The organism is Streptomyces galbus, assembly GCF_005280195.1.
GTDB classification, from domain to species: Bacteria; Actinomycetota; Actinomycetes; order Streptomycetales; family Streptomycetaceae; genus Streptomyces; species Streptomyces galbus.
In genome coordinates this window covers 283,346-340,583 of sequence record NZ_SZPR01000008.1, presented here as the reverse complement: position 1 = coordinate 340,583, position 57,238 = coordinate 283,346, and the positions used below count along the sequence as shown (strand labels likewise).

Here is a 57,238-nt window from a genome sequence, read left to right as displayed (position 1 = left end):
CGGCGAGCAGGGCGCAGACGCCCGCCGCCAGCCGTTGTGTTCTGATCATCGGCGGATCCTATTGATCAGAGGTGCCCGGCTTCAAAACGAGGTCAGAAGGCGGGCTGAACGCAGGTGTTGCGGGACGGTGCCGCGGTCGGTCCCGTCACCCGGCCAGCGGGTTCGGCAGCCCGGCCCACCGGTCCCCGCCCCCTTCCGTCGACAGCCGCATCAGTGTCAACGCCTTGACGGGCAGCGGGTCCTCGCACAGCGCCGCCAGGTCCGGCGTGCGCGGCAGGTGCCGTACGGCGGAGGCCAGGGCCTCGGCCAGCGCGGTGCGGCTGCCGGTCGTGCCCGCCAGGGCGCCGCCGACGAGGGAGCCGAAGAGCTTGCGGCGCAGGGCCGTCGGGTCGTCGGTGAGGATCCGGGCGGGCAGCTCCGGCAGGGGCACGCCGTGCCGGGCCAGCCGCGCCGGGCTCACCCGGATGTCGGCCAGGTCGCGGTAGACCAGCCGCAGCGGGGCCCCGGACGGCCCCAGCACCACCAGCAGGTTCTGGCCGTGCGCCTCCAGCGCCACGCCCGCCTCCAGCAGCCGCAGGCCGACGGTCAGCGCCAGCCGGGCGAAGTCGGCCGACCAGGCCGCCGAGCGCGGCAGGCCGGTGAGCGGGAGCGCGGCCACCGGTACCACGCGCTCACCGGGCCCGGCGTACCCGCCCGGCGCCTCGCGCAGCACCGCCGCCAGGTCGGGGGAGTCGGCGGTGGCCGCGCCCAGCGTGCGGGTGACGTGCAGCAGGCCGTCGGCGCGCGCGGCCACGGCCTCGCCGAACGCCGACAGCGTCGCCGCGCCGGTCACCGAGGCGACCGAGATGTCCCGCACCGACGAGGTCAGGCGGGCGCTCAGCGCGGTTTTGACGTGCGGCCCGTCCGGCAGGGCCAGCGTGCGCAGGGACATCAGCGGACGGGCGGCCGGGCCCCGGTCGCCGGACCGCTTGAGCACGTGGTCCGCCTGCCACGGGTGCACCGGGATCAACAACCGTCCGCCGTCCCGCAGTTCACCGGGCCACTCGCCCGACACCAGGCACTCGCCCGCCGGCACGGGCAGCAGCCCCAGCCGGACCACGGGCCGGTGCTCGGGCCCGTACGCGAACTGCTCGGCCACCGAGAAGCCGGGCCGCGAGCGGCAGTTGGGGTGGTACGGGTGCCCGTCGACCACCCGCTGCTCCCACTCCCAGTCGTGCCGCGGCCACGGGGCCGGCGCTTCCGGGGGCGCCTCCTGTGCGGCCCGGGACAGCGCCAGCGAGGCGACGCTGTGGCCCAGCTCGGCCGCGAAGCCCGCCCCGCGCGGCACCCCGAGCGCCGCCGTCAACCGCGCGGGATCGTCGTACACCGTTCCGGCGAGGCGTACGGCGCCCACGTAGGCGTCGGTCGCGTACGGGTCGGCGGGCGGACCCTCCAGCCGGCGGCCGTCGGCCAGACGCAGCGCGAGGCCGTCCCGGCCCGGTGCGCGCCCGGTGATCCAGGGCAGCGGCTCATGGGCCAGCGCCCGCCACAGACGGGTCAGCACGGCGGCCCGGGCGCCGGGCAGGTCGGCCGCGTACCGGGAACCGAGGGCGGGGCGCAGGGCGGCCAGCTCGGCGGCGACCTCGGCCTCGGCGGTGGGGGGACGGTGCACGGTCTTGCTCCTCGGGTACACGAACGGCGGGCCGTGACGACAGCGATACTGATCGTCCCGCCCGACGAACCGTAGAGAACGAGTGGAACGCGTGGACGTCAACCCCCCACCCGCCGACGTGGCGCACCTGCCGGACCCGGCCGAAGCCGACACGGCCGACGCGTACGCGGCCGCGCCGCTGCTGAACTGCCTGCTGCGGGAGGTCGCCGAGCCGCTGCGGCAGGAGGGCGGACGGCAGGTCCACCGGCTGCCCAGCGGACGGCTGCTGCGCGTGCGCGGCACCCGGCGGCCCGCGCTGCCGGAGGTGCGCGCGGCCGGCGCCTGGCACCGCCTCGACCACCCGGAGCTGGTGAAGCTGGTCGCGGAGGAGCTGCGCCGGCACACCGGCCTGTCCAACCACGAGCTGCCCGCCGAGATGCTGGACAGCCGGGCGGCCGTCGCGGCCCTGCTCGCCGCCCGCGCACGCACCGCCCCGCCCGACGACCTCTACGTGCGCTCCGAGCAGTGTCTGCTGACCGGTCACCCGCACCACCCGGCGCCCAAGGCGCGCGGCGGCGGTCCGGCCGCCGCCTGGCTGCCGTACGCGCCCGAGGCGTACGCCCGCTTCCCGCTGGTCCTGCTGGGGGTGCGGGAGGACCAGGCCGTCGAGGAGGGCGACACCCGCGCCCTCGACGCGCTGGGCACCGCACCGCCCGGCTACCGGCTGCTGCCCGCCCACCCCTGGCAGCTCGACCTGGTGGGCCGCGACCTCGCGGCCGCCTTCGCGGACGGCCGCCTCGTCCGGCTGGGCGAGACCGGCTTCCCGGTCCGGCCGACGGCCGCGGTCCGCACGGTGTACGCCCCGCAGCGCGACCTGTTCCTGAAGTTCAGCCTGGACGTCCGGATCACCAACGACATCCGCCGGCTGTGGCGTCACGACCTGCTGAGGCTGCGCCGCACGGACGAGGCGGTCGCGACCGCCTTCGCGGCGGCCGGCCCGGGGACCGCCGGACCGGGAACGGGAGGCGCGCGGACGGGGGGCCCGCGGACGGACGGCCCGGGCGGGAACGGTCGGGGCGCGGGCGGGCGGAGCACGATCCGGCCGGCCGCGGCCTGGCTGAGCGACCGCGCCTACCGCACCGCCGCCTTCGCCTTCGAGGAGCTCGCCGTGCTGGTCCGCGACGGCTTCGGCGGGCACCTGCTGCCGGGCACCACGCCGCTGCTCGCGGCGGGTCTGGCCGAGGGCTTCCCCGGCAGCCCGCTCGCGGCCACGCGGGACCCGGTGGGCTGGTGGGCGGCGTACCTGTCGGCCGTGGTGCCGCCCGTGCTCGGCGCCTTCGCGGGCCACGGCGTCGTCCTGGAGGCCCACCTGCAGAACACCCTCGTCGCCGTGGACGCCGACGGCACCCCGGCGCAGGCCCTGTTCCGGGACGCCGAGGGCGTCAAGCTGCTGCCGGAGGTGTCCCGCGCGGCGGGCTGGGAGCGGCTGGTGTACTGCCTGGTCGTCAACCACCTCCGGGAGGTCGCCGCGGCCCTCGCCGAGCACCACCCCGGCCTCGACCCCTGGCCGGCCGTCCGCCGCGAGCTGGCCCGCGCGGACCTCCCCGAGGCCACCGCCCTGCTGACCGCGCCCACCCTGCCCGGCAAGACGAACCTGCTGCTGCGCTGGACGGCGGCCGACGGCGCCGCGGCCCGCTACCTGCCGCTGCCGAACCCGCTGGCCCGCGGATGAGCTGAACTACGCTGGCCGGTGTGCTGCGCGACGTGACTGCTGTTCGATACGTGACCCCGCTCCGGTCCGGCGGCTCCGTCCCCGGGGTCGTCGAGGCCGACGACGACGGCACGTACGTCGTGAAGTTCACCGGGTCCGCGCAGGGCCGCACGGCGCTCGTCGCCGAGGTGATCGTCGGGGAGCTGGCCCGGGCACTGGGACTGCGCGTGCCCGAGCTGGTCCTCGCCCACTTCGACCCGGCGCTCGGGGCGCACGAGCCGCACCACGAGGTCCGCGACCTGCTGAACGCCAGCGCGGGCCTCAACCTCGGGATGGACTTCCTGCCCGGCGCCCGCGACTTCACCCCGGAGATCGCGCGGGTCTTCCCCGTGGACCCGCTGGAGGCCGGCCGGATCGTCTGGCTGGACGCGCTGACCGTCAACGTGGACCGTACGGTGCACAGCTCCAACCTGATGGTGTGGCCGACGCTCGGCACGGTCCCGCCGCAGCTGTGGCTGATCGACCACGGCGCGGCGCTGGTCTTCCACCACCGCTGGGACGTCTCGGCGCCGGAGAAGCGCTACGACTTCCGCCACCACGCCCTCGGCCTGTACGGCCCCGACGTGCGCGCCGCCGACGCCGAGCTGGCGCCGAGGGTCACCGAGGAGCTGCTGCGGGAGGTCGTCGCCGAGGTGCCCGACGCGTGGCTCACCGGCTTCGCGACGCCCGACGAGGTCCGCGCCGCCTACGTCGGCTACCTCCACGCGCGCGTGCGGGCGTCGCAGCAGTGGCTGCCCACCGACTTCCCGAGCCCCGAGGAGCTGGCCGCCGAGAACGCCCGGCGCGCGGAACGCAGCCGGCGGGGCCGCCCGGCCTGGCTCAAGCAGGTGCCCGACCTGCACGGCAAGCCGCCCGCGGAGCAGGACTGGTCGGTCCACCTGGGGTGAGCGGGGGGGCGCGGGCCGGCGGGAGCGGCGCTCCCCGCGGCACACGCCCCGCCGGGGCGGTCAGCCCTTGAGCTGCTCGTAGGCGGGCAGCGTCAGGAACTCCGCGTAGTCCTCGTCCAGGGCGACCTGGAGCAGCAGGTCGTGGGCCTGCTGCCAGTGGCCGGCCGCGAAGGCATCTTCGCCGAGTTCGACGCGGACAGCCGCCAGTTCCTCGGCGGCGACCTTGCGGGCCAGCTCCGGGGTGGCCTTCTCGCCGTTCTCGAACTGCACGCCCGCGTTGATCCACTGCCAGATCTGGGAGCGGGAGATCTCGGCGGTCGCCGCGTCCTCCATCAGGTTGAAGATGGCGACCGCGCCCAGGCCCCGCAGCCAGGCCTCGATGTAGCGGATGCCGACCTGGACGGCGTTGACGAGACCGGCGTACGTGGGCTTAGCGTCGAGGGAGTCGACGGCGATCAGGTCGGCGGCCTCGACGTGGACGTCCTCGCGCAGGCGGTCCTTCTGGTGTGGCCGGTCGCCGAGGACCCGGTCGAAGGACTCCATGGCGATCGGCACCAGGTCGGGGTGGGCCACCCAGGAGCCGTCGAAACCGTCGTTCGCCTCGCGGTCCTTGTCGGCGCGGACCTTCTCGAAGGCGACCCGGTTGACCTCGGGGTCCCTGCGGGAGGGGATGAAGGCCGCCATGCCGCCGATGGCGTGCGCGCCGCGCTTGTGGCAGGTGCGCACGAGGAGTTCGGTGTAGGCGCGCATGAACGGCGCGGTCATCGTGACGGCGTTGCGGTCCGGCAGGACGAACTTCTCCCCGCCGTCACGGAAGTTCTTCACGATGGAAAACAGGTAGTCCCAGCGGCCGGCGTTCAACCCCGAGGCGTGGTCGCGCAGTTCGTAGAGGATCTCCTCCATCTCGTACGCCGCCGTGATCGTCTCGATGAGGACGGTGGCGCGGACGGTGCCCTGCGGGACGCCGACGTGGTCCTGGGCGAAGACGAACACGTCGTTCCACAGGCGGGCCTCGAGGTGGGACTCCGTCTTGGGCAGGTAGAAGTACGGGCCCTTGCCGAGGTCGATCAGGCGCCGGGCGTTGTGGAAGAAGTACAGGCCGAAGTCGACGAGGGCGCCGGGCACCGGGCGGCCTTCGGCGTCGACGAGGTGGCGCTCGTCCAGGTGCCAGCCGCGCGGTCGCATGACGACGGTGGCGAGTTCGTTCTCGGCGCGCAGCGCGTACGACTTTCCGCTGCGCTCGTCGGTGAAGTCGATGCGGCGGGCGTAGGCGTCGATCAGGTTGAGCTGGCCCGTGACGACGTTCTCCCAGGTCGGCGCGGAGGCGTCCTCGAAGTCCGCGAGCCACACCTTCGCCCCGGAGTTCAGAGCGTTGATGGTCATCTTGCGGTCGGTGGGGCCGGTGATCTCCACGCGGCGGTCGTTCAGGGCGGCGGGGGCGGGGGCCACCCTCCAGGACTCGTCCGCGCGGATCGCGGCGGTCTCCGGGAGGAAGTCGAGCGTGCAGGTGCGGGCGATCTCGGCGCGGCGCTCGGCGCGGCGGGCGAGGAGTTCGTCACGGCGCGGCGTGAACCGCCGGTGCAGCTCCGCCACGAAGGCGAGCGCCGCGTCGGTGAGGACCTCCTCCTGCCGGGGCAGGGGCTCGGCGTCGACGATGGCCAGCGGGGACGGCGCTGGTGCGGACATGAGCTGTCACTTCCTTCAGCGGTGGCACCGGATGCCAACAGGCACGAACGGGACAGAAGGCACCGGATGTGCGGACGGACGCTTCTGAGCAGTGGATACTAGTTTCCTCATCGTGGAACTTCAATGGTTTGTTGATGTCGAGATTCTCCGGTTCGAGCCAAGGTGGCGCTCGGTGCCACCCCGTTCACTCAAGGTGGCCCAGGTCCGCCACCGTGTCGATGTCATGGGGCCGGGCGACGTCACCGCACTCGACCAGGGCGATCTCCCCGTCGTGTGTCCGCAGGTAGCCGCGCGCGCCGCGGTCGCCCGTCGCCGCCGCCGCGACCCCCGCCCAGTGGGCCGCCCCGAGCAGCACCGGATGGCCGCGCACGCCGTCGTAGGCCGCCGACACCAGCGACGTGTCGTCCCGGTGCGCGGCCAGCACCCGGGCCACCGCCTCGGGCCCGATGCCCGGCTGGTCGACGAGCGAGACGACGACGGCCCGCGCCCCCGTCCCCGCCAGCGAGGCCAGCCCGGCCCGCAGCGAGGAGCCCATGCCCTGCTCCCAGTCCGGGTTGTCCACCAGGACGCACCCGTCGAGCGCCGCCCGCTCCCGTACGGCGTCGGCGGCCGCCCCGAGGACCACGTGCACGCGCGCGAGGCCGGCCGCGTGCAGGACGCCCACCGCGTGCTCGACCAGCGGCCGGCCCCGGTGGACGAGCAGCGCCTTGGGCCGGCCACCGAGACGCCGGCCCCCGCCGGCCGCGAGCAGCAGCCCGACGACGCTCCCGGTGGCCCGCGCCGCCGGATCCGCGTCGGCATGGAGGTGTTCCGTACGAGTCATGGCTCCTGCATACCCGACGGGGCGGCGGGGGGCCCGTCCGGGCGGGTCGGCTCCGGCGCGCGGCGCGCCGCGCTCACGCGCGGCTGAATTTCCGTCCCCGCTGTGGCGTGGTGGGGCCCGGTGGCGTTTACTGACCCGCGTCCCCGCGGCGTCCGGCACTGTCGCAGGGGCGGCGGGGGCTTGCCGGGCAGGCCCCGGGGGAACACGACGGACCGGCGCACGACGGCGTGCGAGGGGGGAAGCTGTGTTGCGGAGCTTGGGGCAGAGGCCAGTGACCGGCAGCGAGAACGATCCCAGGGTGACGGGGCTGCGGACCGCGGTGTCCCGGCTGCGCCGCGAACTCGCCGTGCTCCCCGCGGACTTCCCGGACCGTGCGACGGCCGAGGACGAACTCGCCGCCCTCGCCGCGATGGCGACCCATGGTGTCCCCGAAGTCCCTCGCCTGCGCGGCTCGTTGCTGCTGATCGCGGGAGCGATCGGCTCGGTCAGCGCCCTCGCGGGCGGACTGTCGGACGTGCGGCACGCGGTCGAGCTGTTCGGCGAGCCGCCGCGCCGGTGACGCGCCTCGCCGCGCCGCCGACGCGAACTGCCGTGCCGTCGAGCTGCGCCACCGCGCCGCTGACGCTAACCGGCATGCCACCGGCCCGGGTTGCCGCGCCGCTGAGCCACCGCGCCGTCCGGCGCGCGCGCCGGACGGACGGCCGCTCGCTCACGCCTGGTTCTGGCTCACCAGTGCCGCGGACAGCTCCCCGGCGATCTGCTGGAGCACCGGCACGATCCGCTCCGTGGCGGACTCGGTGACCCGGCCCGCCGGACCCGAGATGGAGATGGCCGCGGCGGTGGGGGCGTCGGGGACCGGCACGGCGAGGCAGCGCACGCCGATCTCCTGCTCGTTGTCGTCGACCGCGTAGCCGGCCCGGCGGACCTCCTCCAGCGCCGCCAGGAAGCCCTCCGGAGTGGTGATGGTCTTCTCGGTCGCGGCCGGCATGCCCGTGCGGGCGAGCAGGGCGCGCACCTCCGCGTCGGGGAAGTCCGCGAGCAGCGCCTTGCCGACGCCGGTGGAGTGCGGCAGGACGCGCCGGCCGACCTCGGTGAACATGCGCATCGAGTGCTTGGACGGCACCTGCGCCACGTACACGATCTCGTCGCCGTCGAGCAGCGCCATGTTGGCGGTCTCGCCGGTCTCCTCGACCAGTCGCGCCAGGTACGGCCGCGCCCAGGTGCCCAGCAGCCGGGACGCCGACTCGCCGAGCCGGATCAGCCGCGGCCCGAGCGCGTACCGCCGGTTGGCCTGCTGGCGGACGTACCCGCACGCCACGAGGGTGCGCATCAGGCGGTGGATGGTCGGCAGGGGCAGCCCGCTGCTCGCGGACAGCTCGCTCAGTCCGACCTCGCCCCCCGCGTCGGCCATCCGCTCGAGCAGGTCGAAGGCGCGCTCGAGGGACTGCACGCCTCCGGCGGCGGACCTGGCGGAGTCGGTGGTGCTGGCGCTGGACGTCGGCACGGCGCGTTCCTTTCGGGACTGGCGGGGAGGGCAGAAGCCTACCCGCCGGTCGCTTGACTGCCGGGTTGTGCGTAACTACGTTCTGCTGGTTGGAATCCTAATTCCGCTTTGTGGAAACGTCCAGACTGTCGGCCGCGGGTGCACTGTGGAGGAGTGTGCCCTTGACGGCGGATGGGCGGGAGGGAAGACTTCTTCAACAGAAAGTTGAATTCCGTTTCGTGGAAGTGAACCCCGTGTCACGGAGAGAGGGGTCCCGGTGTCCGACGCTCGACCGGCGCTGTCCGACGCTGAACTGGTGATGCGCTCCACGCGCGTCGTCACCCCGGAGGGGACGCGCGCCGCCTCGGTGGCCGTCACCGCCGGCACGATCACCGCCGTCCTGCCGTACGACGCGGACCTGCCGGCCGGGGCCCGGCTGGAGGACGTCGGCGACGACGTGCTGCTGCCCGGCCTCGTCGACACCCACGTGCACGTCAACGACCCGGGGCGCACCGAGTGGGAGGGCTTCTGGACCGCCACCCGCGCGGCCGCGGCCGGCGGCATCACGACCCTGATCGACATGCCCCTCAACTCGGTTCCGCCCACCACGACGGTCGACCACCTGCGCGCCAAGCAGCGGGTGGCCCGCGACAAGGCCCACGTCGACGTCGGCTTCTGGGGCGGGGCCCTGCCGGACAACGTCAAGGACCTGCGCCCCCTGCACGACGCCGGCGTGTTCGGCTTCAAGGCGTTCCTGTCGCCGTCGGGCGTCGACGAGTTCCCGCACCTCGACCAGGAGCAACTCGCGCAGTCCCTGGCCGAGATCGCCGGCTTCGACGGGCTGCTCATCGTGCACGCCGAGGACCCGCACCACCTGGCCGCCGCCCCGCAGCACGGCGGCCCCCGGTACGCCGACTTCCTCGCCAGCCGGCCCCGCGACGCCGAGGACACGGCGATCGCCGCGCTCGTCGACCACGCCCGGCGCCTGCACGCACGCGTGCACGTCCTGCACCTGTCCTCCAGCGACGCCCTGCCGCTGATCGCGCGGGCCAGGGCCGAGGGCGTACGCCTGACGGTGGAGACCTGCCCGCACTACCTCGCCCTCACCGCCGAGGAAGTCCCCGACGGGGCCAGCGAGTTCAAGTGCTGCCCGCCCATCCGCGAGGCGGCCAACCAGGACCTGCTCTGGCAGGCGCTGGCCGACGGCACGATCGACTGCGTGGTCACCGACCACTCGCCCTCGACGGCCGACCTGAAGACCGACGACTTCGCCACCGCCTGGGGCGGCATCTCCGGCCTCCAGCTCAGCCTCCCGGCCGTGTGGACCGCGGCCCGCGCGCGCGGCCACGGCCTGGAGGACGTGGTCCGCTGGATGTCGGCCCGCACCGCCGCCCTGGTCGGCCTCGACGGCCGCAAGGGCGCCATCGCGCCGGGCCACGACGCCGACTTCGCCGTCCTCGCCCCCGACGAGACCTTCACCGTGGACCCGGCGGCCCTCCAGCACCGCAACCGCGTCACCGCGTACGCCGGCCGGACGCTGTACGGCGTCGTGCGGTCCACCTGGCTGCGCGGCGAACGCATCGTCGCGGACGGCGACTTCACCGAGCCGAGGGGCCGCCTGCTGACCCGCTGACCACCCACCCGCCCAGACCCGCACCGGCCGACTCCGAGAGGAATCCCTGATCACCGTGACGGCGATACCCAGCTTCACCGGCGACGCGCAGCCCTACGGCGGCGGCGACCCGTACGCGGACTACCGCACCGCCGACTTCCCCTTCACCCGGTACGCCGACCTCGCCGACCGCCGGCTCGGCGCCGCCGTCATCGCCGCCGACGACGAGTTCTTCGCCCAGCGCGAGAACCTGCTGCTGCCCGGGCGCGCCGAGTTCGACCCCGAGCACTTCGGGCACAAGGGCAAGATCATGGACGGCTGGGAGACCCGCCGGCGCCGCGGTGTCTCCGCCGAGCACCCGTGGCCGGCCGAGGACGACCACGACTGGGCGCTGGTACGGCTCGGCGCGCCCGGCGTGATCCGCGGGATCGTCGTCGACACGGCCCACTTCCGCGGCAACTACCCGCAGGCCGTGTCCGTCGAGGCCGCGTCGGTGCCGGGTTCCCCGTCGCCGGAGGAGCTGCTCGGCGACGACGTCAAGTGGACCACCCTCGTCCCGCGCACCCCGGTCGGCGGCCACGCGGCGAACGGCTTCGCCGTCCGGGCCGAGCAGCGCTTCACGCACCTGCGCGTCGTCCAGCACCCCGACGGCGGCATCGCCCGCCTGCGCGTGTACGGCGAGGTCGTGCCCGACCCCGCGTGGCTGGCGGTGCTCGGTGCCTTCGACGTGGTCGCGCTGGAGAACGGCGGCCAGGTCGAGGACGCCTCTGACCTCTTCTACTCGCCCGCCTCCCACACCATCCAGCCGGGCCGCTCCCACAAGATGGACGACGGCTGGGAGACCCGCCGGCGCCGTGACCGCGGCAACGACTGGATCCGCTACCGGCTGGTGGCGCAGGCCGAGATCCGCGCCCTGGAGATCGACACCGCGTATCTGAAGGGCAACAGCGCGGGCTGGGCGTCGGTGTCCGTGCGCGACGGCGAGGACGGGCCCTGGCAGGAGGTCCTGCCGCGGACCCGCCTGCAGCCCGACACCAACCACCGCTTCGTCCTGCCGACGCCCGCGGTGGGCACCCACGCGCGCGTGGACATCTACCCGGACGGCGGCATCTCCCGCCTGCGCCTGTTCGGCTCCCTGACCGAGGAGGGCGCGGCCCGCCTCACGGCCCGGCACCAGGAACTGGGCGGCTGATCCGCGCGGCGCCGGACCGGGAGGGGCGCGCGGACCGGACACCCGCCGCGCGCCCGTCCGGTCCTATGCCGAGAACCCGCCGTCCACCGCGAACTCCGCGCCCGTGACGTAGTCCGCCGACGCCAGGTACGCCACCAGGCCGGCCACCTCGTCCGCCGTGCCGAAGCGGCCCAGCGCGGTCACCGCCGCCTGGCCGTCCGCGTTCGGCCCGTCGGCCGGGTTCATGTCCGTGTCGATCGGCCCCGGGTGCACCACGTTCGCCGTGATCCCGCGCGGCCCCAGCTCCCTGGCCAGCGCCTTGGTCAGGCCGACCAGCGCGGACTTGGTCATCGTGTAGAGCGTGGCGCCCGGCCCCGGCACGCGCTGCGCCAGGCAACTGCCGATGGTGACGATCCGCCCGCCGCGCCCCATGCGGGCGGCCGCCGCGCGCGTGGTGAGGAACACCCCGCGCACGTTCACGGCGAGCACCCGGTCCACGTCGGCGGCCGTCAGGTCCTCCAGCGGGCCCAGCAGGCCGACGCCCGCGTTGTTCACGAGCACGTGCAGGGCGCCGAGTTGCCCGGCCACGCGCTCCACGGCGTCCGCCGCCTCGGCGGCGTCGGCGGCGTCGGCGCGCACCGCGAGGGCCCGCCGGCCGAGCGCGCCGACGCGCCGTACGACGTCCTCGGCCTCCTCCTTGCCGTTCACGTACGTGACGGCGACGTCCGCGCCGTCGCGGGCGAGGCGCAGGGCCGTGGCCGCGCCGATGCCCCGGCTGCCGCCGGTCACCAGGGCCACCTTGCCGTGCAGGGGTGCGGGATTGGGGTCGGTCGTGCGAGTGGTGTTCATGGGTCCATCCCAGCCGCCCCGGGCCGGTGGCGCTGGCGGCGAACGGACGCCGACCTGCGGCGGCCGGAACTCTTTCCTCCGTCCGGCTCGTTCTCCCCGTGTGACACTTCAGCAAGAGATCGTCGGCAACGCCATGCAGATGGCGGTCGTCTCCCTGCAGCCCGGTCAGACGGTGTACTGCGAGGCGGGCAAGTTTCTGTTCAAGACGACGAACGTGACCATGGAGACCCGCCTCGGCGGCCCGTCGGACCGCGGCGGGCAGCAGCCGGGCGGAGGCTCCGGCGGCATGGGCGGCCTGCTGCGCCAGGCGATGGGCACGGCCATGCAGGTCGGCCAGCGGGCGCTGGCGGGCGAGTCGCTGGCCTTCCAGTACTTCACCAGCCAGGGCGGCGAGGGCACCGTCGGCTTCGCGGGCGTGCTGCCGGGCGAGATGCGCGCGCTGGAGCTGGACGGCACGCGGGCGTGGTTCGCCGAGAAGGACGCGTTCGTGGCCGCCGAGTCCACCGTCGACTTCGGCATCGCCTTCCAGGGCGGCCGGACCGGCATGAGCGGCGGCGAGGGCTTCGTCCTGGAGAAGTTCACCGGCCGCGGCACGGTGATCATCGCCGGCGCGGGCAACTTCATCGACCTCGACCCGGCCGACTTCGGCGGCCGTATCGAGGTCGACACCGGCTGCGTCGTCGCCTTCGAGGAGGGCATCCAGTACGGCGTCCAGCGCGTCGGCGGCCTCAACCGCCAGGGCCTGATGAACGCCGTCTTCGGCGGCGAGGGCCTGTCCCTGGCCACCCTGGAGGGCCACGGCCGGGTCATCCTGCAGTCCCTGACCATCGAGGGCCTGGCCAACGCCCTGAAGAAGGCCCAGGGCGGCGACAAACAGGGTCCGACGGGCGGCCTCTTCTCCACCCACGCGGGCTGACGGGCGGCCCGCGAGCGCCCCGCGAACCGGGAGCCGAGAGCCGCCTGGCCCGTGTCAGGCGAGGAGTTCCGTCACCAGCGCGCCCACCTGGTCCGTCTCGATCAGGAAGCCGTCGTGGCCGTGCGGCGACGAGATCAGGCGCAGGGCGTCCGAGGAAGGGAGGGCCGCGGCCAGTTCCGCCTGCTGGGACGGCGGGTAGAGCCGGTCGGAGTCGACGCCGGCGACCAGGGCGCGGGCGGTCACCCGGCGCAGGGCCGCGCGCACGCCGCCGCGGCCCCGGCCGACGTCATGGCTGTTCATCGCCTCGGACAGCACGACGTAGCTGCCCGCGTCGAAGCGGCGGGCCAGCTTGGCCGCCTGGTGGTCGAGGTAGGACTCGACCTGGTAGCGGCCGCCCGCCCACGGGTCCTCCTCGGCCTGCGCCGAGCGGCCGAAGCGGACCTGGAGCTCCGGCTCGCTGCGGTAGGTGACGTGGGCGATCCGCCGGGCCAGGCCCAGCCCGGCCCGGGGCCCCTCGCCGCTGCCGTGGTAGTCGCCGCCGTACCAGTGCGGGTCGGAGCGGATGGCCTGCACCTGCAGCGAGGCCCACGCGATCTGCTCGGCGCTCGCCGCGGCCGTGGTCGCGAGCAGCAGCAGCGCCCGGGTGCGCTCGGGATGCCCCACCGCCCACTCCAGCGCCCGCATCCCGCCCATGGACCCGCCGATCACCAGCGCCCAGCGCTCGATGCCCAGCGCGTCGGCCAGCCCCGCCTCGGCCGCGACCTGGTCGCGCTGCGTCAGGAACGGGAAGGCGCCGCCCCAGGCACGGCCGCCGGGCCGCGCCGAGGACGGCCGGTGCTGCCCTGGCAGCCGCCCAGCACGTTCGGCGCGACGACGAAGAAGCGGTCGGTGTCCAGCGCGAGGCCGGGCCCCACCAGGCCGTCCCACCAGCCGGGCGTGGGATGACCCGGCCCGGCGGGGCCGGCGACGTGGCTGTCGCCGGTGAGGGCGTGCAGGACGAGGACGGCGTTGGACGCGTCCGGCGCGAGCCGTCCCCACGTCTCGAACGCGAGCCGCACGCCCGGCAGTTCCCCGCCCGCCTCCAGGGCGAGGGGCTCCGGGTGGGTGTACCAACGGCGGCGCCCCGGCGGGTCCCCCTCCCGCCAGGCGCCCGTGGCCGGCGGGAAGGGGCCCCGGCGGGGTGTCGCCGGGGGCAGGACGGTGTTCAGGACGCGCCCTTCGCGGCGCGGAACCCGGCCTCCAGGTCGGCCTTCAGGTCCGCGAGGTTCTCGATGCCCACCGACAGCCGCACCAGGCCGGGGGAGGTGCCGGTGGCCGCCAGCTGCTCCTCGTCGAGCTGGCTGTGCGTCGTGGACGCCGGGTGGATGATCAGGCTGCGCACGTCGCCGATGTTGGCGAGGTGGCTGAACAGCTCGACGGCGTCCACGAACCGCTTGCCCGCCTCCACGCCGTCCCGCAGCTCGAACGAGATCACCGCGCCGGCCCCGCGCGGCAGGTAGCGCTGCGCCGCCTCGTACCAGCGGTTGGACGGCAGTCCCGGATAGTGGACGGCGGCGACCTCGTCGCGCTGCTCCAGCCACTCGGCGATCGCCTGCGCGTTCGCCGAGTGCCGCTCGATGCGCAGGCTCAGCGTCTCCACGCCCTGCAGCAGCAGGAACGCGGAGTGCGGGGAGAGGGCCGGGCCCAGGTCGCGCAGCAGCTGCACCCGCAGCTTGATGGCGAAGGCACCCGGGCCGAGCGCCGGCCAGTACCGCAGACCGTGGTAACTCGGGTCCGGCTCGGTGAAGTCGGGGAACCGGTCCGCGTGCGCCCCGAAGTCGAAGGTGCCGCCGTCCACGACGACGCCGGCGATCGCCGTGCCGTGCCCGCCGAGGAACTTCGTCGCGGAGTGCACGACGATGTCGGCGCCGTGCTCGATGGGCCGCAGCAGGTAGGGGGTCGGCACCGTGTTGTCGACGATCAGCGGCACGCCCGCCCCGCGCGCCACGTCCGCGACCGCCCGCACGTCCAGCACGTTGCCGCGCGGGTTGCCGAGGCTCTCCGCGAACAGCGCCTTGGTGTTCGGCCGGATCGCCGCCCGCCAGGCCTCGGCGTCGTCGGGGTCGTCGACGAAGGACACCTCGATGCCGAACTTGGGCAGGGTGTGCCGGAACAAATTGTAGGTGCCGCCGTACAGCGAGGTGCTGGAGACGACGTGGTCGCCCGCGCTCGCCACGGTGAGGATCGCCAGGGTCTCCGCGGCCTGCCCGGAGGCCAGCGCCACGGCCGCGACCCCGCCCTCCAGCGCGGCGACGCGCTGCTCGAACACGTCCTGGGTGGGGTTGTGGATACGGGTGTAGATGTTGCCGGGCTCGGCGAGCGAGAACAGGTCGGCGGCGTGCTGGGTGTCCCGGAAGACGAACGACGTCGTCTGGTAGATGGGCGTCGCCCGGGCGCCGGTCACCGGGTCGGGCGCGGCCCCCGCGTGGATCTGCTTGGTCTCGAACGACCAGGCCGAGGTGTCCGGTCCGGCGGGCGGCTCGTCGGGGGTGTGGCCGGCGGTGACGGAGTCGATGGGCTGGCTCATGGTGGTGCTCCCGGTACGGAGAGTGATGGCGGGTGGCGTACGAAGAGGAGGAACAAGGGGACGGGGACGCGCGCGTACGGCGCCGCGGCAGCGCGGACCGGCCCTCACGGGGCAGCGGTCGGCACGGCGCGGAAGCGGTGCGGCGGTGAAGCGGGGGAGAGGGGCCGGAGCGCGGCGTCAGCTCGCGGCGGAACAGCCCGTGGTGGTGACACGCACGTAATCGACGTGGCGGCGGGTCACGAGCACGGTCATGGGATCAGACAACCACAGGTCGGCCCCCGCCGCACCGACCTGGACGCGATGTCTCACGTTCTGGGACGCCCGCCGGATGCTCCCGCGCCGGGCACGGGCGCGTGACGCCTGCGCGCCGAAGGATGACGGCCGGTACGCCTTCCGTCGCCGAAGGGCCGTCCGAAGGAGACCGTCGCTGCCGGACCGCTGTGCCCCGGCCCGCCGCTGACTACATTCACCCCGTGACGCAGCACACCGACCCCGCCGTACCGCCCGCGCCGGCCTTCCCGGCCCGCCGGTGGCTGCTGCCGTCGGCCCTCGTCGGCGAACTCGACCCGGACGCCGGACGCGACGGACGCCGGCCGCGCCGCACCGCGCGCGACTGGCTGGTGGACTCCTCCTGCTTCCTGGTGGCCGTCCTCGTCGGGCTGCTGGCGGCCGACGGGGTGACCGGCAACCCGCACGTCCCGCACTCCCTCGCCGTCCTCGACCAGGTGATCGGCGCCCTGGCCTGCGCGGCCGTCTGGCTGCGCCGCAGCCGGCCGGTGGAGCTCGCCGCCGCGCTGGTCGTCGCCGGCTTCGTCTCCGACACCGCCGGCGGGGCCACGCTGATCGCGCTGTTCACGCTCGCCGTGCACCGGCCGTTCCGCTACGTCGCCTGGATCGGCGGTGTGAACCTGGCGCTGGTCCCGCCGTACTACCTGTGGCGCCCCGACCCGGACGTGTCCTATCCGGCGGCGGTCGCGTTCATCGTCGTGCTCACCACCGCGGTCCTCGGCTGGGGCATGCTGGTACGCGCCAAACGGCAGCTCGTGCTGAGCCTGCGGGACCGCGCCCGGCACGCCGAGTCCGAGGCCAGGCTGCGCGCCGAACAGGCCCAGCGGCTGGCCCGCGAGGCCATCGCGCGCGAGATGCACGACGTGCTCGCGCACCGGCTGACCCTGCTCAGCGTGCACGCCGGGGCGCTGGAGTTCCGGCCCGACGCGCCCCGCGAGGAGGTCGCCCGGGCCGCCGGAATCATCCGGGAGAGCGCCCACGAAGCCCTGCAGGACCTGCGGGAGATCATCGGGGTGCTGCGCGCCGGACAGCCCGACGACGCCGGCCGTCCCCAGCCCACGCTCGCCGCGCTGGACGCGCTGGCCGCCGAGTCCCGCGACGCCGGCACCGAGGTGGTCCTCGACGTCCGGGTCGCCGACGCGGCCGCCGTCCCCGCCTCCGTCGGCCGCACCGCCTACCGGATCGCCCAGGAGGGCCTGACCAACGCCCGCAAGCACGCCCCCGGCAGCGAGGTCACGGTGACCGCGACGGGCGCGCCCGGCCAGGGCCTCACCCTGACCGTGCGCAACCCCGCCCCCGAGGACGAGGTGCGACCGGTGCCCGGTTCGGGACAGGGCCTCATCGGTCTGACGGAGCGCGCCACGCTCGCCGGCGGCCGCCTCGCCCACGGCCCCACGCCCGGCGGCGGCTTCGAGGTGCGCGCGTGGCTGCCGTGGGGCGCACCGGCCGGCGGGGGGCAGGGCGAACCGGGCCGGGAGCCGCACGCGTGAACGGGGCCGGTCACGTCGGCGCCCGGCCGACTCGCGCCCGCCGAGGGCCCGTTCACCGCCGGAACGCCCCAAGGCCGCGACCGCACGTGATGACATGGGGACCATGACCGCGATCAGAGTGCTCCTCGTCGACGACGACCCACTGGTGCGGGCCGGGCTGGCCCTGATGATGGGCGGGGCCGACGACATCCGGATCGTCGGGGAGGCCGGTGACGGCGACGCGGTCGAGGACCTGGTCGCCCGCACCCGCCCCGACGTGGTGCTGATGGACCTGCGCATGCCCGCGGTGGACGGCCTGACGGCCACTCAGCGGCTGCGCCGCCGCCCGGACGCCCCGCAGGTCGTCGTGCTCACCACGTTCCACGCCGACGAGCAGGTGCTGCGGGCCCTGCGCGCGGGCGCCGCCGGGTTCGTCCTTAAGGACACCCCGCCCGCGGAGATCATCGACGCGGTGCGCCGGGTCGCGGCCGGCGACCCGGTCCTGTCGCCCACCGTCACCCGGCAGTTGATGGCGCACGTCGCGTGCGCGTCGGCCGACACCCGGCGCGCACGCGCGCGGAGCCGCGTCGCCCTCCTCAACGACCGTGAGCGCGAGGTCGCCGTCGCCGTCGGCCGGGGCCTGGCCAACGCCGAGATCGCCACCGGGCTGTTCATGAGCGTCGCCACCGTCAAGACCCACGTCTCCCGCATCCTCGCCAAGCTCGGCCTGAACAACCGCGTGCAGATCGCGCTGCTCGCGTACGACGCGGGACTCCTCGACGACGGCGCGGCGGACGGGCGCTGACGGGGTGCGACGCGGGCGCGACGCGGGTGGGACGAATGAGCGACGGGCCAGGCGGGTACGCACGGCGAAAGCCGAGGCGGACGGGGAGGACGGCGATGACCGAGGTGGTCGACCTGGGCGACCGCGGTGAGGAACTGCGCAGGGACCCGCACCCGGTGTACGCCCGGCTGCGCGAGCGGGGGCCGGTGCACCGCGTGCGCCTGCCCGGCGGCGACGGGTGCTACGAGACCTGGCTCGTCGTGGGGTACGAGGAGGCGCGCGCCGCCCTCACCGACCCGCGGCTGATCAAGGACAGCGAGCGGCTCGGGATGCACTTCCTGGACGTCGAGACCGTCGGCAAGCACCTGCTGATCAGCGACCCGCCCCAGCACACGCGCCTGCGCTCGCTGGTCTCGCGCGCGTTCACGATGCGCCGCGTGGAGGAACTGCGCCCGCGCGTCGAGCGGATCACCGGTGACCTGCTCGACGCGATGCTGCCCCGCGGCCGCGCCGACCTGGTGGAGTCCTTCGCCTACCCGCTGCCCCTGACCGTGATCTGCGAGCTGCTGGGCGTCCCGGAGATCGACCGCGCCGCGTTCCGCGCGATGTCCACCGAGATCGTCGCCCCCACCGACGCCGACAGCGAGGGCGACGCGCTGGTCCGGCTCGGGGAGTACCTCACCGAGCTGATCGAGGACAAGCGCTGCGCCGGGCCCGGCGGCGACCTGCTGAGCGACCTGATCCGCACCACCGCCGAGGACGGCGACCGGCTGTCCGTCGAGGAACTGCGCGGCATGGCGTTCCTGCTGCTTGTCGCCGGCCACGAGACCACGGTCAACCTCGTCACCAACGCCGTGCACGCCCTGCTCACCCACCCCGCCCACCTGACCGCGGTGCGCGCGGACCCGGCGCTGCTGGACGGGGTGGTCGAGGAGACGCTGCGCTGGGAGGGGCCGGTGGAGAACGCGACGTACCGGTTCGCGGTGGAGCCCGTGGAGATCGCCGGCGTGACCATCGACAAGGGCGACCCGGTGCTGATCGGTCTGGCCGCCGCCGGGCGCGACCCCGCGCGCTTCGCCGACCCGGACCGCTTCGACATCGGCCGCGACGCGCGCGGGCACCTCGCCTTCGGCCACGGCATCCACTACTGCCTGGGCGCCCCGCTGGCCCGCCTGGAGGCCCGTACGGCTCTCGGCGCCCTGCTGGAACGGGCCCCCGCCCTCGCCTTCGACGGCCCGCCCCCCGACACCTGGCTGCCCGGCATGCTGATGCGGGGCCGGCGGGCGCTGCCGGTGCGGTGGACGGGCTGGGGGAAGGGCTGAGGGGGACGGGCTGAGGGGGGCCGGGGCGCCGCGGCGGGCCGGCCGGCCCCGGTTCACCCCAGCCCGGTCGGTTCCGGTGCCCCCGGGATCTCCCGCAGGGACACCGGGCGGTGCTCGCGGTGGGAGAGGGCGCAGGCCTCGGCGATGCGCAGGGCCTGCAGGGCCTCGCGGCCGTCGCAGGGGTTGGCGCGTTCGCCCCGGACCACCTCGATGAACGCGGCGAGCTCGGCCTCGTAGGCGGGGGCGAAGCGTTCCAGGAAGCCGGCCCAGGGCTTGTCCGCGGCGGGCGGGCCGGTCGGCTCCGTCGACGCGATCGGCGTGCGGTCGTCCAGGCCGACGACGATCTGGTCACGCTCGCCCGCGAGTTCCATGCGCACGTCGTACCCGGCGCCGTTCATCCGGGTCGCCGTGGCCGTGGCGAGCGTGCCGTCGTCGAGGGTGAGGACCACGGCCGCGGTGTCGACGTCCCCGGCCGCCCGGAACACCGCGGGGCCCGCGTCGGACCCGGCGGCGTAGACGTCGGCCACCTCGCGTCCGGTCACCCAGCGCAGCGCGTCGAAGTCGTGGATCAGCGCGTCCCGGTAGATCCCGCCGGACACCGGCAGCCACTCGGGCGGCGGCGGCGACTGGTCGGACGTCACCGCCCGCACGGTGTGCAGCCGCCCGAGCCGGCCGGAGCGCACCGCCTCGCGCGCGCCGGTGTAGCCGGTGTCGAAGCGGCGCTGGAAGCCCATCTGCAGGACGGTCCCGGCCGACTCGACCTCCGCGATGGCCTGCAGGGTCCCGGGCAGGTCGAGGGCGATCGGCTTCTCGCAGAAGACCGGCAGCCCGGAGCGGGCCGCCCGCCCGATCAGATCGGCGTGGGCGGACGTCGAGGTGGTGATCACGACCGCGTCGACGCCCCAGCGGAAGATCTCGTCCACCCCGGGGGCCGCCGTCTCGCCGAGGCGCAGGGCGACGTCCTGCGCCCGCGCGGGATCCGCGTCCGTCAGGATCAGCGACCCGACCTCGCGGTGGCGGCTGAGCGTGTTCGCATGGATCGTGCCGAGGCGGCCCGTCCCGATGACCCCGATGCGCATGGAATCAAGGTGCGGTCGGACCCCGTACGCTGTCAATGCGTATGTCCGGACAATCGGACTACACAACTTCCCGTCAACCGGCCGCGGAGCTACGCTCGGGCCGTGCCGAAACCAGATGTGGACCCGACCGTGCAGCTCGACCTCCGGGTGGACCGGAGTTCCCCCGTCCCCCTGTACTTCCAGCTCTCGCAGCAGCTCGAGGCGGCGATCGAGCACGGGTCGCTGACCCCGGGCAGCCTGCTGGGCAACGAGATCGAGCTGGCCGCCCGGCTCGGCCTGTCCCGGCCGACCGTCCGCCAGGCGATCCAGTCGCTGGTCGACAAGGGCCTCCTCGTGCGCCGCCGGGGTGTCGGCACCCAGGTCGTGCACAGCCAGGTCAAGCGCCCGCTGGAGCTCAGCAGCCTCTACGACGACCTGGAGGCGGCCGGCCAGCGCCCCGCGACCTCGGTCCTGGTCAACACCGTCGTCCCGGCGAACGCCGGCGTCGCGGCCGCGCTCGGGGTGCCGGAGGGGGAGGACGTCCAGCGCATCGAGCGGCTGCGGCTCGCCCACGGGGAGCCGATGGCGTACCTCTGCAACCACCTGCCCTCGGGCCTGCTCGACCTGGACACCGCGGAGCTGGAGGCCACGGGTCTGTACCGGATGATGCGGTCCGCCGGGATCACCCTGCACAGCGCCCGCCAGTCGATCGGCGCCCGCGCCGCCACCGCCGCCGAGGCGGAGCGGCTCACCGAGCCCGAGGGCGCGCCGCTGCTCACCATGCAGCGCACGACGTTCGACGACACGGGGCGGGCGGTCGAGTTCGGCGACCACATCTACCGCCCGAGCCGCTACTCCTTCGAGTTCCAGCTCCTGGTCCGGCCGTAGCGCGACGGCCTGCCCACCTCCCTGGAGCGGGACCTGTTTCGTCGCATTGTCCGGACAATGGGACGACTCCCGGGTCCCCCGCCCGACGGCGCCCGAGCCCGTGTTCGATAATGGGGCGTTTGCGTCCGGTGAACGGTCACTTCCGTCGCCGGACGCGCGCACGACAGCACACGGCAAGAAGGGCACGGCCTCGTGGCACGGTTTCGGACCTGGGCAGGGATCGCGTTGGCGGGGGCACTGTGCGTGTCGCTCGCCGGGTGCAGCAGCACCGGGGGCAAACGCGCCGAGGACGCCCGCAAGGCCGCGGCCGCGCACGGCAGGGCGGCGGTGGACACCCCTCGCTGGACCGTCGCGATGATCACCCACTCCGGTGACGGCGACACGTTCTGGGACATCGTCCAGAGCGGCGCCGAGCAGGCCGCGGTCAAGGACAACATCGCGTTCCTGTACTCGCACGACGACGAGGCGCAGCAGCAGGCGCAGCTCGTCGAGGCGGCCGTGGACAAGAAGGTCGACGGGATCATCGTCTCGCTCGCCAAGCCCGACGCGCTCAAGGCGGCCCTGGCCCGCGCCAGGAAGGCCGGCATCCCGGTGATCACGGTGAACTCCGGCTCCGAGCAGTCCAAGGCCTTCGGCGCGCTCACCCACGTCGGCCAGGACGAGTCGGTGGCCGGCGAGGCGGTCGGCGACGAGCTCAACCGGCGCGGGCGCAAGAAGGCGCTGTGCGTCCTGCACGAGCAGGGCAACGTGGGCCACGAACAGCGCTGCGACGGCGTGGCGAAGACCTTCCGCGGCACGCTCCAGCGGCTGTACGTGAACGGCACGAGCATGCCCGACGTGCAGTCCGCCCTGGAGGCGCGGCTGCAGACGGACCGGACGATCGACGCCGTGGTCACCCTCGGCGCGCCGTACGCCGACACCGCCGTACAGGCCCGGCGGGGCGCGGGCAGCACCGCCGAGATCGACACCTTCGACCTGAACGCCAAGGTCGCCGCCGGCCTGAAGGACGGCAGCCTCGGCTTCGCCGTCGACCAGCAGCCCTACCTCCAGGGCTACGAGGCCGTGGACCTGCTGTGGCTGTACAAGTACAACGCCGACACCCTCGGCGGCGGCAGGCCCGTGCTGACCGGCCCGCAGATCGTCACCAAGGACCAGGCCGCCGCGCTCGCGGCGTACACGCAGCGGGGGACCCGATGAGCGCGGCCACGGACGGAATCCGTGAAGGAAGGTTTCTGCAGAGCGCGTCCGCGCGTCGCCTGCTGAGCCGCCCCGAACTGGGCTCGGTCGTCGGCGCGGTCGCGGTGTTCGTGGTGTTCGCCCTGGCCGCCGACAGCTTCCTGCGCGCGTCGAGCCTGAGCACCGTCCTGTACGCGTCCTCGACCATCGGCATCATGGCCGTGCCGGTCGCGCTGCTGATGATCGGCGGCGAGTTCGACCTGTCGGCCGGTGTCCTGGTCACGTCCTCGGCGCTGATCTCGTCGATGACCAGCTACCAGCTCACCGCGAACGTCTGGGTCGGCGTCGGCGTGTCCCTGCTGGCCACCCTGGCGGTGGGCGCCTTCAACGGCTTCCTGCTCACCCGCACCCGGCTGCCCAGCTTCATCGTCACCCTGGGCACGTTCCTGATGCTCACCGGCATGAACCTGGGCTTCACCAAGCTGATCGACGGCACGGTCTCCACCAAGACCATCGCCGACATGGAGGGCTTCCCCGCCGCGCACGCGGTCTTCGCCTCCACGTTCACCGTCGGCGGCGTCGACATCAAGATCACCATCCTGTGGTGGCTCGCCCTGGTCGCCGTCGCCTCCTGGATCCTGCTGCGCACCCGGGCCGGCAACTGGATCCTCGCCGTCGGCGGCAACGCGGACGCGGCCCGCGCGGTCGGCGTTCCCGTCGCCCGCACCCGCGTCGCCCTCTACATGGGCGTGGCCCTCGGCGCCTGGATCTCGGGCCAGCACCTGCTGTTCTCCTACGACGTCGTCCAGTCCGGCGAGGGCGTCGGCAACGAGCTGATCTACATCATCGCCGCCGTCATCGGCGGCTGCCTGATCACCGGTGGCCACGGCAGCGCCGTCGGCTCGGCGGTCGGCGCCCTGCTGTTCGGCATGACCAGCAAGGGCATCGTCTTCGCCGAGTGGAACCCCGACTGGTTCAAGTTCTTCCTCGGAGCGATGCTGCTCCTCGCGACCCTGCTCAACCACTGGGTCCGCAAGCGCGCGGAGGCGGCCAAGTGACCCTCGTCGAGCTGACCGACGTCAGCAAGCACTACGGTTCCGTCCGCGCCCTGGACGGCGTGTCCCTGGAGGTGCACGCCGGGGAGATCACCTGCGTCCTCGGCGACAACGGCGCCGGCAAGTCGACCCTCATCAAGATCATCGCCGGGCTCCACCAGCACGACGGCGGCGTCCTGCGGCTCGACGGCGAGGAGACCCGGCTGGCCTCCCCGCGCGAGGCGCTGGACCGGGGCATCGCCACCGTCCACCAGGACCTGGCCGTCGTCCCGCTCATGCCGGTGTGGCGCAACTTCTTCCTCGGCTCGGAGCCGCGCAAGGGCGCCGGCCCCTTCAAGCGCCTGGACGTCGACTTCATGCGCCGCACCACGCGCGCGGAGCTGCTGCGCCTGGGCATCGACCTGCGCGACGTGGACCAGCCCATCGGCACCCTGTCGGGCGGCGAACGCCAGTGCGTGGCGATCGCCCGCGCGGTGTACTTCGGCGCCAAGGTCCTCATCCTCGACGAGCCGACGGCGGCGCTCGGGGTGAAGCAGTCGGGCATGGTCCTGAAGTACGTCGCGGCGGCACGGGACCAGGGCCTGGGCGTGGTGCTCATCACCCACAACCCGCACCACGCGTTCCTCGTCGGCGACCGGTTCGCCCTGCTGAAGCGGGGCACCACCGTGGGCCACTACACCCGCGACCGCATCACCCTGGAGGAGCTGACCCACCAGATGGCGGGCGGCAGCGAACTGGAGGCACTGAGCCACGAGCTGGGGGGCCGGGGCTGAGGGCGGTGCGCGCGAGCCGTGGCGCAGCGCGCTGAGCCACGGGCTGGGGGGCCGGGAGGGCGGCGCGCGAGCCGTGGCGCACCGCCCGTGCCTCCCGGACCCTTCGCGGGCCCCGCAGCGCCCCCCACGTCGGCACGCGCGCGACGGTGCCTCACGGCCCCCTGCGCCGTTGCCCCATTCGGCGGCCCGGGGGACCGTGCGGCAGAATCGGGCCTTGATGAGCACCTACGGCAACTTCAGCGCCCCCATCGGCTCCCGCCGTGCGCCGGCGCTCCGCACCGTCGGCACACGTGAGCGCCGCTCCCACCTGACCGCGCCGCGCGTGCCCACGGTCGGCATCGACATCGGCGGCACCAAGGTCATGGCGGGCGTCGTGGACGCCGACGGCAACATCCTGGAGAAGGTCCGCGCGGAGACCCCGGACAAGTCCAAGAGCCCGAAGGTCGTCGAGGACACGATCGTCGAGCTGGTCCTGGACCTGTCCGACCGGCACGACGTGCACGCCGTCGGCATCGGTGCCGCCGGCTGGATCGACGCCGACCGCAACCGCGTGCTGTTCGCGCCCCACCTGAACTGGCGCAACGAGCCCCTGCGCGACCGCCTCTCCGGCCGCCTCTCGGTCCCCGTCCTGGTCGACAACGACGCCAACACCGCCGCCTGGGCGGAGTGGCGCTTCGGCGCCGGGCGCGGCGAGGACCACCTGGTCATGATCACCCTCGGCACCGGCATCGGCGGCGCGATCCTGGAGGACGGCCAGGTCAAGCGCGGCAAGTACGGGGTCGCCGGGGAGTTCGGCCACATGCAGGTCGTGCCCGGCGGCCACCGCTGCCCGTGCGGCAACCGCGGCTGCTGGGAGCAGTACAGCTCCGGCAACGCCCTGGTCCGCGAGGCCCGCGAGCTGGCCGCCGCCGACTCCCCGGTGGCGTACGGCATCGCCGAGCACGTCAAGGGCAACATCGCCGACATCACCGGCCCGATGATCACCGAGCTGGCCCGCGAGGGCGACGCCATGTGCATCGAGCTGCTGCAGGACATCGGACAGTGGCTCGGCGTGGGCATCGCCAACCTCGCCGCCGCCCTCGACCCGTCCTGCTTCGTGATCGGCGGTGGCGTCTCGGCCGCCGACGACCTGCTCATCGGCCCCGCGCGCGACGCGTTCAAGCGGCACCTCACCGGGCGCGGCTACCGCCCCGAGGCCCGGATCGTGCGCGCCCAGCTCGGTCCCGAGGCCGGCATGGTCGGCGCCGCCGACCTCGCCCGCCTGGTCGCCCGCCGCTTCCGGCGCGCCAAGCGGCGCCGGGTCGAGCGGTACGAGCGCTACGAGCGGTTCGCCGAGTTCCGCCGGACGAGGGACACGGCATGACCGCTTCACTGCCCCGCCAGGCCACGCCGCCGGACGAGCCGCCCCGGCCGCCCGAGGACCGCCGTCACATGATCCGCCGCCGGACGCTCACCCTGCTCATCATCGGGCTGCTCATCGGCGTCCCGGCCGGCTACCTCGTGATCTCCGCCGCGCAGAGCCGCGACAGCGGCCTGGACAAGGAGAAGAAGTACTCCGCGACCGGCCTCTCCGAGGGCTGGCCGTCGAAGGTCCAGCGCAGGCTGTACCAGGTGCCCGTCCCGCACCCGTCCAACAAGGTCGCGTACTACGAGACGAACAACTGGAAGACCAGCCGCCTGTACGTCCAGTTCCAGACCACCCACGCGGGCCTGGACCAGTTCCTCTCCGACCTCGGCGTCGATCGCGACGACCTGACCAAGGACCGCATCACCATCAGCGCCCGCGACCAGAAGGTCACCGGCTGGAAGTTCTCGGGCCCCGGCTCGCGCCCCGGCGACTACTTCGGGCTGATCCACCAGCAGAAGAACCCGCAGCCGACCCACGACGTGGTGGTCAACACCGGCAACCCGACCTACCCGATGGTGTACGTCGTGTCGCGGACGGTGCCCTGACCGGGACGTACGGTCGGCGGTCGGGGCCGGTGGTCCGCGGTGCAAGGGCAGCCGTCAGGGCCGGTCGTCGGGTGCGGGGCCGCCCGCCGGGGCCGGTCGTCCGGTGCGCGATCGGCCGTCGGGGCCGATTGTCAGACCCCGCCCGTAGAGTCGAAGACGACTGATCCGGGACGCGGGCGGGAGGTGAGCAGGGCGTATGGGTGACACGGCCACGGGGGAGCGGGCGGCCGTCCCGGCGCGCCCCGCCGCCCCGGGAGCGGCGGACGCCACGGCGACCGCACCGGAGTCGCCGTCCGCGTCCGTCCCGCTGCGCCTCGCCGCCGTCTTCCTGCCCGCCGCCCTGCCGCGCGAGGGTCGTATCGCCCTGTGGGACCCCTCGGACGAGCCGCTGCCCGCCCCCGCCGGTGAGGTCGGGCGCACCGAGCTGACGGTCGTCCGCCGCCACGGGTCCTCGGTCCGCCGCAGGCAGGTCCCCGCGCTGTCGCTCCCGCTGGACCGGGCGCTCCCCCTGCTCGTGCGCGCCCGCCGCGACCCCGCCGCCCACCCGGCCACCGCCTGCTGGGGCGCGGCGGCGCTGCAGGCGGTGCGGCTCGCCGCGCGCGGCCGGCTGCTGCCCGGCCTCACGCCCACCGGGCACGACGCCTGGCGGGCGGGCCCCCTCGACCCCGAGGACGTCGCCCACCTGCGCGCGGTCGCCGCCGCCCTCCCGGCCGAGGGCCACGCCGTGCCGCTGCCCGGCCCCGGACCGCTGCGGCTGCCCCAGCCGGAGGCGCTGATGCGCGCCTTCCTCGACGCCGTCGCCGACACCCTGCCCCGCACCCCGGCCGCCCCGTACGCCTCGGGCAGGCCCTTCGCCGACCGCAGGCCCCAGCGGCTGCCCGACGCGCAGGACTGGGCCGCCGAGGTCGCCGCCGGCATGGACGCGGGCGTACGGATCTCGCTGCGCCTGGACCTGTCGGCGTACGACCTGTTCGACACCGGGGACGGCGCCGGCGCCGGCGGGGCACGCAGCGCCGGGGCCGCCGTGGTGCAGGTGCACAGCCTCGCCGATCCGACCCTGGTGGCCGACGCGGCCGCGCTGTGGGCCGGCGAGGCCGACGCGGCGTTCGGGCCCCGCGCGCGGGTGGACGCGGCGCTCGCGGTGCGCCGCGCGGCCCGCGTCTGGCCGCCCCTGGCCCGGCTCGCCGAGCAGGACGCGCCCGACGTGCTCGCCCTCTCGGAGGAGGAGCTGGGCGACCTGCTGGGCGTCGCCGCGGGCCGGCTGGCGGCGGCCGGGGTCGCCGTGCACTGGCCGCGCGACCTCGCCCACGACCTCGCCGCGACCGCGGTCGTCCGCCCCGCCCCTGGCTCGGCGACCGACGGCACCGGCTTCTTCGACAGCGAGGAACTGCTCCAGTTCCGCTGGCAGTTGGCGCTCGGCGGGGACCCGCTCAGCGAGACCGAGATGGACCAGCTCGCCGAGGCGCACCGGCCGGTCGTCCGGCTGCGCGACCAGTGGGTGCTCGTCGACCCGGCGCTGGTCCGCAAGGCCCGCAAACGCGAACTGGGCCTGCTCGACCCGGTCGACGCGCTGTCCGTCGCGCTCAGCGGCACCGCCGAGGTCGACGGCGAGACGGTCGAGGCCGTCCCGGTGGGCGCCCTGGCCGCCCTGCGCGACCGCCTGACGGCCGGCGTCCGCCCGGCCGACCCGCCGCCGGGCCTGCGGGCCACCCTGCGCGACTACCAACTGCGGGGCCTGGCCTGGCTGGACCTGATGACCTCCCTCGGCCTCGGCGGCTGCCTCGCCGACGACATGGGGCTCGGCAAGACCATCACCGTCATCGCGCTGCACCTCGAGCGGGCCCGCACCGAGCCGACGCTCGTGGTCTGCCCGGCCTCGCTGCTCGGCAACTGGCAGCGCGAGATCACCCGCTTCGCGCCCGGCGTCCCCGTCCGCCGCTTCCACGGCCCCGAGCGCACCCTGGACGACCTCACCGGCGGCTTCGTCCTCACCACCTACGGCACCATGCGCTCCGCGGCCCCGACGCTCGCCGGGCAGCCCTGGGGCATGGTCGTGGCCGACGAGGCCCAGCACGTGAAGAACCCCTACTCGGCGACCGCGAAGGCGCTGCGCACCATCCCGTCCCCGGCACGGATCGCGCTCACCGGCACGCCCGTCGAGAACAACCTCTCCGAGCTGTGGGCCCTGCTCGACTGGACGACCCCCGGCCTGCTCGGCCCGCTGAAGTCGTTCCGCGCCCGGCACGCCCGCGCCGTCGAGAACGGCGAGGACCCGCAGGCCGTGGAGCGCCTGGCCCGCCTGGTCCGCCCCTTCCTGCTGCGCCGCAGGAAATCGGACCCGGGCATCGTCCCCGAGCTGCCGCCCAAGACGGAGACCGACCACCCGGTCCCGCTCACCCGCGAACAGGCCGCGCTGTACGAGGCGGTGGTGCGCGAGTCGCTGTCCGTCATCGAGAGCGCGGAGGGCATCGCCCGCCGGGGCCTGGTCCTCAAGCTGCTCGGCGCGCTCAAGCAGATCTGCGACCACCCGGCGCTCTACCTGAAGGAGGAGCACGGCCGGTACGCCGACGACCGGCTCGTCGCGCGCTCCGGCAAGCTCGCCCTGCTGGACGAGCTGCTGGACACCGTCCTGGCGGAGGACGGCTCGGCCCTCGTCTTCACCCAGTACGTCGGGATGGCCCGCCTGATCGCCGCGCACCTGGCCGGCCGCGCGGTCCCGGTGGACCTGCTGCACGGCGGGACGCCGGTCGCGGAGCGCGAGCGGATGGTGGACCGCTTCCAGAGCGGGGCGACCCCGGTGCTGGTCCTCTCCCTCAAGGCGGCCGGCACCGGCCTGAACCTCACGCGCGCGGGGCACGTCGTCCACTTCGACCGCTGGTGGAACCCGGCCGTGGAGGAGCAGGCCACCGACCGCGCCTACCGCATCGGCCAGACCCAGCCCGTCCAGGTCCACCGCCTCATCACCGAGGGCACCGTCGAGGACCGCATCGCCGACATGCTCCAGGCCAAGCGCGCCCTCGCCGACGCGATCCTCGGCTCCGGCGAGTCGGCCCTCACGGAACTCACCGACCGTGAACTGTCCGACCTGGTCTCGCTGCGGAGGGAGGCGTGATGACCGACCAAGGCGACATGACGGACCACGGTGACCTGGCCGACCACGGCGACCGCCCGGCGGACGCGGCCCGACGCGCCCTGCGGGCCGCGCGGAACGGCCGGGGGAGCGCGGCGCAGCCGGAGACGGATGCGACGCCGACGCCCGGACACGCGCGCAGGGACGTCCCGACGCCGACGCCGTTGCCGACGCCGACGTCCGCCTCGGACGAACCGACTCGCGCCGAACTCGCGGCTGCCGCGCAGGAGGTGCCGGCCCGCCGCCATCCCGACGAGGGTCCACGCCGGCCGGCCGACATCGCCCGCGAGGCACTGCGGCGGGCGAGGGCGGACAGAGGGGCGCCGAGCGGGGAGACGACGGCGGCGGAGGAAGCCGACAGTGCCTCGCAAGCCGACGGCGTGGCCGGATCCGACGGCACGGTGGAGGAAGCGCGCCGGCCTGCCGTCGTCCGGACGTTCACGGCGGAGGGGGACGCGGCCCCGGACCGTGACCGAGAGGGCGACGACCCGGCCCCCGAGGAGCGGGAGCGGGAAGAGGGCACGCCCGCAGCCACGCACCCCGACCTCACGGCACCCGCCCCTGCCGACCGGGGCACCGAAACCGACACCTACGTACACCAGGCGTCCCCGGGAGGACCGGCGACCCGGCCCTCCGACCTCGCCAGGGAGGCCCTGCGGTCGGCGCGGACCGAGGCGCGCCGTGAGACGCCGGACCCGGGTGCGTCCCGCCCGGCGTCCCGCCGCCGACGTGCCGAGCCCACCCGTGCCCCCGGCGGACGCGCGGGCGACGTACGCAGGCTGCTGGCGGACGCGTTCCGGATGCCGTCGGACGACGACGCGGGCGAGGCGCGGACACCGTCACACGCGGACGCCCCCGGAGCAGACGCCTGGCAGGAGGAGCCCGCCGCCGCCCGGGACTTCCGGACCCCGCCGGACCACGACCGTCACCCGGAACGACCGCTCGCCGCCGCCCCACCCCGCGCCCCCGGCTCGATGGCCGCCCCGGCCCGCGACGGTGACCTGCGGCGCACGTTCCCCGCGTTCCCGCCCCGGACGACCGCGACGGTCGGCACGGACGGCAGGGCGGGGACGGAGGAGGTCACGACCGCCCCGTTCGCGGACACCTGGTGGGGCAACGCCTGGATCACCGCGCTGGAGGAGGGCGCGCTGGACGTCAAGCGGGTGCTGCGGGGGCGGAGTTACGCCGAGCAGGGGCACGTCGACGCGATCACGGTGACCCCGGGGCTGGTGCTGGCGTACGTGCAGGGGAGCCGGCCGCGGCCGTACCGCGTGCAGGTGCGGTTGCGCACGCTCGGCGAGGAGGGCTGGGAGCGGTTCCTGGAGGCGGCGGTGGAGCGGCCGGGGCACATCGCGGCCCTGCTGGACAAGGAACTGCCGCACTCCCTGGCCGACTGCGGGGTTCCCCTGCTGCCGGAGGCGGGCGACCTGGAGCCGCAGTGCAGTTGCCCCGACCGCGGCCACCCCTGCAAGCACGCCGCCGCGCTCTGCTACCAGACGGCACGTCTGCTGGACGCCGACCCGTTCGTACTGCTCCTGCTGCGGGGCCGGGGCGAGCGGGAGCTGCTGGACGCGCTGTCCCGCCGCAACGCCGCCCGGGCGGCGCGGGCGGCCCAGGAGCACGGCCCCGACCCCCTGCCGGGCGTCCGGGCCACGGAAGCCCTGGCAGCGGAACGCCGGCCGGGCCCCCTGCCCCCGCCGCTGCCCCTGCCCCCGCACCCGGAGCAGCCCCCGGCGTACCCGTCGGTGCCGGGCGGCCCGGACTCCTTCGCGCTCGACCAGCTCGCCACCGACGCCGCCGCCCGCGCGCACGCCCTGCTGGCGACCGGCCGGGACGACGTGGGCGAACTGACCCTGTGGCAGGACGCGGTACGGCTCGCCGCCGCCCGCCCCGGCTCCGGACTGACGGCCGGCAGCCGCGCCCTGTACTCCTCCCTGGCGTCGGCCGCGGGCCGCACCCCCGCCGAGCTGGCCCGCGCGGTCGCGGCGTGGCGGCAGGGCGGCCCCGACGGCCTGGCCGTCCTGGAGGAGCCGTGGGATCCGCCGGCGGGCCGCTTCGACCGCGCCCGCCCGCTGCTCCTCGCGGCCGACCTGCCCGCCTTCCGCCCCTGGCGCAACCGCCTGACGCACCCCCGCGGCCACATACAGCTCCGCCTGGGCCGCGACGGCCTGTGGTACGCGTACGAGTCCGAACCCGGCCAGGACGACTGGTGGCCACGGGGCACCCCCGACCCGGACCCGGTAGGAGCCCTGACCGGCCTGGCCACGGACCCGGACACCCTCTGACCCGGACACCCTCTGAGCGGACGGACGGGCGGCCCTTCACGACTGCGCTCCCGGGCCGCCGCAGGCCGACTGCTCCGCGAGGGTGTGCGGCGCTGTCGCAGGTATGACGGGCGGGCATCGTTCAGATCATCGCCCACCGGACGTGGGCTGCGTCACACGGCATTCTCGCGCTAGTCCGCGAACGGCGCCCCGAGCAACAGGTCCTCCACCGTGGGGACCGGGAAGTCCGGAAGGTGGCGGCGGCCGACCTCCGCGAAGGGGTGCATCAGGGTCGACAGGGGCTTGGTGCGGCACAGCGACAGGATGGTGCTGAGCGCGTCCTGCTTGAATCCCTTTCTCGGGAACGCGGCGAGGATTTCCTCGCGCGTGTCGGACGGGATCTGCTGGAGGCCGTTGCCGGAGAAGTCGAGACCGGAACCGAGGGAGACCATCGCGATCTCCGGCCTTTTCCGCGTGGCGACACCGGTGTCGGTGTGCAGGGCGATCGCGTCCCACACGACCTCCACCCGCTCGGCGGGGACCCGGTGTCCCACCAGGAAGCGCCGGGCGGCATCCGCGCCGTCGACCTCGAAGCGTTCGGTCGGCGTCCGGTACGCCTCGACCAGACCGAGGTCGTGCAGGACGGCCGCGACGAACGCGAGTTCACGGTCGTAGGGAACCGACCGCAGGTCGAACAGCGCGCAGCCGAACAGGTAGGAACGCATGACGTGGTGGAAGAGCGTCTCGGAGGACGCCGCGCGTGCGAACTCGGCGGCGTTCCGTGCCAGCCGGCTGCCGGGAATCCGAATCCCCGCAACCGACCGAGGCAGGTACGGCTCGGAGCCGGAGCCGGAGCCGGAGCCGGAGTTCGACGCCGGGGAACTGTCTCTCCCTTCGCCCGGCGCCGCATCCGCGGCCACGGCCGAACCGACGTGCTCGGAGGCCACGGTGAAGGCCGCTCCGGCCGCCGCGACACCGGCGCCTCGCCTCAGCGCCGTACGCCGAGTGACGCCGTTCCCGTCAAGTGCCCTGTCAGGCAAACGCATTGCATCCCTCTTCGTCTCGGCGATCCCTGGAATGCCCGGAGCCTATGAAAGGCGTACGGGAAGGAAACAGAGGAGCAGATGCCAAGAAGCCCCCGATTCTCGCCAGACGGCCTCCGGCCCCCTGCCCCTCGCTACTCACTCGGGTTCGAGCCGCAACTCACCTGGTTTGATCTCACTTGCTTTCGAGTCGACCCAGCGGATGGCGGCCGTCGGCGAGGGTGGCTCGGGCCGCGTTCCAGGCGGAGCTGTCGATGCCCAGGGCGTGGCGCAGGTAGGCCAGGGTGACGCGCTGCACCAAAGCGACGCGCGCGGGGTTCTCGTCGGTGGTCTCGGCCGCGCCGTGTCCGGAGATGCCGCCCAGGAAGTGCTGCGCCCCGAAGAGGGTCAGCAGGCTCTTGTCGCCGGGGCTCAACACGTAGGGATCGGTGGTCCATTCGGCTCCCCGCGTCGTGAGCGGGAGGTCGTCCTCGTCCCCGGCGACCACCAGCGCCGGTGCGGTGAGACGGGAGAAGTCCTGCTCGCGCAGCCAGGGCAGGCCGGCGTGCGCGAAGGGCGTCAGGTGGTCCCCGCCCGCCCCCGCCGTGGCCAGCAGCACCCCCGCCGTGACGCGCGGGTCGGACAGGTCCTCGGCGGTACCGGTCCGCGGGTCGGTGACGCGCAGGCCCAGCAGGATCGCGGCCGTCTGGCCGCCGAAGGAGTGCCCGGCGACCGCGACCCGGTCACGGTCCAGCCGCCCGGCCAGTCCGGGCACGGCCGCTTCGAGGACGTCGAGGTCGTCCAGCACTCGCTTCAGGTCCTCCACCCGGTACCGCCACACACGGGGCCTGCGCGGATCGTCCGCGGCGAGGCCCAGCCGCCGGGAGTCCAGATGGGTGGCCTGGACGACGACGCATCCGTGGGCGGCCCAGTGGTCGGTCAGGGGCGCGTAGCCGTCGAGGTCCGAGCCGAACCCGTGCGCGAACAGGACGACCGGCAGGTCCTGCCCGGTGACCGGGGCGGACACACGTACGTGCAGGTCCGTGCCCCGCGAGGGGAACGGCAGCACGATCGGCTTGACCGAGACGACCGGCACAGGCGGGGGAACAGCGGCGAGGGCGCTCGGGTCGTCCCCGGTAGCGGTTCGCGCGGGTTCCGGAGTGGTCATGGGCTTCGCCCCTCGGGTCGTTCGGGTCGGTGCGGCGCGGGCCGGCGCGAGGACGCACGGACGGATGTCCGGTTCGCCCCGTGCCCGGGTACGCTAAAACCTCACGTCGACGTGAGGGGCAAGGGCCGGGTGCGTGCCGGTGAGTCACCGGCCGTCCCTGCCGTCCCGAGGGCTGATCACCCCCGCCACGCGCACCCCTGGTGCACCTCCGGCGCACTCCCGGCGAACCCGTGCATCCCACCCGGCCGCCGGGCCGGTCACGCGGAAGTCGAAACCGTTCGACGGTCCAATCCCTGTACGCGATCGGCGCACCGGTGTACGTTCTCGGGCCGACGCACTTTTGGGAGCGCTCCCATTCCGCTCCCGCTGTGATCTCTCCGGTTCGCTTCGCATCGCACGAGCACGAGGAGGAACGTTGAAACGCACTTTGGCCCTCCTGGCCACCTGCGCGACGGCCCTGGGTCTGACGACCCTGGCCGGCCCCCAGGCGGTGGCCGCCACCGGCTGCAAGGTCGACTACACGATCACCAGCCAGTGGCAGGGCGGCTTCCAGGCCGGGGTGAAGGTCACCAACCTGGGCGACCCGGTCAGCGGCTGGACGCTCAAGTGGACCTGGCCGGACAGCGGCCAGAAGGTCACCCAGGGGTGGAACGGCACCTGGTCGCAGTCGGGTTCCACGGTCAGCGCCACCAACCTGGACTGGAACCGCTCGCTGGCCACCGGCGGCAGCGCCGACCTGGGCTTCACCGGCACCTTCACGGGCAGCAACCCCAAGCCCACCGGCTTCACCCTCAACGGCGTGGCCTGCACGGGCTCCACCGGCGGCGACACCCCGACCGACCCCGGCAACCCGGGCACCGGCACCCCCCTGAGCGTCAACGGGCAGCTCAAGGTCTGTGGCGTCAACCTGTGCAACCAGTACAACCGCCCCATCCAGCTGCGCGGGATGAGCACGCACGGCATCCAGTGGTTCAGCAAGTGCTACAACAGCGCCTCCCTGGACGCCCTGGCGAACAACTGGAAGGCGGACCTGCTGCGCATCGCCATGTACGTGCAGGAGCAGGGCTACGAGACCGACCCGGCCGGGTTCACCAGCCGCGTCAACAGCTACGTCGACATGGCCGAGGCCCGCGGCATGTACGCGCTGATCGACTTCCACACCCTCACCCCGGGTGACCCGAACTACAACATCGACCGCGCCAAGACGTTCTTCGCGTCCGTCGCCGCCCGCAACGCCGCGAAGAAGAACGTGATCTACGAGATCGCCAACGAGCCCAACGGCGTGAGCTGGACGGCCATCAAGAGCTACGCCGAGCAGGTCATCCCGGTCATCCGGGCCGCCGACCCGGACGCCGTCGTCATCGTCGGCACCCGCGGCTGGTCCTCGCTGGGCGTCTCGGACGGCTCCAACGAGACCGAGGTCGTCAACAACCCGGTCAACGCCTCCAACATCATGTACGCGTTCCACTTCTACGCCGCGAGCCACAAGGACAACTACCGCGCCACGGTGAGCCGGGCGGCGGCCAAACTCCCGCTGTTCGTCACCGAGTTCGGCACGGTGAGCGCCACCGGCGGCGGCACGCTGGACCGGACGAGCACCACGGCCTGGCTGGACCTGCTCGACCAGTTGAAGATCAGCTACGCCAACTGGACGTACTCCGACGCCAATGAGAGCAGCGCGGCGTTCAAGCCGGGCACCTGCGACGGCAGCGACTACAGCAGCAGCGGTGTGCTGACCGAGTCCGGTGCGCTGGTCAAGAGCCGGATCAGCACGACGGACAACTTCCCGACGAGCTGACCCGCCCGCGCACCGGGAGACCGGTGCGCACCGCCCACGCCCAGCACAGAACCGGCGTACTGACGCACCGACAAGGCACAAAAGACACGTTCGTATTGGGAGCGCTCCCAACAAGTGCAAGCGGGGCGCTCCCTCTCGCCCTTCGCCCCACCGGAGGTACTTCATGCGCACCTTCCTGCGGCGCTTACTGCGCCGCCCGCGCCGCCCCTGGACGGCCGCGGCGTCCCTCATGGCCGCGGCGCTCCTCGCGTCCGGCTTCACCGTCCTGTCCGCGAGCGGCGCCGAGTCCGGCTGCCGGGTCGACTACACCGTGAACCAGTGGACGGGCGGCTACACCGCCCAGCTCAAGGTCACCAACCTGGGCCCCGCCGTGACGAGTTGGCGACTGACCTGGACGTACGCCGGTGACCAGCAGGTGACCTCGGCGTGGAACGCCACCGTCACCCAGACCGGCAGCTCCGTCGTCGCGGTGAACACGAACTGGAACGGCGCGCTGGCCACGGGCGGCACCGCCGACTTCGGCCTGCAGGGCACCTGGCGGTCGTCCGCCCCGGCACCGGCCGACTTCGCCCTCAACGGCGTCTCCTGCGGCGGCACCGGCACACCGCCGCCGACCACCACGCCGCCCACCTCCCAGCCGCCGACCACCCCGCCCCCCACGACACCGCCGCCGAGCACCCCGCCGCCGAGCGCCGACTGCGGTTCGGCCGTGATCTGCTCGGGCTTCGAGGACCAGACCGGCACCACCCCGTCCGGTGCCTGGCGCTTCACCGCGCCCGACTGCCAGGGCACCGGCACGGCCGCCGTCGACACCGCGGTCGCGCACAGCGGCGGCAGGTCGCTGCGGGTCGACGGCAGGGCCGGCTACTGCAACCACGCCTTCGTCGCCGCCACCGCCGACCTGTCCTCCGTGGGCCCGGTGATGTACGTACGCATGTGGGTGCGGCACACCACCGCGCTGCCCGCGGCCCACGTCACGTTCGTCTCCCTGCCCGACTCCTCCCAGGGCGGGCGGAGCCTGCGCGTCGGCGGCCAGAACGGCGCCCTGCAGTGGAACCGGGAGACCGACGACGCCACCCTGCCCGCGCAGAGCCCGACCGGCGTGGCACTGAGCCGGCCGCTGCCCACGGGGAGCTGGCAGTGCCTGCGGTTCGCGATCGACACGTCCGCACCCAAGCTCGACACCTGGCTCGGCGACGAACAGGTCCCGGGCCTGCACGCCGACGGCGTCCCCACCCAGGACGTCGACCAGCAGTGGCTCGCCCGCACCACCCCGCCCCGCCCGACCGCCCTGCGCCTGGGCTGGGAGAGCTACGGCACGGGCGACGACACGCTGTGGTTCGACGACGTGGCGGTCGGCTCGTCACCGATCGGCTGCTGACCGGCCGGCCGCAGCAGGGGGAGCCGGTCCGAGCACCGGCGGAGGGAGCCGGCCCGACCGCGGACCGGCTCCCTCCGCCTCCACGTCCGCCCGCCGCGAGGAGACACCCCCTGGTGCGCCATACTCTTCCGATGAGCAGGCGCACTTCCCCGACCAGCCCCCCCATCACCATCCGCAGGGCCGTCGCGAAGGACGCCAAGCGGCTCACGCGGCTGGTGCGGGGCTCGGGCGCCTACGAGGGGAAGTACGCGAGCGCAGTCGCGGGCTACCGGGTCGGACCGGACTACATCGAGGCCCACCGCGTCTTCGTGGCCGTCGCGGGCGGTGAGCACGACAGCCAGGTCCTCGGGTTCTACTCGCTGGTGCTCGCGCCCCCGGAGCTCGACCTGCTGTTCGTGGCCGACGATGTGCAGGGACGGGGCATCGGGCGGTTGCTCGTGGCGCACATGCTGTCCGAGGCCCGTGCCGCCGGACTCGACCACGTCGAGGTCGTGTCGCACCTTCCCGCCGCGGACTTCTACCACCGCGTGGGCGCGGTGCGCACCGGCACCGCCCCCGCGAACCCGCCGGCCGTGCCGTGGGACCGTCCCGAGTTCGAGTTCCGCGTGCCGCCGGAGTGACGCGGCGGGCGAGGGCATGTCGACTGCGACGGGCCCGGCGAACACGCTGTTGCCTGCGCATCAGCCCGCTGGGGGGAGCGCCGCTCAGCCGACCGTGAACGTCGTCGTCCTGTCGTCGAAGGCGGTGTCGCCGCTCTTCGCCGTGGCGAGGGTGGCGACGTGCCAGAGGCCGTGCGACTCGGAGGCGTCAGCGGCACTCACCGTGACCTTGTAGGTGCAGCGGGCGGTGTCCCCACCGGCGGGCTCGCACAGGGCCGTCTCCGCGGCGGCCAGCTCCTTCTCGGTCAGCCCCTTCTTCGCGAAAGGGCCGGCGGCCGGCCAGGCCAGCACCTTGAGACTCCTGACACCGGAAGCCGCAGTGACATTGGTGGTGAACGTGAGGGAGCCCGCCAGGTCCCCTGCGGGAGCCGTGTAGCGGGCGGTGCTGTGGGTCAGGGCGGGCGGCTGCTCTCCGGCGTACGCCAGGACGAACGCTCCGGCGCCGCCGACGACGGCGAGTGCGGCGACCGAGCCCAGGACGATGCGTCGAGACATGACAGTTCTCCCCGTGATGGTGTCGACATGAGCGGCGCCTTCGGCTGCGCCGCTGCATCAAGGATCACCGCGCGGGGCAGCCCCGCCGTGAGTACGAGTACTCAACTCGTACTGGGGACCGGGGCTCGTCGTCCGCAGCGGTCCGGCCGGCCCACGGCGCCTTGCCGCCGACCCGAGCGGGGTCAGATGCGCCTGCCGGACCCCGCGACCCCGGAACGATCCGGACGACAGGCCCTGACCGGCGGCGCTCTGCGCCGGCCTGCCGGCGGTCGTGCCGTGCCGAGCCGGCGCCGCCCGTTCGACACCCGCCCTTGCCCGGACGATCCTGGGGGAGGAGACGCCGATGACGACAGCCGGGACGGACGAGCAGCGCGACCCGCACGGTGCGCCGGTGGTGCGCACCGCGGCCGGTGTCGTGCGCGGGCGCCGGGAGGGCGGACTCAGCGTCTTCCGTGGCATCCCGTACGCCGCGCCGCCCGTGGGGGAGGCCCGCTTCCGGGCGCCCCGTGCGCCGCGGCCGTGGGACGGGGTGCGCGAGGCGTACGCCTTCGGCCCGCCACCCCCGCAGGAGCCGGGCTTCCAGGGCCGCGCGGCCGGCGCGGACCCGTCGGCCGGCGACGACTGCGACTGGCTCACGGTCAGCGTCTGGAGTCCCGGGACCGGCCACCGCGCCCCGCGCCCGGTGATGGTGTGGATCCACGGCGGCGCCTACAAGCTCGGCCACGCGGGCAGTCCCGGCTTCGACGCGCAGCACATCGCCCGCGCCGGCGACCTGGTCGTCGTGAGCCTCAACTACCGCCTGGGCGCCGAGGGGTTCGCGTGGATCGAGGGCGCGCCCGCGAACCGGGGCCTGCTCGACCAGGTGGCCGCGCTGCGGTGGGTGCGCGAGAACATCGCCGGGTTCGGCGGCGACCCGGACCGGGTCACGGTGTTCGGGCAGTCGGCGGGCGGGGGCTCGGTGGCCTCGCTGCTGGCGGTGCCGGCGGCCCGGGGACTGTTCCGGCGGGCGATCGCCCAGAGCGTGCCGGGCACGTTCTTCTCCCCGGAGCTGGCGGCGGACGTCGGGCGCGCCCTCGCCGCGGAGGCGGGCGTGCGCCCCACGGCGGACGACCTGTCGACGGTGGCCCCCCACGCACTGGCCGGGGCGAGCGCCGCGCTGAGCGCCGGCATGACGGCCGACGCCGACCGCTGGGGCCTGCTCGCTCCCACGTCCACCCCGTACTCGCCGGTCGTCGACGGGGAGGTGCTGCCGACCGCGCCCTGGCAGGCGCTTGAGGACGGCGCGGGCCGGGACGTGGAGCTGATCGCCGGGCACACCGCGCGGGAGTACCAGCTGTTCGTGGTCCTGGGCGGCCTCCAGGGGCGGGTCACCGAGGAACGGGCGGCCGGGGCGCTGCGCCTGTGCGCGCCGGGCGGGGCGGCGGGGGCGCGGGCGTACCGGGAGGCGTTCCCGGACGCGGGCCCGGCCGGGCTGTTCGAGCGGGTGCAGTCGGACTGGCTGTTCCGCATGCCCTCGCTGCGGCTGGCCGAGGCCCAGGTGGCGGGCGGCGGCCGGGCGCACGTGTACGAGCTGACCTGGCCGGCCCCGGGCGCCGGCGGAGCGCTGGGCGCCTGCCACAACCTGGACGTCCCGCTGCTGTTCGGCACGTACCACGCCGACCTGGGCCACCTGCTGTTCGGCGACGGTGAGGTGCCCGAGGCGGCGAGGCACCTGTCGGAGTGCTTCCGCACGGCGTGGACGGCGTTCGCCCGCACCGGCGACCCGGGCTGGCCGGCCTACGACCCCGACGAGCGCTGGGTGTGGCTCCTGGACGCGGAGCCGCGGGTCGGCCGGTACCCGGAGGAGGTGTCGAGGAGGCTGTGGCGGGACCACGAGTTCGGGACGCTGTCGGTGCGGGTGCCGCCCGCGTGAGCCTCCGTGTGAGCCGGGGGCGACCGGCCGGGCGGGCCGCGGCGGGTGCTGCAGGGTGCCCATGGGCTCGATGCCGACCTTCACCCCCCGGGCGCACGTCGCTCATCTGACGCTCGGCTCGGTGGATGCCCGTTCGACGGGCCCGTGCACCCGCAACCCTCGTCACAGCGGCAGCGTGAGACATGAGAAGGTCTGGGGCGTGAGTGAGACACCCCCGAACACCCTGCAATACCGCTTCGACGGACCGGAAGACGCCCCGGTCCTGATCCTGGGTCCCTCACTGGGCACCACCTGGCACATGTGGGACCGTCAGGTGCCCGAACTGGCCCAGCAGTGGCGGGTCCTGCGGTTCGACCTGCCGGGGCACGGCGGGGCGCCCGCCCACCCCGCCGGGTCGGTCGCCGAGCTCACCGGGCGGCTGCTGGTCACCCTGGACGCCCTGGGTGTCCAGCGGTTCGGGTACGCGGGCTGCGCGCTCGGCGGGGCGGTCGGTGTCGAGCTGGCGCTCCGACACCCCGACCGGCTGGCCTCACTGGCGCTGATCGCGGCCTCACCGCGGTTCGGGTCGGCCGACGAGTTCCGCCGGCGCGGCGTCATCGTCCGCAGCAACGGCCTCGACCCGATCGCCCGCACCTCGCCCGAGCGCTGGTTCACCGGCGGCTTCGCGGCCGCCCAGCCCGCGATCACCGACTGGGCCGTGCAGATGGTGCGCACCACCGACCCCGGCTGCTACATCGCCGCCTGCGAGGCGCTCGCCTCCTTCGACGTCCGCGCCGAACTCGGCCGGGTCGGCGTGCCCACCCTCGTCCTGGTCGGCTCCGACGACCAGGTCACCGGCCCCGCAGAAGCCCGTACGCTGGTCGCCGGCATCCCGGACGCCCGCCTGGCCGTCGTCCCCGGCGCCTCGCACCTGGTCCCCGTGGAGCAGCCCGCGGCCGTCACCGACCTGCTGGTGCGGCACTTCTCCACCGCCTGGCAGCCCGCCTACGACGTGAGCACAGGCCAGACCGCGCTGCCCGGCATGACCGGCATGGTGCCGATGGGCGCCATGCCCCCGCGCGCCCCCGTCGTGCCCCCGCAGCCCGTCGCCCCCGTCGCGGAGATCGCGCCCGCCCCGGCCGCGCCGCCCGGCGGCAGCCGCGCCGACGCCTACGACGCCGGCCTCAAGGTCCGCCGCGAGGTGCTCGGGGACGCGCACGTGGACCGGGAGCTGGCGCAGGCCGACGCCTTCTCCGAGGACTACCAGGAGTTCCTCACCCGCTACGTATGGGGCGACGTCTGGGACCGCCCCGGCCTCGACCGGCGCTCGCGCAGCTGCGTGGCGCTCACCGCGCTGGCCGCGGGCGGACACCTGGAGCAGCTGGCCGTCCACATCCGCGCCGCCCTGCGCAACGGCCTCACCCCGGACGAGATCAAGGAGGTGCTGCTCCAGGCGGCGGTCTACTGCGGCGTCCCCGTCGCGACCGACGCCTTCCGGGTCGCCCAGCAGGTCATCCGCGAGGAGACCACCCCACGGGAGTAGGCAGAACCGTGGTCCCGTAGTCCCGCAGAGCCGGGTGACCGGGTGACCGGGTGGCCGGGCGGCCGCACGAGGCGCGGCGGGCCCACCCGCGCTGCAACGGCCGGTCGGCCGCCCCACCCGGCAGGATGGACCCATGAAGCTCACGAAGATGTCGCACGCGTGCGTCCGGCTGGAGAAGGACGGGCGCACCCTCGTCCTCGACCCCGGCGGGTTCAGCGAGGAGGACGCCGCGGCCGGTGCCGACGCGATCCTCGTCACCCACGAGCACCCCGACCACTTCCACGAGGGCCGCCTGCGCGCCGCCCTCGACGCCGACCCGGCCGCCGAGGTGTGGGCCCTGCGCTCCGTCGCCGAGCAGCTCGCCCCGGCATTCCCGGGCCGCGTCCACACCGTCGGCCACGGCGACACCTTCACCGCCGCCGGCTTCGACGTGCAGGTCCACGGCGAGCTGCACGCCGTCATCCACCCCGACCTGCCGCGCGTCACCAACGTCGGCTACCTGGTCGACGACGGCCTGGTCTTCCACCCCGGCGACGCCCTCACCGTCCCCGACCACGCCGTGGAGACCCTGCTGGTCCCGGTGCAGGCACCCTGGAGCAAGATCGCCGAGGTGATCGACTACGTGCGCGAGGTCGGGCCCCGCCGGGTCTACGACGTCCACGACGCGCTCCTGACCGACCTCGCCCGCCCGATCTACGACACCCACCTCGGCAACCTGGGCGGCTCCGAGCACCTGCGGCTCGCCCCCGGAGGCACCGCGGACCTCTGAGGCCGCGTTGTCGGACCCTCCGGGTAGGTTGGGGACCATGCGCATCGCGACCTGGAACGTGAACTCGATCACCGCACGCCTGCCGAGGCTGCTGGCCTGGCTGGAGAGCAGCGGCACCGACGTGCTGTGCCTCCAGGAGGCCAAGGTCGCCGAGGACCAGTTCCCGTTCGAACCCCTGCGCGAGCTGGGCTACGAGGCGGCGGTCCACGCCACCGGCCGGTGGAACGGCGTGGCGGTCCTCTCCCGCGTCGGCATCGAGGACGTCGTCAAGGGCCTGCCCGGCGACCCCGGCTACGACGGCGCGGTGGAGCCCCGCGCCCTCTCCGCGACCTGCGGCCCGGTCCGCGTCTGGTCGGTGTACGTGCCGAACGGCCGTGAGGTGGGCCACCCGCACTACGCGTACAAGCTGGAGTGGTTCGAGGCCCTGCGGGCCGCCGTCGCGGGCGACGCGCAGGGCTCCCGCCCGTTCGCGGTGCTCGGCGACTACAACGTCGCGCCGACCGACGACGACGTCTTCGACGCCTCCGCCTTCGAGGGCTCCACGCACGTCACCCCCGCCGAGCGGGCCGCCCTCACCGCCCTGCGCGAGGCCGGCCTCGCCGACGTGGTGCCGCGTCCGCTGAAGTACGACCAGCCCTTCACCTACTGGGACTACCGCCAGCTCGCCTTCCCCAAGAACCGCGGCATGCGCATCGACCTGGTCTACGGCAACGCCCCGTTCGCCCAGGCCGTCAAGGACGCCTACGTCGACCGCGAGGAGCGCAAGGGCAAGGGTGCCTCGGACCACGCCCCGGTCGTCGTCGACCTGGACGTCTAGGGAGACACTCCCTGGGACCCGGGATCGCGGCCGGGGAGGCGGCCGCGGCCCGGTCGCGCGTACCGCTCAGGCGACGATCGCGATGACCTGCGCGGCGTATCCCACCGCCTGCACGGTCGAGTTGACGAGGGCTCCCAGGTCGATGTCCACGCGGTTGCTGCAGCGCGCGTTCCAGCCGCCGCCGGAGTTCTTCCAGGCGTCACGGATCGACTGCCGCGAGCCGCTCGTGCTCCAGTTGTGGTCGCGGGACCCCGACTCGAAGGTGCCGTGCAGCCGACCGGACGTCTGGAACACGAACGCCGTGCCGTTGGTGAAGCGCACGACGCACACGCCGGCGAAGGTGTAGCTCGGCGCGCCCGAGACGTGCATGTGACCGGAGTAGGAGTACGTGCCGCTCGGGAACACGCTGAGGGAGTACCAGCCGCCGACCGGCACACCGCCGCCGAAGGTCACGTTCCTGCCGAGGACGACGCCCTGCATCGGCAGGACGGCGGGATCCGCGACGGCCGCGCCGGCGGCCCGCGGCGTCGCCGCCTCCGCGGTGGCTGGAACGGTGAGGGTGCCCGCGGCCAGCAGAGCCGACAGGACGGCTGTGACACCGCGGCGCTCGAGGATGCTCACCATGACTCCGTCTCCTTCGAAGCATCGGAGTTGGTGTCTGCTGTTCAACTTCGCGCAGCGGGTACCTCACGACTGCGCGGAACCGGCGGCCGCTCCCACCCCGACGTGGCGGCCGCGTCGACCGGTACTGGTGGCCCGGAAGATCCCCTTCTCGTTCAGTCTAGTCAGCCGTCCGGCTCGTCGCGATGCGAGGAACCGGGGGCGGCCACCCGGGCAACCACCCGGAGCGGCCGGGCCGAAGGCCCGGCCGGCCGCCTGTGGCCCTGGGTGCCGCCGGCCGTTCAAGTCCGTTCGTGCGGAAGGGACTTGCGGTGGTCTCCGCCTGATGCGCGAGCCTCAGCCCGGACCTGCCCCTCACCCGGGTCCCCTGCACCGGCCCTGGGCGAACTCCGCGGACTGGCGTCCTCGGTGGCGAGCTGACGAGCGTCCCCGGCACGCGCCTCCGCGCGGTGCGTCGGCGACCGGGACCCGTCAGCGGCCCGGCGCCCCGGCCCGGAGCGCGTCCATGACCAGGTCCAGCAGGCGAGTCGCCCGGGGCTGCCAGTCGCTGTGCGGGTCGAGCGTCCACAGGCCTCCGATGGCGAGGAACAGGTCGTCCACCGTGATCCCCGGGCGGATGGTCCCGGCCTGCTCGGCGGCCCGAATCAGGCACTCGGCCGCCTCCGTCACCGGGGCGTGGCCCGGCTTCTGCGCGCCGGGTGCGCCGGCGGCCTGCCGGATCGCGTCGGCCAGTCCAGCCTTGGTCATGGCGAACCGGGCCAGCCCGTCCATCCACTCACGCAGCGCCCGGTCGGGTTCCCGGCTGCGCAGCAGCGGGGCCGCGGTGTCGGCGACCTGCTGCATCTCGTGGCGGTAGATCTCCAGGACCAGGGCCTCACGGGTGGGGAAGTGGCGGTAGAAGGTCCCCTGCCCCACGCCGGCCTTCTTCGCGATCGTGCTCAGCGGGGTGTCGGCCGAGCGGGTCAGTTCGGCCAGGGCCACCTCCAGGATGCGCGCGCGGTTGCGCTGCGCGTCCGAGCGCAGGGGCGCTTCCCTGTTCTGACCCACGGGTCCTCCTCGCGGTGATGGCCGAAACCCGATCCTTGTTAAGCGGACAGTTGTCCGTTACGTTTCCGGGTAACGGACAACTGTCCGCTTGTTTCCAGCGTATCGGCGTGCCGTCCGTGCGGGACACCCGGGCGGCCGGACGCGGCCCACCTGCCCCGCATCCTGCCCGCTCGCGCACCGGCGCCGCCAGCCGCGGCATCCACGCCTGACCAGCGACCCGCCTCACCACGTGAGAGAGAAGGCTTCCATGGCCTCATCGACGTCCAGCGACCTCACCCTGTCCGTCAACGGCGAGAAGTACACGCTGACCGTCGACCACCGCACCACCCTGCTCGACGCCCTGCGGGAACGGCTCGACCTGACCGGCACCAAGAAGGGCTGTGACCAGGGCCAGTGCGGCGCCTGCACCGTCCTGGTCGACGGGCGCCGCAGCGTGGCCTGCCTCCAGCTGGCGGTCGCGGCCGAGGGGCACGAGATCACCACCGTCGAGGGCGTGGCCGACGGCGACCGGCTGCACCCGGTGCAGCAGGCGTTCCTCGACCTCGACGGTTTCCAGTGCGGCTACTGCACCCCCGGCCAGATCTGCTCGGCCGTCGCCGTCATCGAGGAACACGCCGCGGGCTGGCCGAGCGCCGCCACCGCCGACCTGCGGCCCGAGGCGGGACCACCGCCCCTGACCCCCGAGGAGATCCGCGAGCGGATGAGCGGCAACCTGTGCCGCTGCGGCGCGTACGTGTCCATAGTGCAGGCCGTGGCCCGCGCCGCCGAGGCGAACGGAGCCGCCGCATGGGGGAGTTCGGCTACCACCGCGCCCATGACGTCGCCGGCGCGGTCGCGTTGCTCGACGGCGACCCGGACGCCCGCTTCCTGGGCGGCGGCACGAACCTGGTCGACCTGATGAAGACCGGCGTCGAACGGCCGGCAAGGCTCGTCGACGTACGCGAACTGCCCCTGAACCGCGTCGAGTCGGCACCCGACGGCGGACTGCGCATCGGCGCCACCGTCACCAACAGCGACCTGGCCGCCCACCCCGAGGTCCGGCGCCGCTACCCGGTCCTGGCCCAGGCGGTCCTGGCCGGGGCCTCCGGGCAGCTGCGCAACATGGCCACGGTCGGCGGCAACCTGCTCCAGCGCACCCGCTGCGGCTACTTCACCGACGTCGACTCGCCCTGCAACAAGCGCGTTCCGGGCAGCGGTTGCCCCGCCCTCACCGGTGAACACCACAATCACGCCATCCTCGGCGCCTCCGGTCACTGCGTCGCCACCCACCCCTCCGACATGGGCGTGGCCCTGACCGCCCTCGACGCCCGCGTGTCCTACGAGACGGCGGACGGACCCGGCGAGCTGCCGATCGCCGACCTCTATCTGCCGGTGGGGGAGACACCGCACCGGGAGACCGCCCTGCCGCAGGGCGCCCTCATCACCGCCGTCACCCTGCCGCCCGCCCCCACGGCGGCCAACTCCCGCTACCGCAAGGTGCGCGAGCGTGCCTCGTACGCCTTCGCCATCGGCTCGGTCGCCGCCGCCCTCGACCTGAGGGACGGCGTCGTGCACGACGTGCGCCTGGCCTTCGGTGCCGTCGCCTCCCGCCCCTGGCGGGCGTTCGCGGCCGAGCGCGTCCTGACCGGCGCCCCGGCCGGCGCCGACACCTTCGCGGCCGCCGCGGACGCCGAACTGACGGCCGCCCGGCCCCTGCCCCGCAACGGATACAAGGTGACCCTGATGCGCAACCTCGTCGTGGCCGTCCTCAGCGAACTCGCAGAGGAGGCCGCCCGATGACCACCGCCACCACAGGGCGATCCGCCGCCGGGGTGACCGGCACCGCCCACACACGGGTGGAGGGCCGCGACAAGGTCACCGGCGCGGCACGGTACGCCGCGGAGATCCCCTTCGCCGAACTCGCCCACGGCTGGCTCGTGCTGTCCACCGTCGCCCGCGGCCGCGTCCGTGCCCTGGACACCGACACGGTCCTGGCGATGCCCGGCGTGCTCACCGTGCTCACCCATCACAACGCCCCGCGCGTCGACACCGACTTCGTCGGCATGATGGGCGTCCCGCCGGACCCCGGCACCGCCCTCTTCCAGCACGACCGGGTGCCCCACCGGGGCTGGCCGGTGGCCCTGGTCGTCGCCGAGACCTCCGAACAGGCCAGGGAGGCCGCCGAGACGCTCGTCGTGCACTACGACGAGGAGCCGCACGACGTGGCGTTCTCCGCCGGGCGTGAGGCCGAGGCGTACCCGGTCGACGGGCACATGCCGGCCGTGGTGGAGAAGGGCGACCTCGACCGGGAACTCGCGGCGTCCGCCGTCGTGGTGGACGCCGAGTACACCACCCCCGAGGAGCACCACAACCCGATGGAGCCGCACGCGGCGACCGCCCGCTGGGAAGGCGGCCGGCTGGAGGTCGTCGACTCCAACCAGGGCACCCACTGGGTCGCGGGGGACCTCGCGAACCTGTTCTCCCTCGACCCCGGGGCCGTACGGGTACGTTCCGAACACGTCGGCGGCGGCTTCGGAAGCAAGGGCGTACGCGCCCACCAGGTGGCCGCCGTGATGGCCGCGACCGTGCTGCACCGGCCGGTACGGGTCGTCATGACCCGGCGTCAGATGTTCTCGCTCGCCGGCTACCGCAGTCCCACCGCCCAGCGCGTCCGCCTCGGGGCCGATCCGGACGGGCGGCTGCGCGCCCTGGAACACCGCTCGCTGAACCAGACCTCGACCGTGCACGAGTTCGTCGAGCCGAGCGCCGCGGCCGGCCGATCGATGTACGCCGCCGACGCCCACCACACGGTCAGCCGGCTGGTGCGGCTCGACGTGCCCACCCCGACCTGGATGCGCGCCCCGGGCGAGGCGCCGGGCTCGTTCGCGCTGGAGTCGGCGCTCGACGAACTCGCCGAGAAGTGCGGTGTCGACCCAATCGACCTGCGCCTGCGCAACGAACCCGCCGTGGGTCCGGTCTCGGGACTGCCGTTCGCCGGGCGGAACCTCGTCGCCTGTTTCCGTGAGGGGGCCCGCAGGTTCGGCTGGGCGGAGCGCGACCCGCGCCCCGGTGTGCGCCGCGAGGGGCGCTGGCTGCTCGGCACGGGCACCGCGGCCGCCTCCTTCCCGGCGATGGCCATGCCCTCCACGGCCTCCGTGACGGCCGAGGCCGACGGCACCTTCACGGTCCGGATCAACGCCGCCGACATCGGCACCGGCGCCCGGACCGCGCTCACCCTGATCGCCGCCGACGCCCTGGACGTGCCCACCGATCGCGTGCTGGTGCGGATCGGCGACAGCGACCTCGGCCCCGCGATGGTCGCCGGCGGTTCCGCGGGCACCCGCTCCTGGGCCTGGGCCGTCACGGCCGCGGCGGAGGAACTGCGCCGCGGCCTCGCGCCCGGCGCGGACATCCCGCCGCAGGGCATCACCGTACGGTCGGACACGACGGAGGCCGTCGGGGCGCTCGCGCAGAAGGAACGGCACTCCTTCGGGGCACAGTTCGCCGAGGTGGCCGTCGACCCGGCCACCGGGGAGATACGGGTGCGCCGCATGCTGGGCGTCTTCGCGGCCGGCCGGATCGTCAACCCCCTCACCGCCCGCAACCAGCTCGTCGGCGGCATGATCTGGGGCCTGTCCATGGCGCTGCACGAGGAGGCCGTCCGGGACCCGGCGAGCGGCGGTGTCTACGGCGCCGACCTGGCCGGCTACCACGTCGCCGCGCACGCCGACGTCCCGCACGTCGAGGCCGACTGGGTCGACGACCCCGACCCCGACGACCCGGTCGGCATCAAGGGCATCGGCGAGGTCGGCATCGTGGGGGCGGCCGCCGCGATCGCCAACGCGGTGTGGCACGCGACCGGTGTGCGCCACCGCGACCTGCCGATCCGGCCCGACCGCATTCTGTCGGCGGGCGGCGATGCTTGACCTGGCCGGGGCCCTGCACGCCTGGGCCGAGGAAGGCCGGGACTTCGCCGTCGCCACCGTCGTCGCCGTCGGCGGGAGCGCCCCGCGCCCACCGGGGGCGGCCCTGGCCGTCGACTCCGGCGGTGCGGCGATCGGCTCGGTCTCCGGGGGCTGCGTCGAGGGCGCCGTGTACGACCTGTGCCGCCAGGCCCTGCGCGACGGCGAGCCGCTGACCGAGCGGTTCGGCTACAGCGACGAGGACGCCTTCGCCGTAGGGCTGACCTGCGGCGGGACGATCGACGTGCTGGTCGTTCCGTACTCCGCCGGGCAGCCGGTGCACGAGGCCGCGCTGTCCGCTGCGGCGGACGGTGAACCGGTGGCCCTGGCCCGGGTGGCCCGGGGCCCGGCGGGGCTGCTCGGCCGGGCCCTGCTCGTCCGTCCCGACGGCTCGTACGAGGGCGGACTCGGCGGCGGCGCGGAGCTGGACCACACCGCGCGCGCCGAGGCCGGCGCGCTGCTGGACGCGGGCCGGACCGGCACGGTGGAGCTCTCCGAGGACGGCACCCGCTGCCCGGGTGGTGTCACCCTCCTCGTGGAGTCGGCCGTGCCGCCACCCCGCATGATCGTCTTCGGCGCCATCGACTTCGCCGCGGCGCTCGTGCGGGCGGGGCGGTTCCTCGGCTACCACGTGACGGTGTGCGATGCCCGGCCGGTCTTCGCCACCCGGGCCCGGTTCCCGGACGCCGACGAGATCGTCGTCGACTGGCCCGACCGGTATCTGCGGCGCACGGGCACCGACGCGCGCACGGTGCTGTGCGTGCTGACCCACGACGCCAAGTTCGACGTGCCCCTGCTGCGGGAGGCGCTGCGCCGGCCGGCCGCCTACATCGGTGCCATGGGCTCGCGCCGCACCCACGAGGACCGGGAACGGCAGTTGCGGGAGGCGGGGGTCGGCACCCGCGAGCTGGCCCGGCTGAGGTCCCCGATCGGGCTGGACCTGGGCGCCCGTACCCCCGAGGAGACCGCCGTGTCCATCGCGGCGGAGATCATCGCGCAGCGGCACGGCGGAACGGGCGCCCCGCTCACCGGTACGGCCGCCCCGATCCACCGGCCGGACAGGCAGCCGCTGCCGGCCTGAACGGCCCGCCCACGGCAGGGCGCGGACACGCCGCAGGAGCCGGGACCATCGACGGCCCCGGCTCCTGCGGGCGCGCGGGGCCAGGCCGCGTGCACGACCCATCGAGCGGCAGATTGTCACCTCGAAGCTCGCCGTAGTCAGAGTCGATCTTGATGGCGTCAGGGTTTCGTCTGACACCGGTGCCTGGTGGCGGGATCGATCCGGGTGAGCAGCCTGTTGAGGCGCTGACTCGCGAACTCCTGGAAGAGACGGGCCTTGAGCTGGTCGGGGCCCGCCTGCTCGACGCGAGGACCTCACAGAGGAACGGCATCAGCTGGAGCCTGACAGCACTGTTCTACGCTGCGTCTCAGCCCCTGAGGGACATACGGGACACCGCAGTGCTGTCACCGCCCGCTGCCGACGCGGCGCACATGCTGGACCGCACCTGGAACAGGATCTAGGTGAGATGGTCGGCGACCAGTGCGGCGAACTCGTCCGGGGTGGCCAGGCGGACACCGAGGTCTTCGGCCTTGGCGAGCTTGGATCCGGCAGCCTCTCCGGCAACGACGAGGGTGGTCTTCTTGGAGACGCTGGAGGACGAGCGGCCGCCGGCTCGTTCGATGAGCTCGTTCATCTGGTTGCGGCTGAGCTTCTCCAGGGGGCCGGTCATCGCGCCGGTGACGACCACGGTCATCCCGTCCAGCGGTCCGCTCGCCCCCTCGGACCGCTCGTCGTGGTCGCCGGTGACGCTGTCCGTCGACGACGGGGGAGTGGCGCCGGGTTCCGTCATGGTGACACCGGCCGCGGCGAGCTTGTCGATGAGCGGGGCCAGCTCGGCGAGCTCGGCGACGATCGAGGGCGCCTTCTCGGTGCCGATTCCCTCGACCTGCCGCATCGCTTCCGCGTCCGCGGCGCGGATGTTGTCCATGGTGGCGAAGTGGCGGGCGATGCGGCGGGACATGGAGCGGCCGGTGCCGCGGACCCCGAGCGCGCACAGCACCCGTGACAGCGGCTGGCTCTTGGCGGCGGCGATGGCGGTGAGGAGGTTGTCGGTGCTGGTCGCTCCCATCCGCTCCAGGCCGATGAGCTGCTCGCGGGTCAGGGTGAACAGGTCGGCGAGATCGGTGACGAGGCCGGCGTCGACGAGCTGGACGACGCGGGTGTGGCCGAGACCTTCGATGTCGAGCTGGTCGCGGCCGGCGGCGTAGGAGAGGGCGGCCACCAGGTGGCAGTTGCGTCCGTTCTCGCAGCGCCAGCGCTGCTCGCTGGTGTCGATGGCGGACCCGCAGCGCGGGCACGTCTCGGGGAAGGCGACGGGCTGTTCGTCGCCGGTGCGCAGGTGGGCGACGGGGGCTTCGATGCGGGGAATGACGTCACCGGCCCTGTGCACCATCACGTGGTCGCCCAGGCGCAGGTCGCGGCGGGTGATGTCGGCCGGGTTGTGGAGGGTGGCGTAGGTGATGGTGGCGCCGTCGATCTCCACCGGTTCCAGGACGGCGCGCGGGGCGATGATGCCGGTGCGGCCGACGTTCCACTCGACCCCGAGCAGCCGGGTGATCTTCTCGACGGCCGGCAGCTTGTAGGCGATCGCCCAGCGCGGAGCGCGTGAACCCGATCCTGCTGCCTGCTGGTCGGCGGCCAGGTCGGCCTTGACGACGATCCCGTCGATCCCGAACGGCAGCTCCGCGCGCAGGGCGGCGATCTCCTGCACGCGGGCCAGCACCTGCTCGACGCTGTCGGCGGTGGTGCCGGGCACCGCAGTGGTGGCAGTGGTGTTCACCCCGTAGACGGCGGCCTGGTCCATGAGGTCGCTGTGCGCGAGCTCGCCCAGCCGCGCGGCGAGCGCCGGCTCGGTGTCGAGCAGGGGCAGCAGGCCGTAGCCGAAGAACGTCATCGGCAGCGTGTACGCGCGCTCCCTGGCACGCAGGGTGCCGGCCGCGGCGCCGCGCGGGTTGGCGAACGGCTGCCCTCCGTGGGCGGTGCGCACCTCGTTGGCGTGCTCGAACTGGGCGGTGGTCATCAGGACTTCGCCGCGGACTTCGACGGTGACCGGCTGGGCGAGTGTCTCGGGCAGGCCCTCGATGGTGCCGATCGCGTGCGAGACGTCCTCCCCGGCCGTCCCGTCCCCGCGAGTGATCACCTGTCTGAGGCGGCCGCCGGCGTACCGGGCGGCGACAGCGAGCCCGTCCAGCTTCGGCTCGACGCTGAACCGCTCGACGTCGTGGCCGATGCGCCGGGCCAAGGAGGCGGTCCAGGCGGTGAACTCCTCCGCCGAGAACACGTTGTCCAGGCTCAGCATCGCCACCGTGTGCGGGACATCGCCCTCCACGGCGCCGCCGGCGACCTTCCCCGTCGGGGAATCGGGCAGCACCTGATCAGGATGGCCGGCCTCCCACGCGGCGATGCCCCGTACCAGCCGGTCGTAGGCGTCGTCGTCCAGGGCCGACGTCCCACCCGCGTAGTAGGCGGCCGACGCCGTCACCGCGTCCTCGACCGCCTGCGCGTACGCGGCGGCATCCATGATCACAGCTGCAGGTGTTGTCATGCGGTCATCCTGCCTGCCACCACTGACATCGCCCGATGCGGCAGTGCCCCTGCGTTCAGGAAGTCGTCACTGCTGGTACTCGCTCCGTCAGAGGCTCCAGCTGTAGAGGCCGCCGCCGTGGTGCACCGCGGATTGCGCGAGCCGGGCGACGTGCTGAAGGACTGCCAGGAGATCGTCGTCCGTCATCTCGTCCCCGTCCTCAGACCGAAGCCGCGCGGTCCAGCGACCGGCGAGCTCTTCCAGTTCGGCGCGGCTCGCGTTGGCCAGCGCCTGGATCAGCCGCTTCGGCAGAGCGAGTACCTCGATGCCATCGTTCAAGGGAGGAGTGACCCACTCCGGCCACGGGCGCCACGCGTACAGCCGCTCGGATGACGGGGCCTCGGCCGACGGCTCCTCGAAATACATGTCCCACTCTGCAATGGCCGTGTCGGGATCGATGAACTTGCAGCTCACGGACTCGAGTGCAGCACCGGGCCCCCGCAGCCGCGTCGCAGCCGCGGCCTTGTCGTCATCAGCGAGGAAGAACAGGACGGTATGGGCCATGCCGTCATGATCGCAGCCCGGGGAACAGGTGTGCGCAGCTCACTGCCAGGGATCAAAAACCTACGCAGGCAGCGAGCATCCCTGGTCGCGCGCTCGCAGCCGGAGGCCAGCTCTCGGCCGGTGTATGAGCGGCGGTGCACGGCGCTGGAGGCCCTCTTCGCCGACCGCCAGGTGGAGGCGCCGTTGACGTTGTGCCCGTCGACGACCGATCCGACTCCGGCCCATGAAGTCACGCGCGCACCCGGAAGGGCGGACTGCTCGCCACAGAGCACACCAAGCAGCAGCGAGGCATGGTCCCGCCAGCCCGTCGGAGGGGCCGTCCCCGCCGACGGGCCGACCCGGCCGAACGACGTCAGGCGACCTTCCACAGCTGGTTGACCTGTCCGTCGCCGTAGCAGTCCCACAGCTGCACCCGGCCCCCGTTGCCGCCGAGTTGCTGGTACTCCCCGTCCAGGCAGCGGCCGTTGTACCGCGACCGCAACCGGTACACGTCGGCCTGGTTGGTGGCGGGCTCGAAGCGCCAGTGCTGGTTCTTCTGGCCGGTACCCAGGCACTCCCAGACCTGGGCCCGGGTCCCGTTGCTGCCGATCGTGTTGTCGTCGGCGTCCAGGCAGAGGCCGCTGGCGGAGTTCCGCAGCTCGTAGTAGCCGCCGAGGGGGGTATAGACCCAGTTGACCGTCCACTTCTGGCGGGCCTCGCCCGTGCAGTCCCAGAGCTGGGCACTTGCTCCGCTGAAGGTGCCCATGGCGGTCAGGCAGCGGTTGTTGTAGGTGTTGACGACGCTGACGCCGACCGTGGGCACGGCCTGCGCGGCGACCGGGTCCTGGGCTGCGGTCGGAGTGGCTCCAGCCGGTGCGGCGCCGAGGAGGGCGGCCGTCAAGGTGAGCGTGCCGGTGATGACGGCCGTACGAGTGCGCGACGTGAACATGCTTGTCCCCCCGGTGGGTTCACGGATACGGATGCCGCTACCGGACGCCGGCTGAGCGGGGCGGGCGGCGTGGACAAGGCTCGCAGTGCCGTCAGGGCCGGCCCATCCCAGAAATGTGGGGGAAGCCGCCCCCTGCTCCTCTCCCGAGGGCCCAGGGCGAGCATCAAGCACCGGGCAGCCGAAGCAGGGGACTGTCAGTGGCTGGTGGCAAGATCACCGGAATGAGTCTTGTTCGCACTACACCGCCGCGGCCGCTCGAGGTGACTGAGGTCTTCCCCGAGCTGGCTCCGTTCGCCCGGCCCGCGATACGGCTGCATCCGCGTCCAGGGTCGCCTTCGGTGAGGGACAGCTCGGTCGGCGGCCCGCTGCTGTGGCCGGCAGCGGAACCCTGGCCGCACTGCGAAGAAGCGCACCTGCACGTGGACAGCGGATTCCGCCAGTCACCCACCGAAATACGGCTCGAGCGGCGTCTGCGGGAACGTCGGCGCCCAGGAGGACCGGCGCCCACCCTCACTCCCGGGGAGAAGGCTCTTCAGGAGCGATATGCCGCGTGGCTCGCCGAGCGGTTCGACGACGGCTCTCCCGAACCCGCCGAGTGCCCGGTCCCGATGTTGCCTGTGGCTCAGCTGTTCCTGCGTGACATACCCCTGCTGCGGCCACCAGGACAGGCCGACCTGCTCCAGGTTCTCTGGTGCCCGTACGAGCACGAACCGGACTACAAACCGTCCACTGCGCTGTTCTGGCGATCGGCCGCGGAGGTCACCGACATCCTCGCCACACCACCGCAACCGTACGAGGCGGACTATCCGGGATACGTGCCAGAGCCGTGTGTGCTGGCACCAGAAACGATCACCGAGTACCCGAACAGCCTGGATGTGGGCCAGGAGCTGCAACAACTGTTGAACGACTGGAACAGGTGGCAGGCTGCCGCCACCGGCGTGGACAGCTCCTACGCGGAGTATCCGCGCGAGTTCTACGACACTCATCTGGCCAACGCCCCCGGCTGGAAGGTCGGTGGCTGGCCGCCGTGGGGCCGCACCGACCCGTACCCCCGCTACTGCGCCGTGTGCGAGGCGCGGATGCTTCCGCTACTGACCATCGCGTCCTTCGAGTGGTACGGCGGCGACGGCGGTCGCAGTTGGACGCCACAGGAAGACCAGGCCGCCGCGGCTGACTCCCACTACGCGGGCCTGAACCCCTCGCAGCCGACCAGGGTGGAAGTGGGCAGCACGGACAACATGCAGATCTACATCTGCCCCACCTCCCCTGAGCACCTGCACACCGATCTGATCCAGTGATCGAGCTCCCCGAGCAGGCCCACGCTGTGTCGGGGTCGGGGTCGAGGTCGGCCGTCGGCTCCCGGTCGCCCGACCGGGCCGCCGACAGCGCGGCCCGCAGGGCGGGGTTGGGCTCGTCCACCTCCATCGCCCCGTCGGGCGGCAGCCCTTCGCCGGTGGCCGTGAAGTGCCGCAGCATCCGCGGCAGCGCGAACGCGTGGGGCAGCTTGCCCACGTCTCTCTCATCCCCCGACGGCCCCGGGCCGCCCGACCGATCGCCGACGAGACGCAGAACCCTACCGACCGGGGGTGCGGGGGCGGGTGAACCAGTGGATCGCCGGGCGCTGGGTGAGCAGGATGACGACGGTGATGGCGGCGCCCAGCGGGACGATGCCGAGGAACGTGCCGTTCGCCAGGGAGCCCAGGCCCATGAGGATCTGCAGGGCGGCCACCGCGATCGACGCCACCCGCACGCCGTTGCCCGCCTTGGGGTAGGCGAAGGCCAGGGCGCACAGGACGAACGCCAGCAGGTAGCCGCTGAGCAGGCGCCCGGATGCGTAGGCACCGGACGTGGCGGAGACCACGACGGTGAGCAGCAGACCCAGGCCCGCCACGGAGAAGTTCACCGACTGCGCGGCCCGCACGCCGGCGGGCATGGTCAGCGGGAAGGGCGCGGTGAAGGGGTACGGGTAGGGGCCGCCCGCCGGTCCCGGCCCGTAGGGGCCCGGGGCGCCGTGCGGGCCGGGAGCGGCGGCGTAGGGGCTCGGGGCGCCGTAGGGGGTGGGGGCGGTATAGGGGCCGGGGGCGCCGTAGGGGCCGGGGGGCGGAGCGGCGGGGGTGTGCGGGGGCTGAGGCGGCCCGTGCGGGCCCTGGGGGCCGGGCTCTGACGGGTGAGCGTTCGACATGCACCGCACTGTAGTGGCGGGGCAAGTGGGCTTGTCGGGGCGGGGGGATCCGAGAGTCATGGCACGGATCGCCGCCGTGATGGAGGCGGTACAGCGATCGGGGAGCGGTGTCAGCGGCCCCTGCGAGCGCCTTCGGCGCCGGCCCGGCCCCCGGGACCGCCACCGCCCACAACGATGGCGACCTGCCCGGCTACACCGTCCGCAGCCCGCTGCACCTGATGCCCGCCGCCGAGAACCCGGATGAAATGCTGCTGCAGATCGTCCGCGTCCTGCTCCGTGGCGAGGGGACGGCCATCGTGCGCCGCCCGCTGGCGGCCTGCGCCGAGGACCTGCTGGAAGCCCTGTTCGAGCCCGCGACCACCGCACCGGCATCCGCCGAGCTCGCCGAAGGGCGCCGGGAGGTGCTGAGGGCCCTGGCCGAGCGGCTGACCGGGCCGGCGCCCGGCCGGCTCCCTCAGGACGACGCCGGCACCGGCAGCTCCGCCACCACCGGGTGGTCGCGGTCGGCCGGACCCACCCCGGCCGCGCCGCCGGGCGCGCCGAGGCCGGCGAAGAACTCCGTGTCCGCCCGGCGGAAGTCCGTCCAGCCGTCCGGCAGGTCGTCCTCGAAGAAGATCGCCTCGACGGGGCACACCGGCTCGCAGGCGCCGCAGTCCACGCATTCGTCCGGGTTGATGTAGAGCTTGCGGGCCCCCTCGTAGATGCAGTCGACGGGGCACTCGTCGACGCACGCCTTGTCCTTGAGGTCGACGCACGGCTGCGCGATGACGTAGGTCATGAGGCACTCTCCACGGTCCAGGTGTCGTTGCCGGCGAGCAGCAGGGCGAGGTCGCCCTTGCCGTACTGCTCGATCGCGGTGTCGAGCTGGTCGGCCATCGACGTGTCGTAGACGGGCCGGTCCACCGAGCGGAACACGCCGATCGGGGTGTGGTGCAGCGTGTCTGGGTCGGCCAGCCGGGACAGCGCGAACGCCGTGGTGGGCGTGGCCGCGTGGGCGTCGTGGACGAGGACGTCGGCCTCGTTGTCCGGGGTCACGGTGGCCACCTCCAGGTCTCCGGTCACGCGGTCGCGTACGACGCCGCGCGCGCCGTCCGCGCCGAAGCGGACCGGCTTGCCGTGCCGCAGGCGGATGACGGCTTCCTCGGCGGTCTGTTTGTCCTTGAGGGCGTCGAAGGCGCCGTCGTTGAAGATGTTGCAGTTCTGGTAGATCTCGATGAGTGCGGTGCCGGGGTGGGCGGCGGCCTGGCGCAGGGTCTCGGTGAGGTGCTTGCGGT

The 57,238-nt window shown here is 74.0% G+C and carries 48 protein-coding genes and 2 pseudogenes (1 of these 50 only partly in view); 30 read left to right on the top strand and 20 right to left on the bottom strand.

From position 1 onward, the window contains the following. Both E4U92_RS05940 and E4U92_RS05935 read right to left on the bottom strand, forming a co-directional pair. Window positions 1–49 carry the 5' portion of a VWA domain-containing protein gene (locus E4U92_RS05940; protein ID WP_137299178.1) on the bottom strand. It extends 1,214 nt beyond the left edge of the window, so only the first 49 of its 1,263 coding nucleotides appear in the window; its start codon is at window positions 47–49; the stop codon falls past the left edge of the window. A gap of 96 nt (window positions 50–145) precedes the next feature. Then, window positions 146–1,651, bottom strand: coding sequence for an IucA/IucC family protein (locus E4U92_RS05935; protein ID WP_137299177.1), 1,506 nt, complete (start codon window positions 1,649–1,651; stop codon window positions 146–148). A gap of 82 nt (window positions 1,652–1,733) precedes the next feature. On the opposite strand from E4U92_RS05935, the gene E4U92_RS05930 reads away from it, so the two are divergent. Further along, window positions 1,734–3,362: an IucA/IucC family protein gene (locus E4U92_RS05930; RefSeq protein WP_137299176.1), complete on the top strand. Its 1,629-nt coding sequence runs from the start codon at window positions 1,734–1,736 to the stop codon at window positions 3,360–3,362. Between the two features lie 20 nt (window positions 3,363–3,382). Continuing rightward, window positions 3,383–4,288 carry a HipA family kinase gene (locus E4U92_RS05925; RefSeq protein WP_137299175.1) on the top strand — a complete coding sequence of 302 codons (906 nt, stop codon included), beginning with the start codon at window positions 3,383–3,385 and terminating at the stop codon, window positions 4,286–4,288. 60 nt (window positions 4,289–4,348) lie between these two features. Here E4U92_RS05925 and aceB read toward each other — a convergent pair whose 3' ends face one another. Then, the gene (aceB, locus tag E4U92_RS05920) at window positions 4,349–5,974 is read right to left on the bottom strand and encodes a malate synthase A (protein ID WP_137299174.1); all 1,626 of its coding nucleotides are present in this window, start codon (window positions 5,972–5,974) and stop codon (window positions 4,349–4,351) included. 184 nt (window positions 5,975–6,158) lie between these two features. Beyond that, on the bottom strand, window positions 6,159–6,797 hold the full coding sequence (locus tag E4U92_RS05915; protein ID WP_137299173.1) for a nucleotidyltransferase family protein: 639 nt from the start codon (window positions 6,795–6,797) through the stop codon (window positions 6,159–6,161). A 244-nt stretch (window positions 6,798–7,041) separates the two neighbouring features. On the opposite strand from E4U92_RS05915, the gene E4U92_RS05910 reads away from it, so the two are divergent. Next, entirely contained in the window at window positions 7,042–7,356 is a 315-nt protein-coding gene (locus E4U92_RS05910) for a DUF5955 family protein (RefSeq protein WP_137299172.1), read from the top strand. Window positions 7,357–7,506: 150 nt separating this feature from the next. Here E4U92_RS05910 and E4U92_RS05905 read toward each other — a convergent pair whose 3' ends face one another. Next, entirely contained in the window at window positions 7,507–8,301 is a 795-nt protein-coding gene (locus tag E4U92_RS05905) for an IclR family transcriptional regulator (RefSeq protein ID WP_137299171.1), read from the bottom strand. Between the two features lie 277 nt (window positions 8,302–8,578). Here E4U92_RS05905 and allB point away from each other — a divergent pair, with 277 nt between their 5' ends. Together allB and alc are read left to right on the top strand one after the other, a co-directional pair. Further along, on the top strand, window positions 8,579–9,913 hold the full coding sequence (allB, locus tag E4U92_RS05900) for an allantoinase AllB (RefSeq protein ID WP_137299502.1): 1,335 nt from the start codon (window positions 8,579–8,581) through the stop codon (window positions 9,911–9,913). 55 nt (window positions 9,914–9,968) lie between these two features. After that, window positions 9,969–11,084, top strand: coding sequence for an allantoicase (gene alc, locus E4U92_RS05895; RefSeq protein WP_137299170.1), 1,116 nt, complete (start codon window positions 9,969–9,971; stop codon window positions 11,082–11,084). 63 nt (window positions 11,085–11,147) lie between these two features. Here the strand turns inward: alc and E4U92_RS05890 are convergent, their stop codons facing one another. Next, window positions 11,148–11,912 (bottom strand): SDR family NAD(P)-dependent oxidoreductase, encoded by a 765-nt coding sequence (locus E4U92_RS05890; RefSeq protein ID WP_137299169.1) that lies wholly within the window; start codon window positions 11,910–11,912, stop codon window positions 11,148–11,150. Between the two features lie 100 nt (window positions 11,913–12,012). Here E4U92_RS05890 and E4U92_RS05885 point away from each other — a divergent pair, with 100 nt between their 5' ends. Further along, window positions 12,013–12,828, top strand: coding sequence for an AIM24 family protein (locus E4U92_RS05885; protein ID WP_137299168.1), 816 nt, complete (start codon window positions 12,013–12,015; stop codon window positions 12,826–12,828). Between the two features lie 54 nt (window positions 12,829–12,882). On the opposite strand, the pseudogene metX reads toward E4U92_RS05885, so the two are convergent. Then, window positions 12,883–14,036, bottom strand: a pseudogene (gene metX, locus E4U92_RS05880) (homoserine O-acetyltransferase MetX). Further along, the gene (locus E4U92_RS05875; protein ID WP_137299167.1) at window positions 14,033–15,394 is read right to left on the bottom strand and encodes a bifunctional o-acetylhomoserine/o-acetylserine sulfhydrylase; all 1,362 of its coding nucleotides are present in this window, start codon (window positions 15,392–15,394) and stop codon (window positions 14,033–14,035) included. Before E4U92_RS05875 ends, metX begins: the two are co-directional and overlap by 4 nt. Window positions 15,395–15,867: 473 nt before the next feature. Here E4U92_RS05875 and E4U92_RS05870 point away from each other — a divergent pair, with 473 nt between their 5' ends. From E4U92_RS05870 to E4U92_RS05860, 3 genes are all read left to right on the top strand, one after another. After that, window positions 15,868–17,172 (top strand): ATP-binding protein, encoded by a 1,305-nt coding sequence (locus tag E4U92_RS05870; RefSeq protein WP_229861962.1) that lies wholly within the window; start codon window positions 15,868–15,870, stop codon window positions 17,170–17,172. A 103-nt stretch (window positions 17,173–17,275) separates the two neighbouring features. Further along, the gene (locus E4U92_RS05865; RefSeq protein WP_137299165.1) at window positions 17,276–17,956 is read left to right on the top strand and encodes a response regulator transcription factor; all 681 of its coding nucleotides are present in this window, start codon (window positions 17,276–17,278) and stop codon (window positions 17,954–17,956) included. A gap of 95 nt (window positions 17,957–18,051) precedes the next feature. Next, a complete protein-coding gene (locus E4U92_RS05860; protein ID WP_174863709.1) occupies window positions 18,052–19,257 on the top strand; it encodes a cytochrome P450 family protein in 1,206 nt (401 codons plus the stop codon). Between the two features lie 53 nt (window positions 19,258–19,310). Here the strand turns inward: E4U92_RS05860 and E4U92_RS05855 are convergent, their stop codons facing one another. Then, window positions 19,311–20,336: a Gfo/Idh/MocA family protein gene (locus tag E4U92_RS05855; protein ID WP_137299164.1), complete on the bottom strand. Its 1,026-nt coding sequence runs from the start codon at window positions 20,334–20,336 to the stop codon at window positions 19,311–19,313. Between the two features lie 129 nt (window positions 20,337–20,465). On the opposite strand from E4U92_RS05855, the gene E4U92_RS05850 reads away from it, so the two are divergent. The 8 genes from E4U92_RS05850 (at window position 20,466) to E4U92_RS05815 (ending at window position 31,575) form a co-directional block, all read left to right on the top strand. After that, on the top strand, window positions 20,466–21,203 hold the full coding sequence (locus tag E4U92_RS05850; RefSeq protein WP_137299500.1) for a GntR family transcriptional regulator: 738 nt from the start codon (window positions 20,466–20,468) through the stop codon (window positions 21,201–21,203). Window positions 21,204–21,395: 192 nt separating this feature from the next. After that, a complete protein-coding gene (locus tag E4U92_RS05845; protein WP_137299163.1) occupies window positions 21,396–22,400 on the top strand; it encodes a sugar ABC transporter substrate-binding protein in 1,005 nt (334 codons plus the stop codon). Further along, window positions 22,397–23,437, top strand: coding sequence for an ABC transporter permease (locus E4U92_RS05840; protein WP_137299162.1), 1,041 nt, complete (start codon window positions 22,397–22,399; stop codon window positions 23,435–23,437). Before E4U92_RS05845 ends, E4U92_RS05840 begins: the two co-directional genes overlap by 4 nt. Further along, complete coding sequence (locus E4U92_RS05835; protein WP_137299161.1) at window positions 23,434–24,207, top strand: ATP-binding cassette domain-containing protein; 774 nt, start codon at window positions 23,434–23,436, stop codon at window positions 24,205–24,207. The genes E4U92_RS05840 and E4U92_RS05835 overlap by 4 nt, the downstream gene beginning before the upstream one ends. Before the next feature lie 217 nt (window positions 24,208–24,424). Further along, the gene (locus tag E4U92_RS05830; protein WP_137299499.1) at window positions 24,425–25,570 is read left to right on the top strand and encodes an ROK family glucokinase; all 1,146 of its coding nucleotides are present in this window, start codon (window positions 24,425–24,427) and stop codon (window positions 25,568–25,570) included. Next, window positions 25,567–26,160, top strand: coding sequence for a sugar kinase (locus E4U92_RS05825; RefSeq protein WP_137299160.1), 594 nt, complete (start codon window positions 25,567–25,569; stop codon window positions 26,158–26,160). The genes E4U92_RS05830 and E4U92_RS05825 overlap by 4 nt, the downstream gene beginning before the upstream one ends. A 196-nt stretch (window positions 26,161–26,356) precedes the next feature. Continuing rightward, complete coding sequence (locus E4U92_RS05820) at window positions 26,357–29,272, top strand: DEAD/DEAH box helicase (RefSeq protein ID WP_229861963.1); 2,916 nt, start codon at window positions 26,357–26,359, stop codon at window positions 29,270–29,272. Then, complete coding sequence (locus tag E4U92_RS05815) at window positions 29,272–31,575, top strand: SWIM zinc finger family protein (protein ID WP_229861966.1); 2,304 nt, start codon at window positions 29,272–29,274, stop codon at window positions 31,573–31,575. Before E4U92_RS05820 ends, E4U92_RS05815 begins: the two co-directional genes overlap by 1 nt. 170 nt (window positions 31,576–31,745) lie before the next feature. Here E4U92_RS05815 and E4U92_RS36525 read toward each other — a convergent pair whose 3' ends face one another. Then, complete coding sequence (locus E4U92_RS36525; protein WP_229861967.1) at window positions 31,746–32,279, bottom strand: HD domain-containing protein; 534 nt, start codon at window positions 32,277–32,279, stop codon at window positions 31,746–31,748. A 493-nt stretch (window positions 32,280–32,772) separates the two neighbouring features. Next, a complete protein-coding gene (locus tag E4U92_RS05805) occupies window positions 32,773–33,744 on the bottom strand; it encodes an alpha/beta hydrolase family protein (RefSeq protein WP_137299158.1) in 972 nt (323 codons plus the stop codon). A gap of 415 nt (window positions 33,745–34,159) precedes the next feature. On the opposite strand from E4U92_RS05805, the gene E4U92_RS05800 reads away from it, so the two are divergent. The 3 genes from E4U92_RS05800 (at window position 34,160) to E4U92_RS05790 (ending at window position 37,543) form a co-directional block, all read left to right on the top strand. Then, a complete protein-coding gene (locus E4U92_RS05800) occupies window positions 34,160–35,542 on the top strand; it encodes a cellulase family glycosylhydrolase (RefSeq protein WP_137299157.1) in 1,383 nt (460 codons plus the stop codon). Between the two features lie 163 nt (window positions 35,543–35,705). Next, window positions 35,706–36,923, top strand: a complete 1,218-nt coding sequence (locus E4U92_RS05795) for a cellulose-binding domain-containing protein (RefSeq protein WP_137299156.1) — start codon at window positions 35,706–35,708, stop codon at window positions 36,921–36,923. Window positions 36,924–37,054: 131 nt separating this feature from the next. Further along, a complete protein-coding gene (locus E4U92_RS05790; RefSeq protein WP_168725040.1) occupies window positions 37,055–37,543 on the top strand; it encodes a GNAT family N-acetyltransferase in 489 nt (162 codons plus the stop codon). An 84-nt stretch (window positions 37,544–37,627) separates the two neighbouring features. Here E4U92_RS05790 and E4U92_RS05785 read toward each other — a convergent pair whose 3' ends face one another. Then, a complete protein-coding gene (locus E4U92_RS05785) occupies window positions 37,628–38,077 on the bottom strand; it encodes a DUF5707 domain-containing protein (RefSeq protein WP_137299154.1) in 450 nt (149 codons plus the stop codon). A 343-nt stretch (window positions 38,078–38,420) separates the two neighbouring features. On the opposite strand from E4U92_RS05785, the gene E4U92_RS05780 reads away from it, so the two are divergent. From E4U92_RS05780 to E4U92_RS05765, 4 genes are all read left to right on the top strand, one after another. Further along, window positions 38,421–39,989 carry a carboxylesterase/lipase family protein gene (locus E4U92_RS05780; RefSeq protein WP_137299153.1) on the top strand — a complete coding sequence of 523 codons (1,569 nt, stop codon included), beginning with the start codon at window positions 38,421–38,423 and terminating at the stop codon, window positions 39,987–39,989. Between the two features lie 199 nt (window positions 39,990–40,188). Then, window positions 40,189–41,511 (top strand): bifunctional 3-oxoadipate enol-lactonase/4-carboxymuconolactone decarboxylase PcaDC, encoded by a 1,323-nt coding sequence (gene pcaDC, locus E4U92_RS05775; protein ID WP_137299152.1) that lies wholly within the window; start codon window positions 40,189–40,191, stop codon window positions 41,509–41,511. Between the two features lie 133 nt (window positions 41,512–41,644). Further along, window positions 41,645–42,280 (top strand): MBL fold metallo-hydrolase, encoded by a 636-nt coding sequence (locus E4U92_RS05770; protein WP_137299151.1) that lies wholly within the window; start codon window positions 41,645–41,647, stop codon window positions 42,278–42,280. 37 nt (window positions 42,281–42,317) lie between these two features. After that, window positions 42,318–43,097 (top strand): exodeoxyribonuclease III, encoded by a 780-nt coding sequence (locus tag E4U92_RS05765; protein WP_137299150.1) that lies wholly within the window; start codon window positions 42,318–42,320, stop codon window positions 43,095–43,097. Window positions 43,098–43,163: 66 nt separating this feature from the next. Here E4U92_RS05765 and E4U92_RS05760 read toward each other — a convergent pair whose 3' ends face one another. Both E4U92_RS05760 and E4U92_RS05755 read right to left on the bottom strand, forming a co-directional pair. Then, on the bottom strand, window positions 43,164–43,721 hold the full coding sequence (locus tag E4U92_RS05760) for a hypothetical protein (RefSeq protein WP_137299149.1): 558 nt from the start codon (window positions 43,719–43,721) through the stop codon (window positions 43,164–43,166). A gap of 468 nt (window positions 43,722–44,189) precedes the next feature. Next, window positions 44,190–44,765 (bottom strand): TetR/AcrR family transcriptional regulator, encoded by a 576-nt coding sequence (locus E4U92_RS05755; RefSeq protein ID WP_137299148.1) that lies wholly within the window; start codon window positions 44,763–44,765, stop codon window positions 44,190–44,192. Window positions 44,766–45,012: 247 nt separating this feature from the next. Between E4U92_RS05755 and E4U92_RS05750 the strand changes: the two genes are divergently transcribed. The 5 genes from E4U92_RS05750 (at window position 45,013) to E4U92_RS37005 (ending at window position 50,227) form a co-directional block, all read left to right on the top strand. Next, window positions 45,013–45,663: a (2Fe-2S)-binding protein gene (locus tag E4U92_RS05750; RefSeq protein ID WP_137299147.1), complete on the top strand. Its 651-nt coding sequence runs from the start codon at window positions 45,013–45,015 to the stop codon at window positions 45,661–45,663. Continuing rightward, on the top strand, window positions 45,552–46,544 hold the full coding sequence (locus E4U92_RS05745; protein WP_137299146.1) for an FAD binding domain-containing protein: 993 nt from the start codon (window positions 45,552–45,554) through the stop codon (window positions 46,542–46,544). Before E4U92_RS05750 ends, E4U92_RS05745 begins: the two co-directional genes overlap by 112 nt. Beyond that, window positions 46,541–48,670, top strand: a complete 2,130-nt coding sequence (locus E4U92_RS05740; protein WP_137299145.1) for a xanthine dehydrogenase family protein molybdopterin-binding subunit — start codon at window positions 46,541–46,543, stop codon at window positions 48,668–48,670. Before E4U92_RS05745 ends, E4U92_RS05740 begins: the two co-directional genes overlap by 4 nt. Continuing rightward, the gene (locus tag E4U92_RS05735) at window positions 48,663–49,787 is read left to right on the top strand and encodes an XdhC family protein (protein ID WP_137299144.1); all 1,125 of its coding nucleotides are present in this window, start codon (window positions 48,663–48,665) and stop codon (window positions 49,785–49,787) included. The genes E4U92_RS05740 and E4U92_RS05735 overlap by 8 nt, the downstream gene beginning before the upstream one ends. Window positions 49,788–49,939: 152 nt before the next feature. Further along, window positions 49,940–50,227 (top strand): NUDIX domain-containing protein, encoded by a 288-nt coding sequence (locus E4U92_RS37005; RefSeq protein ID WP_137299143.1) that lies wholly within the window; start codon window positions 49,940–49,942, stop codon window positions 50,225–50,227. Here the strand turns inward: E4U92_RS37005 and ligA are convergent. The 3 genes from ligA to E4U92_RS05710 form a co-directional block, all read right to left on the bottom strand. Further along, entirely contained in the window at window positions 50,224–52,311 is a 2,088-nt protein-coding gene (ligA, locus tag E4U92_RS05725) for an NAD-dependent DNA ligase LigA (protein ID WP_137299142.1), read from the bottom strand. The genes E4U92_RS37005 and ligA overlap by 4 nt on opposite strands. Before the next feature lie 87 nt (window positions 52,312–52,398). Beyond that, window positions 52,399–52,854, bottom strand: coding sequence for a hypothetical protein (locus E4U92_RS05720; RefSeq protein ID WP_137299141.1), 456 nt, complete (start codon window positions 52,852–52,854; stop codon window positions 52,399–52,401). Window positions 52,855–53,206: 352 nt separating this feature from the next. Next, window positions 53,207–53,782, bottom strand: a complete 576-nt coding sequence (locus E4U92_RS05710; protein WP_137299140.1) for an RICIN domain-containing protein — start codon at window positions 53,780–53,782, stop codon at window positions 53,207–53,209. 221 nt (window positions 53,783–54,003) lie between these two features. On the opposite strand from E4U92_RS05710, the gene E4U92_RS05705 reads away from it, so the two are divergent. Then, window positions 54,004–55,080, top strand: coding sequence for a hypothetical protein (locus tag E4U92_RS05705; RefSeq protein WP_137299496.1), 1,077 nt, complete (start codon window positions 54,004–54,006; stop codon window positions 55,078–55,080). 275 nt (window positions 55,081–55,355) lie between these two features. Here the strand turns inward: E4U92_RS05705 and E4U92_RS05700 are convergent, their stop codons facing one another. From E4U92_RS05700 to E4U92_RS05690, 3 genes and pseudogenes are all read right to left on the bottom strand, one after another. After that, window positions 55,356–55,964: a hypothetical protein gene (locus tag E4U92_RS05700; RefSeq protein ID WP_137299139.1), complete on the bottom strand. Its 609-nt coding sequence runs from the start codon at window positions 55,962–55,964 to the stop codon at window positions 55,356–55,358. Window positions 55,965–56,418: 454 nt separating this feature from the next. After that, the gene (gene fdxA / locus E4U92_RS05695) at window positions 56,419–56,742 is read right to left on the bottom strand and encodes a ferredoxin (RefSeq protein ID WP_137299138.1); all 324 of its coding nucleotides are present in this window, start codon (window positions 56,740–56,742) and stop codon (window positions 56,419–56,421) included. Then, window positions 56,739–57,238, bottom strand: a pseudogene (locus E4U92_RS05690) (2-oxoacid:ferredoxin oxidoreductase subunit beta); the annotation flags it as partial. The gene fdxA and the pseudogene E4U92_RS05690, both read right to left, overlap by 4 nt.

What these genes read in the sequence shown, in the direction of transcription:
- aceB (WP_137299174.1), bottom strand. Translation starts at nt 5,974, where the DNA reads ATGTCCGCACCAGCGCCGTCCCCGCTGGCCATCGTCGACGCCGAGCCC.
- E4U92_RS05915 (WP_137299173.1), bottom strand. Translation starts at nt 6,797, where the DNA reads ATGACTCGTACGGAACACCTCCATGCCGACGCGGATCCGGCGGCGCGG.
- E4U92_RS05890 (WP_137299169.1), bottom strand. Translation starts at nt 11,912, where the DNA reads ATGAACACCACTCGCACGACCGACCCCAATCCCGCACCCCTGCACGGC.
- E4U92_RS05875 (WP_137299167.1), bottom strand. Translation starts at nt 15,394, where the DNA reads ATGAGCCAGCCCATCGACTCCGTCACCGCCGGCCACACCCCCGACGAG.
- E4U92_RS05865 (WP_137299165.1), top strand. Translation starts at nt 17,276, where the DNA reads ATGACCGCGATCAGAGTGCTCCTCGTCGACGACGACCCACTGGTGCGG.
- E4U92_RS05860 (WP_174863709.1), top strand. Translation starts at nt 18,052, where the DNA reads ATGACCGAGGTGGTCGACCTGGGCGACCGCGGTGAGGAACTGCGCAGG.
- E4U92_RS05855 (WP_137299164.1), bottom strand. Translation starts at nt 20,336, where the DNA reads ATGCGCATCGGGGTCATCGGGACGGGCCGCCTCGGCACGATCCATGCG.
- E4U92_RS05840 (WP_137299162.1), top strand. Translation starts at nt 22,397, where the DNA reads ATGAGCGCGGCCACGGACGGAATCCGTGAAGGAAGGTTTCTGCAGAGC.
- E4U92_RS05830 (WP_137299499.1), top strand. Translation starts at nt 24,425, where the DNA reads ATGAGCACCTACGGCAACTTCAGCGCCCCCATCGGCTCCCGCCGTGCG.
- E4U92_RS05825 (WP_137299160.1), top strand. Translation starts at nt 25,567, where the DNA reads ATGACCGCTTCACTGCCCCGCCAGGCCACGCCGCCGGACGAGCCGCCC.
- E4U92_RS05820 (WP_229861963.1), top strand. Translation starts at nt 26,357, where the DNA reads ATGGGTGACACGGCCACGGGGGAGCGGGCGGCCGTCCCGGCGCGCCCC.
- E4U92_RS05815 (WP_229861966.1), top strand. Translation starts at nt 29,272, where the DNA reads ATGACCGACCAAGGCGACATGACGGACCACGGTGACCTGGCCGACCAC.
- E4U92_RS36525 (WP_229861967.1), bottom strand. Translation starts at nt 32,279, where the DNA reads ATGCGTTCCTACCTGTTCGGCTGCGCGCTGTTCGACCTGCGGTCGGTT.
- E4U92_RS05805 (WP_137299158.1), bottom strand. Translation starts at nt 33,744, where the DNA reads ATGACCACTCCGGAACCCGCGCGAACCGCTACCGGGGACGACCCGAGC.
- E4U92_RS05795 (WP_137299156.1), top strand. Translation starts at nt 35,706, where the DNA reads ATGCGCACCTTCCTGCGGCGCTTACTGCGCCGCCCGCGCCGCCCCTGG.
- E4U92_RS05790 (WP_168725040.1), top strand. Translation starts at nt 37,055, where the DNA reads ATGAGCAGGCGCACTTCCCCGACCAGCCCCCCCATCACCATCCGCAGG.
- E4U92_RS05785 (WP_137299154.1), bottom strand. Translation starts at nt 38,077, where the DNA reads ATGTCTCGACGCATCGTCCTGGGCTCGGTCGCCGCACTCGCCGTCGTC.
- E4U92_RS05780 (WP_137299153.1), top strand. Translation starts at nt 38,421, where the DNA reads ATGACGACAGCCGGGACGGACGAGCAGCGCGACCCGCACGGTGCGCCG.
- E4U92_RS05770 (WP_137299151.1), top strand. Translation starts at nt 41,645, where the DNA reads ATGAAGCTCACGAAGATGTCGCACGCGTGCGTCCGGCTGGAGAAGGAC.
- E4U92_RS05765 (WP_137299150.1), top strand. Translation starts at nt 42,318, where the DNA reads ATGCGCATCGCGACCTGGAACGTGAACTCGATCACCGCACGCCTGCCG.
- E4U92_RS05760 (WP_137299149.1), bottom strand. Translation starts at nt 43,721, where the DNA reads ATGGTGAGCATCCTCGAGCGCCGCGGTGTCACAGCCGTCCTGTCGGCT.
- E4U92_RS05750 (WP_137299147.1), top strand. Translation starts at nt 45,013, where the DNA reads ATGGCCTCATCGACGTCCAGCGACCTCACCCTGTCCGTCAACGGCGAG.
- E4U92_RS05745 (WP_137299146.1), top strand. Translation starts at nt 45,552, where the DNA reads ATGGGGGAGTTCGGCTACCACCGCGCCCATGACGTCGCCGGCGCGGTC.
- E4U92_RS05740 (WP_137299145.1), top strand. Translation starts at nt 46,541, where the DNA reads ATGACCACCGCCACCACAGGGCGATCCGCCGCCGGGGTGACCGGCACC.
- E4U92_RS05735 (WP_137299144.1), top strand. Translation starts at nt 48,663, where the DNA reads ATGCTTGACCTGGCCGGGGCCCTGCACGCCTGGGCCGAGGAAGGCCGG.
- E4U92_RS37005 (WP_137299143.1), top strand. Translation starts at nt 49,940, where the DNA reads ATGGCGTCAGGGTTTCGTCTGACACCGGTGCCTGGTGGCGGGATCGAT.
- ligA (WP_137299142.1), bottom strand. Translation starts at nt 52,311, where the DNA reads ATGACAACACCTGCAGCTGTGATCATGGATGCCGCCGCGTACGCGCAG.
- E4U92_RS05720 (WP_137299141.1), bottom strand. Translation starts at nt 52,854, where the DNA reads ATGGCCCATACCGTCCTGTTCTTCCTCGCTGATGACGACAAGGCCGCG.
- E4U92_RS05710 (WP_137299140.1), bottom strand. Translation starts at nt 53,782, where the DNA reads ATGTTCACGTCGCGCACTCGTACGGCCGTCATCACCGGCACGCTCACC.
- E4U92_RS05705 (WP_137299496.1), top strand. Translation starts at nt 54,004, where the DNA reads ATGAGTCTTGTTCGCACTACACCGCCGCGGCCGCTCGAGGTGACTGAG.
- E4U92_RS05700 (WP_137299139.1), bottom strand. Translation starts at nt 55,964, where the DNA reads ATGTCGAACGCTCACCCGTCAGAGCCCGGCCCCCAGGGCCCGCACGGG.
- fdxA (WP_137299138.1), bottom strand. Translation starts at nt 56,742, where the DNA reads ATGACCTACGTCATCGCGCAGCCGTGCGTCGACCTCAAGGACAAGGCG.